This is a genomic window from Streptomyces venezuelae, assembly GCF_008642355.1.
Classification (GTDB): Bacteria; Actinomycetota; Actinomycetes; order Streptomycetales; family Streptomycetaceae; genus Streptomyces; species Streptomyces venezuelae_B.
The window spans coordinates 1075567-1128287 of record NZ_CP029193.1 but is presented as its reverse complement, the minus strand read 5'-3'; the positions used below and the strand labels follow the sequence as shown (position 1 = coordinate 1128287).

General features: G+C 70.5%; 66 protein-coding genes, 1 pseudogene and 1 riboswitch (2 of these 68 only partly in view). Of the genes and pseudogenes, 45 read left to right on the top strand and 22 right to left on the bottom strand.

All coding sequences use genetic code 11. The features are described from left to right. The 4 genes from DEJ47_RS05265 to DEJ47_RS05250 all read left to right on the top strand — a co-directional run. A protein-coding gene (locus DEJ47_RS05265) for a MerR family transcriptional regulator (protein ID WP_150165417.1) crosses the window boundary here: on the top strand, positions 1–559 show its 3' portion. The gene continues 185 nt to the left of window position 1, outside the view; only the last 559 of its 744 coding nucleotides appear in the window; its start codon lies off the left edge, out of view; its stop codon occupies positions 557–559. A gap of 74 nt (positions 560–633) precedes the next feature. Beyond that, positions 634–1107, top strand: coding sequence for a bifunctional nuclease family protein (locus tag DEJ47_RS05260; protein ID WP_063795355.1), 474 nt, complete (start codon positions 634–636; stop codon positions 1105–1107). A 171-nt stretch (positions 1108–1278) separates the two neighbouring features. Beyond that, complete coding sequence (locus DEJ47_RS05255; protein ID WP_150165415.1) at positions 1279–1905, top strand: MerR family transcriptional regulator; 627 nt, start codon at positions 1279–1281, stop codon at positions 1903–1905. Positions 1906–1942: 37 nt separating this feature from the next. After that, positions 1943–3358: a DNA polymerase IV gene (locus DEJ47_RS05250; RefSeq protein WP_150165413.1), complete on the top strand. Its 1416-nt coding sequence runs from the start codon at positions 1943–1945 to the stop codon at positions 3356–3358. 11 nt (positions 3359–3369) lie between these two features. Here the strand turns inward: DEJ47_RS05250 and DEJ47_RS05245 are convergent, their stop codons facing one another. Further along, on the bottom strand, positions 3370–3762 hold the full coding sequence (locus DEJ47_RS05245) for a PRC-barrel domain-containing protein (protein ID WP_150165411.1): 393 nt from the start codon (positions 3760–3762) through the stop codon (positions 3370–3372). A 144-nt stretch (positions 3763–3906) separates the two neighbouring features. Further along, a riboswitch (glycine riboswitch) is annotated at positions 3907–4005 on the top strand. Between the two features lie 187 nt (positions 4006–4192). Between DEJ47_RS05245 and gcvP the strand changes: the two genes are divergently transcribed. After that, the gene (gene gcvP / locus DEJ47_RS05240) at positions 4193–7081 is read left to right on the top strand and encodes an aminomethyl-transferring glycine dehydrogenase (RefSeq protein WP_150165409.1); all 2889 of its coding nucleotides are present in this window, start codon (positions 4193–4195) and stop codon (positions 7079–7081) included. A gap of 131 nt (positions 7082–7212) precedes the next feature. Here gcvP and DEJ47_RS05235 read toward each other — a convergent pair whose 3' ends face one another. After that, positions 7213–7419, bottom strand: a complete 207-nt coding sequence (locus DEJ47_RS05235; RefSeq protein ID WP_275941829.1) for a DUF5999 family protein — start codon at positions 7417–7419, stop codon at positions 7213–7215. Between the two features lie 309 nt (positions 7420–7728). Then, on the bottom strand, positions 7729–8313 hold the full coding sequence (locus tag DEJ47_RS05230; RefSeq protein WP_150165406.1) for a hypothetical protein: 585 nt from the start codon (positions 8311–8313) through the stop codon (positions 7729–7731). 493 nt (positions 8314–8806) lie between these two features. On the opposite strand from DEJ47_RS05230, the gene DEJ47_RS05225 reads away from it, so the two are divergent. Then, positions 8807–10327 carry a glutamate--cysteine ligase gene (locus DEJ47_RS05225; RefSeq protein WP_150165404.1) on the top strand — a complete coding sequence of 507 codons (1521 nt, stop codon included), beginning with the start codon at positions 8807–8809 and terminating at the stop codon, positions 10325–10327. Positions 10328–10362: 35 nt separating this feature from the next. On the opposite strand, the gene DEJ47_RS05220 is transcribed toward DEJ47_RS05225, so the two are convergent. After that, the gene (locus tag DEJ47_RS05220) at positions 10363–12138 is read right to left on the bottom strand and encodes a substrate-binding and VWA domain-containing protein (RefSeq protein WP_150165402.1); all 1776 of its coding nucleotides are present in this window, start codon (positions 12136–12138) and stop codon (positions 10363–10365) included. Positions 12139–12306: 168 nt separating this feature from the next. Here DEJ47_RS05220 and DEJ47_RS05215 point away from each other — a divergent pair, with 168 nt between their 5' ends. After that, entirely contained in the window at positions 12307–13110 is an 804-nt protein-coding gene (locus DEJ47_RS05215; protein WP_150165400.1) for a CPBP family intramembrane glutamic endopeptidase, read from the top strand. Between the two features lie 191 nt (positions 13111–13301). On the opposite strand, the gene DEJ47_RS05210 is transcribed toward DEJ47_RS05215, so the two are convergent. Both DEJ47_RS05210 and DEJ47_RS05205 read right to left on the bottom strand, forming a co-directional pair. Next, entirely contained in the window at positions 13302–14123 is an 822-nt protein-coding gene (locus DEJ47_RS05210) for a PhzF family phenazine biosynthesis protein (protein ID WP_150165398.1), read from the bottom strand. Positions 14124–14434: 311 nt separating this feature from the next. Beyond that, entirely contained in the window at positions 14435–15331 is an 897-nt protein-coding gene (locus DEJ47_RS05205) for an aminoglycoside phosphotransferase family protein (RefSeq protein ID WP_150165396.1), read from the bottom strand. Between the two features lie 212 nt (positions 15332–15543). Here DEJ47_RS05205 and DEJ47_RS05200 point away from each other — a divergent pair, with 212 nt between their 5' ends. Continuing rightward, positions 15544–16203, top strand: a complete 660-nt coding sequence (locus tag DEJ47_RS05200) for a PadR family transcriptional regulator (protein WP_150165394.1) — start codon at positions 15544–15546, stop codon at positions 16201–16203. 149 nt (positions 16204–16352) lie between these two features. On the opposite strand, the gene DEJ47_RS05195 is transcribed toward DEJ47_RS05200, so the two are convergent. Beyond that, a complete protein-coding gene (locus DEJ47_RS05195) occupies positions 16353–16781 on the bottom strand; it encodes an SRPBCC family protein (protein WP_150165392.1) in 429 nt (142 codons plus the stop codon). A 328-nt stretch (positions 16782–17109) separates the two neighbouring features. Here DEJ47_RS05195 and DEJ47_RS05190 point away from each other — a divergent pair, with 328 nt between their 5' ends. Continuing rightward, positions 17110–17955, top strand: a complete 846-nt coding sequence (locus DEJ47_RS05190) for a putative protein N(5)-glutamine methyltransferase (RefSeq protein WP_150165390.1) — start codon at positions 17110–17112, stop codon at positions 17953–17955. Between the two features lie 59 nt (positions 17956–18014). Here the strand turns inward: DEJ47_RS05190 and DEJ47_RS36325 are convergent, their stop codons facing one another. Next, on the bottom strand, positions 18015–18203 hold the full coding sequence (locus DEJ47_RS36325) for a hypothetical protein (protein ID WP_190415288.1): 189 nt from the start codon (positions 18201–18203) through the stop codon (positions 18015–18017). A 220-nt stretch (positions 18204–18423) separates the two neighbouring features. On the opposite strand from DEJ47_RS36325, the gene DEJ47_RS05185 reads away from it, so the two are divergent. From DEJ47_RS05185 to DEJ47_RS05175, 3 genes are all read left to right on the top strand, one after another. Then, complete coding sequence (locus DEJ47_RS05185; RefSeq protein ID WP_398338607.1) at positions 18424–18978, top strand: Clp protease N-terminal domain-containing protein; 555 nt, start codon at positions 18424–18426, stop codon at positions 18976–18978. 96 nt (positions 18979–19074) lie between these two features. Then, the gene (locus tag DEJ47_RS05180; RefSeq protein WP_150165389.1) at positions 19075–20076 is read left to right on the top strand and encodes an EamA family transporter; all 1002 of its coding nucleotides are present in this window, start codon (positions 19075–19077) and stop codon (positions 20074–20076) included. 184 nt (positions 20077–20260) lie between these two features. Further along, the gene (locus tag DEJ47_RS05175; protein WP_150175444.1) at positions 20261–21286 is read left to right on the top strand and encodes a DMT family transporter; all 1026 of its coding nucleotides are present in this window, start codon (positions 20261–20263) and stop codon (positions 21284–21286) included. A 340-nt stretch (positions 21287–21626) separates the two neighbouring features. Here the strand turns inward: DEJ47_RS05175 and DEJ47_RS05170 are convergent, their stop codons facing one another. After that, entirely contained in the window at positions 21627–22334 is a 708-nt protein-coding gene (locus DEJ47_RS05170; protein WP_150165387.1) for a pyridoxamine 5'-phosphate oxidase family protein, read from the bottom strand. A gap of 134 nt (positions 22335–22468) precedes the next feature. Here DEJ47_RS05170 and DEJ47_RS05165 point away from each other — a divergent pair, with 134 nt between their 5' ends. After that, on the top strand, positions 22469–23800 hold the full coding sequence (locus DEJ47_RS05165) for an aminotransferase class I/II-fold pyridoxal phosphate-dependent enzyme (RefSeq protein WP_150165385.1): 1332 nt from the start codon (positions 22469–22471) through the stop codon (positions 23798–23800). A 23-nt stretch (positions 23801–23823) separates the two neighbouring features. Here the strand turns inward: DEJ47_RS05165 and DEJ47_RS05160 are convergent, their stop codons facing one another. Then, positions 23824–24840 carry a DMT family transporter gene (locus DEJ47_RS05160; RefSeq protein WP_150165384.1) on the bottom strand — a complete coding sequence of 339 codons (1017 nt, stop codon included), beginning with the start codon at positions 24838–24840 and terminating at the stop codon, positions 23824–23826. Between the two features lie 74 nt (positions 24841–24914). Here DEJ47_RS05160 and DEJ47_RS05155 point away from each other — a divergent pair, with 74 nt between their 5' ends. Continuing rightward, positions 24915–25817, top strand: coding sequence for a LysR family transcriptional regulator (locus DEJ47_RS05155; protein WP_150165382.1), 903 nt, complete (start codon positions 24915–24917; stop codon positions 25815–25817). Positions 25818–26075: 258 nt separating this feature from the next. Here the strand turns inward: DEJ47_RS05155 and DEJ47_RS05150 are convergent, their stop codons facing one another. Next, positions 26076–26555, bottom strand: coding sequence for a pyridoxamine 5'-phosphate oxidase family protein (locus tag DEJ47_RS05150; protein ID WP_150165380.1), 480 nt, complete (start codon positions 26553–26555; stop codon positions 26076–26078). A gap of 136 nt (positions 26556–26691) precedes the next feature. On the opposite strand from DEJ47_RS05150, the gene DEJ47_RS05145 reads away from it, so the two are divergent. After that, positions 26692–27345 (top strand): cysteine hydrolase, encoded by a 654-nt coding sequence (locus DEJ47_RS05145; RefSeq protein WP_150165378.1) that lies wholly within the window; start codon positions 26692–26694, stop codon positions 27343–27345. On the opposite strand, the gene DEJ47_RS05140 is transcribed toward DEJ47_RS05145, so the two are convergent. Then, complete coding sequence (locus tag DEJ47_RS05140; RefSeq protein WP_150165376.1) at positions 27332–27760, bottom strand: Rieske (2Fe-2S) protein; 429 nt, start codon at positions 27758–27760, stop codon at positions 27332–27334. The two genes, DEJ47_RS05145 and DEJ47_RS05140, sit on opposite strands and share 14 nt — an antisense overlap. A 53-nt stretch (positions 27761–27813) precedes the next feature. Here DEJ47_RS05140 and DEJ47_RS05135 point away from each other — a divergent pair, with 53 nt between their 5' ends. The 7 genes from DEJ47_RS05135 to DEJ47_RS05105 all read left to right on the top strand — a co-directional run bounded on the left by DEJ47_RS05135 (position 27814) and on the right by DEJ47_RS05105 (position 33862). Continuing rightward, on the top strand, positions 27814–28602 hold the full coding sequence (locus tag DEJ47_RS05135; RefSeq protein ID WP_150165374.1) for a HipA family kinase: 789 nt from the start codon (positions 27814–27816) through the stop codon (positions 28600–28602). Next, on the top strand, positions 28599–28997 hold the full coding sequence (locus DEJ47_RS05130) for a DUF3037 domain-containing protein (RefSeq protein ID WP_150165372.1): 399 nt from the start codon (positions 28599–28601) through the stop codon (positions 28995–28997). The genes DEJ47_RS05135 and DEJ47_RS05130 overlap by 4 nt, the downstream gene beginning before the upstream one ends. 161 nt (positions 28998–29158) lie before the next feature. Then, positions 29159–29920 carry a 3-oxoacyl-ACP reductase FabG gene (gene fabG, locus DEJ47_RS05125; protein ID WP_150165370.1) on the top strand — a complete coding sequence of 254 codons (762 nt, stop codon included), beginning with the start codon at positions 29159–29161 and terminating at the stop codon, positions 29918–29920. A gap of 22 nt (positions 29921–29942) precedes the next feature. Further along, positions 29943–30698: an SDR family oxidoreductase gene (locus DEJ47_RS05120; RefSeq protein WP_150165368.1), complete on the top strand. Its 756-nt coding sequence runs from the start codon at positions 29943–29945 to the stop codon at positions 30696–30698. 208 nt (positions 30699–30906) lie between these two features. Then, positions 30907–32442 carry an ABC transporter substrate-binding protein gene (locus DEJ47_RS05115; protein WP_223828672.1) on the top strand — a complete coding sequence of 512 codons (1536 nt, stop codon included), beginning with the start codon at positions 30907–30909 and terminating at the stop codon, positions 32440–32442. A gap of 91 nt (positions 32443–32533) precedes the next feature. Beyond that, positions 32534–33217, top strand: coding sequence for a uracil-DNA glycosylase (locus DEJ47_RS05110; protein ID WP_150165366.1), 684 nt, complete (start codon positions 32534–32536; stop codon positions 33215–33217). Positions 33218–33373: 156 nt separating this feature from the next. Further along, the gene (locus DEJ47_RS05105; protein WP_150165364.1) at positions 33374–33862 is read left to right on the top strand and encodes a tetratricopeptide repeat protein; all 489 of its coding nucleotides are present in this window, start codon (positions 33374–33376) and stop codon (positions 33860–33862) included. 286 nt (positions 33863–34148) lie between these two features. On the opposite strand, the gene DEJ47_RS05100 is transcribed toward DEJ47_RS05105, so the two are convergent. Then, entirely contained in the window at positions 34149–34667 is a 519-nt protein-coding gene (locus DEJ47_RS05100) for a hypothetical protein (protein WP_150165362.1), read from the bottom strand. Positions 34668–34752: 85 nt separating this feature from the next. Beyond that, a complete protein-coding gene (locus DEJ47_RS05095) occupies positions 34753–35346 on the bottom strand; it encodes a TetR/AcrR family transcriptional regulator (protein ID WP_150165360.1) in 594 nt (197 codons plus the stop codon). An 85-nt stretch (positions 35347–35431) separates the two neighbouring features. Here DEJ47_RS05095 and DEJ47_RS05090 point away from each other — a divergent pair, with 85 nt between their 5' ends. Both DEJ47_RS05090 and DEJ47_RS36320 read left to right on the top strand, forming a co-directional pair. Next, the gene (locus DEJ47_RS05090; protein ID WP_150165358.1) at positions 35432–36676 is read left to right on the top strand and encodes an FAD-dependent monooxygenase; all 1245 of its coding nucleotides are present in this window, start codon (positions 35432–35434) and stop codon (positions 36674–36676) included. 25 nt (positions 36677–36701) lie between these two features. Next, positions 36702–37610 (top strand): Gfo/Idh/MocA family protein, encoded by a 909-nt coding sequence (locus DEJ47_RS36320; RefSeq protein WP_161270756.1) that lies wholly within the window; start codon positions 36702–36704, stop codon positions 37608–37610. Here the strand turns inward: DEJ47_RS36320 and lnt are convergent. The 8 genes and pseudogenes from lnt to DEJ47_RS05045 form a co-directional block, all read right to left on the bottom strand. Continuing rightward, positions 37531–39393, bottom strand: coding sequence for an apolipoprotein N-acyltransferase (gene lnt, locus DEJ47_RS05080; protein ID WP_223828240.1), 1863 nt, complete (start codon positions 39391–39393; stop codon positions 37531–37533). The two genes, DEJ47_RS36320 and lnt, sit on opposite strands and share 80 nt — an antisense overlap. A 118-nt stretch (positions 39394–39511) precedes the next feature. Next, complete coding sequence (locus tag DEJ47_RS05075; RefSeq protein ID WP_150165356.1) at positions 39512–40018, bottom strand: nuclear transport factor 2 family protein; 507 nt, start codon at positions 40016–40018, stop codon at positions 39512–39514. A gap of 72 nt (positions 40019–40090) precedes the next feature. After that, on the bottom strand, positions 40091–40240 hold the full coding sequence (locus tag DEJ47_RS05070) for a hypothetical protein (protein ID WP_398338598.1): 150 nt from the start codon (positions 40238–40240) through the stop codon (positions 40091–40093). Between the two features lie 141 nt (positions 40241–40381). Next, positions 40382–40822, bottom strand: a complete 441-nt coding sequence (locus tag DEJ47_RS05065; protein WP_150165352.1) for a VOC family protein — start codon at positions 40820–40822, stop codon at positions 40382–40384. 139 nt (positions 40823–40961) lie between these two features. Beyond that, a complete protein-coding gene (locus DEJ47_RS05060) occupies positions 40962–41162 on the bottom strand; it encodes a hypothetical protein (RefSeq protein ID WP_150165350.1) in 201 nt (66 codons plus the stop codon). A gap of 182 nt (positions 41163–41344) precedes the next feature. After that, a pseudogene (locus DEJ47_RS05055) lies at positions 41345–41485 on the bottom strand (undecaprenyl-diphosphatase); the annotation flags it as partial. Further along, complete coding sequence (locus DEJ47_RS05050; RefSeq protein ID WP_150165348.1) at positions 41482–42870, bottom strand: integrase; 1389 nt, start codon at positions 42868–42870, stop codon at positions 41482–41484. The pseudogene DEJ47_RS05055 and the gene DEJ47_RS05050, both read right to left, overlap by 4 nt. Before the next feature lie 418 nt (positions 42871–43288). Further along, positions 43289–43729, bottom strand: a complete 441-nt coding sequence (locus DEJ47_RS05045; RefSeq protein WP_150165346.1) for a hypothetical protein — start codon at positions 43727–43729, stop codon at positions 43289–43291. Between the two features lie 174 nt (positions 43730–43903). Between DEJ47_RS05045 and DEJ47_RS05040 the strand changes: the two genes are divergently transcribed. The 21 genes from DEJ47_RS05040 to DEJ47_RS04945 all read left to right on the top strand — a co-directional run. Then, entirely contained in the window at positions 43904–44152 is a 249-nt protein-coding gene (locus tag DEJ47_RS05040; RefSeq protein WP_150165344.1) for a helix-turn-helix domain-containing protein, read from the top strand. Between the two features lie 2 nt (positions 44153–44154). After that, on the top strand, positions 44155–44478 hold the full coding sequence (locus tag DEJ47_RS05035) for a hypothetical protein (RefSeq protein WP_150165343.1): 324 nt from the start codon (positions 44155–44157) through the stop codon (positions 44476–44478). A 96-nt stretch (positions 44479–44574) separates the two neighbouring features. Then, positions 44575–44883: a hypothetical protein gene (locus DEJ47_RS05030; protein WP_150165341.1), complete on the top strand. Its 309-nt coding sequence runs from the start codon at positions 44575–44577 to the stop codon at positions 44881–44883. Beyond that, positions 44880–45686 (top strand): phage antirepressor KilAC domain-containing protein, encoded by an 807-nt coding sequence (locus DEJ47_RS05025; RefSeq protein ID WP_150165339.1) that lies wholly within the window; start codon positions 44880–44882, stop codon positions 45684–45686. The genes DEJ47_RS05030 and DEJ47_RS05025 overlap by 4 nt, the downstream gene beginning before the upstream one ends. After that, the gene (locus DEJ47_RS05020; RefSeq protein ID WP_223828239.1) at positions 45683–45931 is read left to right on the top strand and encodes a hypothetical protein; all 249 of its coding nucleotides are present in this window, start codon (positions 45683–45685) and stop codon (positions 45929–45931) included. The genes DEJ47_RS05025 and DEJ47_RS05020 overlap by 4 nt, the downstream gene beginning before the upstream one ends. After that, on the top strand, positions 45928–46104 hold the full coding sequence (locus DEJ47_RS36315; RefSeq protein ID WP_190415286.1) for a hypothetical protein: 177 nt from the start codon (positions 45928–45930) through the stop codon (positions 46102–46104). The genes DEJ47_RS05020 and DEJ47_RS36315 overlap by 4 nt, the downstream gene beginning before the upstream one ends. Next, a complete protein-coding gene (locus DEJ47_RS05015; protein ID WP_150165337.1) occupies positions 46101–46871 on the top strand; it encodes a hypothetical protein in 771 nt (256 codons plus the stop codon). Before DEJ47_RS36315 ends, DEJ47_RS05015 begins: the two co-directional genes overlap by 4 nt. Beyond that, positions 46868–47128: a hypothetical protein gene (locus DEJ47_RS36310; protein ID WP_190415284.1), complete on the top strand. Its 261-nt coding sequence runs from the start codon at positions 46868–46870 to the stop codon at positions 47126–47128. The genes DEJ47_RS05015 and DEJ47_RS36310 overlap by 4 nt, the downstream gene beginning before the upstream one ends. Then, on the top strand, positions 47125–47352 hold the full coding sequence (locus DEJ47_RS05005) for a hypothetical protein (RefSeq protein ID WP_150165335.1): 228 nt from the start codon (positions 47125–47127) through the stop codon (positions 47350–47352). Before DEJ47_RS36310 ends, DEJ47_RS05005 begins: the two co-directional genes overlap by 4 nt. Next, positions 47352–47759, top strand: a complete 408-nt coding sequence (locus tag DEJ47_RS05000; protein ID WP_150165333.1) for a hypothetical protein — start codon at positions 47352–47354, stop codon at positions 47757–47759. Before DEJ47_RS05005 ends, DEJ47_RS05000 begins: the two co-directional genes overlap by 1 nt. Further along, complete coding sequence (locus DEJ47_RS04995) at positions 47759–47974, top strand: hypothetical protein (protein ID WP_150165331.1); 216 nt, start codon at positions 47759–47761, stop codon at positions 47972–47974. Before DEJ47_RS05000 ends, DEJ47_RS04995 begins: the two co-directional genes overlap by 1 nt. Continuing rightward, the gene (locus DEJ47_RS04990) at positions 47971–48264 is read left to right on the top strand and encodes a hypothetical protein (RefSeq protein ID WP_150165330.1); all 294 of its coding nucleotides are present in this window, start codon (positions 47971–47973) and stop codon (positions 48262–48264) included. Before DEJ47_RS04995 ends, DEJ47_RS04990 begins: the two co-directional genes overlap by 4 nt. Continuing rightward, positions 48261–48611 (top strand): hypothetical protein, encoded by a 351-nt coding sequence (locus DEJ47_RS04985; protein ID WP_150165328.1) that lies wholly within the window; start codon positions 48261–48263, stop codon positions 48609–48611. Before DEJ47_RS04990 ends, DEJ47_RS04985 begins: the two co-directional genes overlap by 4 nt. Beyond that, positions 48608–49051, top strand: a complete 444-nt coding sequence (locus DEJ47_RS04980) for a hypothetical protein (protein WP_150165326.1) — start codon at positions 48608–48610, stop codon at positions 49049–49051. The genes DEJ47_RS04985 and DEJ47_RS04980 overlap by 4 nt, the downstream gene beginning before the upstream one ends. Continuing rightward, the gene (locus DEJ47_RS04975) at positions 49052–49309 is read left to right on the top strand and encodes a hypothetical protein (RefSeq protein ID WP_150165324.1); all 258 of its coding nucleotides are present in this window, start codon (positions 49052–49054) and stop codon (positions 49307–49309) included. It begins immediately after the preceding gene. Then, on the top strand, positions 49309–50052 hold the full coding sequence (locus tag DEJ47_RS04970) for a DNA-methyltransferase (protein WP_150175440.1): 744 nt from the start codon (positions 49309–49311) through the stop codon (positions 50050–50052). Before DEJ47_RS04975 ends, DEJ47_RS04970 begins: the two co-directional genes overlap by 1 nt. A 113-nt stretch (positions 50053–50165) precedes the next feature. Then, complete coding sequence (locus DEJ47_RS04965; protein WP_150165323.1) at positions 50166–50372, top strand: hypothetical protein; 207 nt, start codon at positions 50166–50168, stop codon at positions 50370–50372. A 119-nt stretch (positions 50373–50491) separates the two neighbouring features. After that, on the top strand, positions 50492–50779 hold the full coding sequence (locus DEJ47_RS04960; protein ID WP_150165321.1) for a hypothetical protein: 288 nt from the start codon (positions 50492–50494) through the stop codon (positions 50777–50779). After that, entirely contained in the window at positions 50776–51612 is an 837-nt protein-coding gene (locus DEJ47_RS04955; protein ID WP_150165319.1) for a PD-(D/E)XK nuclease-like domain-containing protein, read from the top strand. Before DEJ47_RS04960 ends, DEJ47_RS04955 begins: the two co-directional genes overlap by 4 nt. A gap of 9 nt (positions 51613–51621) precedes the next feature. After that, on the top strand, positions 51622–52593 hold the full coding sequence (locus DEJ47_RS04950) for an ATP-binding protein (protein WP_150165317.1): 972 nt from the start codon (positions 51622–51624) through the stop codon (positions 52591–52593). Positions 52594–52670: 77 nt separating this feature from the next. After that, a protein-coding gene (locus DEJ47_RS04945; protein WP_150165315.1) for a hypothetical protein crosses the window boundary here: on the top strand, positions 52671–52721 show its 5' portion. The gene runs 288 nt beyond the window's last position; 51 of the gene's 339 nt are visible here — the first part of the coding sequence; it begins with the start codon at positions 52671–52673; its stop codon lies off the right edge, out of view.

The following is a 52721-nucleotide window of genomic DNA, read 5'->3' as shown; positions in this document are numbered from 1 at the left end:
GTTCAGCCCGGAGGACGTCGAGCGGCTCGGCCACGTCCTGCGGATGCAGCGGGACCACTATCTGCCGCTCAAGGTCATCCGTGAGCACCTCGAGGCGCTGGAACGCGGTGAGAGGCCTCCGCTGCCGCCCCTGGGGCGTCAGCGGGAGGAAGGCGACGGGCACGGCCGGGACGAGGCCGAGGGGCCGACGGCGGCCCGTGTGGGCCGTGACGAGCTGCTGGCCGCCGCCGAGATCGACGAGGGACAACTCCACGAGTGGGAGGCGTACGGCCTGGTCGCGCCTTTGCCGGACGGCGGGTACGACGCGGAGGCCGTCACCGTCGCCTCGCTCGTGGTCGAGCTCGGCCGGTTCGGCATCGAGCCACGCCACCTGCGGGCCATGAAAGCCGCCGCCGAGCGGGAGGCCGCGCTGGTGGACGCGGTGGTCGCGCCGCTGCGCAGGCACCGCAATCCGCAGACCAGGGCCCATGCCGAGGCCCGTACCAGAGAGCTGGCGGGCCTCACGGGAAGGCTGCACTCGGCGCTCGTGCAGACCGCGCTCGGCGTCAGATTGCCCTGACTCGGCCGCACCCGTCCGGTACTCGACGGGTGCCCGACTACCCAAACCTGCCAGCCACGTCCTAGGGTTGCTGTGTGAACGAGCTCGACGTCGTAGGTGTCCGGGTCGAAATGCCCTCCAACCAGCCGATCGTGCTCCTGCGTGAAGTGGGAGGCGACCGGTACCTCCCCATCTGGATCGGACCAGGTGAGGCCACCGCCATTGCCTTCGCGCAGCAGGGCATGGCACCCGCACGGCCGCTGACCCACGACCTTTTCAAGGACGTGCTGGAGGCGGTCGGCCAAGAGCTCTCCGAAGTGCGCATCACCGACCTGCGGGAAGGTGTCTTCTACGCGGAGCTGGTCTTCGCCAGCGGTGTCGAGGTGAGCGCGCGTCCTTCCGACGCCATAGCGCTGGCGCTGCGGACCGGGACGCCGATCTTCGGGAGCGACGGCGTGCTGGACGACGCCGGTATCGCCATCCCCGACGAGCAGGAGGACGAGGTGGAGAAGTTCCGCGAGTTCCTCGACCAGATCTCGCCCGAGGACTTCGGCACCAACAGCCAGTGAGCCGCATTCCGACGGTCCGGTTTCGGACCATTCGGCTAGCCTTTCCCCGGCACGAGGTACGAGAAACCACTCTCAGGGTGATTATCACTCGGCGTGCCGAGTGTGGCGATCGTTGACGAGCCCCTGGCGACTGCCTACCGTCGAGAAGGCAGGTCAAGGAGGGAGGTCGGCGTGAGAAGCAGCGGCGACGGTACGGCGATGGGCGGTCCGTACCCGTTCCACGGCGGTGCGGTCGATCACTCCCCGAACCGACCGATGGCGGTCCAGGGAAGCGGGGACGCCACGTCCGAGGAAGCGGAACAATCCGGGCACGTCGGCTATCGCGGCCCCACCGCGTGCGCGGCTGCGGGCATCACCTACCGGCAGCTCGACTACTGGGCCCGTACGGGCCTGGTCGAGCCCAGTGTGCGGGCGGCCGGCGGCTCCGGGACGCAGCGGCTCTACAGCTTCCGCGACGTCGTCGTCCTCAAGATCGTGAAACGGTTCCTCGACACGGGTGTGTCGCTGCAGAACATCCGCACCACCGTCCAGCACCTGCGGGAGCGCGGGTTCCGCGACCTCGAGCGAATGACCCTGATGAGCGACGGCGCGACCGTGTACGAGTGCACGACGTCCAGTGAGGTCCACGAGCTGCTCCAGGGCGGGCAGGGGGTCTTCGGGATCGCCGTGGGCGTCGTCTGGCGCGACGTCGAGGCCGCCCTGTCCCAGCTGCACGGCGAGCGCATCGACACCGGGGAGACGCTGATCGGGCACAACCCCGCCGATGAGCTGGCCAGAAGGCGCAACAGGGCCGTCTGAGGCCGCGTTGTCAGTGGCGTAGGGCAGCATCAGAGATGTGAGAAGCGCGCCGACGATCCTGCATCTGGACATGGATGCCTTCTACGCGTCCGCAGAGCAGGCCGCGAAGCCCAGTCTGCGCGGAAAAGCCGTGGTCGTGGGCGGTCTCGGGCCGAGGGGCGTGGTGGCCACGGCTTCCTACGAGGCGCGAAAGTTCGGGGTGCACTCGGCGATGCCCATGGGGCAGGCGCGCAGGCTGGCGCCCAACGCCGCCTATCTGGTGCCGCGCTTCGGGTTGTACCGCGAGATCAGCGAGCAGGTCATGGGGCTGCTGCGGGAGCTGTCGCCCCTGGTGGAGCCGCTCAGCCTGGACGAGGCCTTCGTGGACCTGGAGGCGGGCGGCGTCGCCGACTCGGCGGAGTCGGCCAGGGCCGTGGGGGAGCGGTTGCGGGCGGACATCAGGGCGGTGACGGGGCTCTCCGGGTCGGTGGGGCTCGCCGCGTCCAAGATGCTGGCGAAGATCGCCTCCGAGGAGGCCAAGCCGGACGGGCTCAGACTCATAGCGCCGGGGACGGAGCGGGCGCTCCTGGGGCCGATGTCGGTGCGGACGCTGCCCGGGGTGGGGCCCGCCACGGGGGACCATCTGCGGCGGGCCGGGATCCTGACGGTCGCCGAGATCGCGGAGGCCGGTGAGGACGAGCTCGTACGGCTGCTGGGGAAGGCCCACGGGGGCTCTCTGTACGCGATGGCGCTCGCGCGGGACGAGCGGCCGGTGGTGGCGGAGCGGGAGTCGAAGTCGGTCAGTGTCGAGGACACGTACGACGTGGACATCCATGACCGGGTGCGGGTCAGGGCGGAGGTCGCGCGGCTCGCCGAGCGGTGTGTGCAGCGGCTGCGGGCGTCGGGGCACTCGGGGCGGACCATCGTGCTCAAGGTGCGGCGGTTCGACTTCTCCACGCTGACGCGCTCCGAGACGCTGCGCGGGCCCACCGACGACCCCGGGGTGGTCCAGGAGGCCGCCGCGCGGCTCCTGGAGGCCGTGGACACCACGGGGGGCGTCAGGCTCCTGGGAGTGGGTGTCACGGGCCTCACGGACTACACGCAGGAAGACCTCTTCGCGCAGGCCCAGGCGGAGGCGCAGACAGCGAGCGCTGCGGTGGTGTCCCTGGTCAAGGGGGAGGACGACGGGTCGGCGCAGGCGGTGGGACCGGAGCCGGAGCGTGTCGAGGAGCCGGTGGCGCCGGCGCAGAGACGGTGGACCGCCGGGCACGACGTGCGGCATGCCGAGTACGGGCACGGATGGGTGCAGGGGAGCGGTCTGGGGCGGGTGACGGTGCGCTTCGAGACGCCGTTGTCGGAGCCGGGGCGGGTGAAGACGTTCCGTACGGACGATCCGCGGCTCGAGCCCGCGGAGCCGTTGCCGCTGGTTGCCGCACCGGCGAAGGACGGGCCCGCGCCGCGGGCTTCCGGCTGAGCTGGGCCGGGTCAGGGGCTCTCCGTGCCCGCGACGTGGCCGAAGTTCTGGTCGGGCGGTGGCATGGAGGAGGGGGGTGGCTGCGGGGGAGTCGTGTCCAGGCCGTAGTGGTGGTAGAGCTGGAGTTCCTGCTCGGGGGAGAGGTGGCGCCCCACTCCGAAGTCCGGGGCGTCCTTGATCAGGTCCCGGTCGAAGGGGATGCGCAGAGTGCCGTCCTCGACGAGTTCGCTGGGTTCCAGCGGGACGAAGGCGTCCCGGCTGAAGAGACCGGTGCGTATGGCCGCCCACTCCGGGGTGCCGGTGGCGTCGTCGAGGTAGACCTCGTCGACCGTGCCGATCTTCGCCCCGTTCCGGTCGAACGCCTTGCGGCCGATCAGGTTGCGCGGATCGATATCGGTCTGCACGGGCCCTCCAGCTGGTCGCGGCTTGTCGAAAACGGGCGTAACTCATCCTTAATCATTCGTAGTCACTACGAAAGAGCACTTCGGGGCAGGTGGCCACTCGAGGGATCGGTGACGGTCCTCGCTGGTAGGCTGGCGCCTGGCCGCTGACCCCGTGCGGGAGAGCTCTCCGGATCACATGTCCGGAGGCGCCGAAGGAGCAAATCCTCCCCGGAATCTCTCAGGCACCCGTACCGCACGGACGAGGTCACTCTGGAAAGCAGGGCGGGCGTCGGGCGGGCACGTTCGGAACCCTTCCTCACCGACGGTGAAAGCAGATCTGTCGAGAGACGGGCCTGTGAAGCTCTCAGGTTGACATGACAGAGGGGGAGGCCGTCCGGGTACCCGCGCCGTGGTACCCCTCGCAGGTCGTGCAGACCAGGAGGCCTCCGCAATGACTGCCACCAATCGCATCCCGCTCTCCGAGCTCGAGCAGGGCATCCCCTTCGAGCAGCGGCACATAGGGCCCGATGCGGAAGCGCGGGCCAAGATGCTCGCCCAGGTCGGGTACGGCTCGCTCGACGAGCTCACGGCCGCCGCGGTACCGGATGTGATCAAGAACGCCGATGCGCTCGACCTGCCCGGCGCGCGCACCGAGGCCGAGGTGCTGGCCGAGCTGCGCTCCCTCGCCGACCGCAACCAGGTCCTCGACTCCATGATCGGACTCGGGTACTACGGCACCTTCACCCCGCCGGTCATCCTGCGCAACGTGATGGAGAACCCGGCCTGGTACACGGCGTACACGCCGTACCAGCCCGAGATCTCGCAGGGCCGCCTCGAAGCGCTCCTCAACTTCCAGACGATGGTCGCCGAGCTGACCGGACTGCCCACCTCCGGGGCCTCGCTCCTCGACGAGGGCACCGCCGCCGCCGAGGCCATGGCGCTGTCGCGGCGCATGGGCAAGGTCAAGAACGGCGTCTTCGTCGTCGACGCCGACGCGCTGCCGCAGACCATCGCCGTGATCCGGACCCGGGCCGAGCCGACCGGTGTCGAGATCGTCGTCGCCGACCTGAGCCAGGGCATCCCGGCCGAGGTCGCCGAGCGCGGTGTCGTGGGCGTGCTCGTCCAGTACCCGGGCGCCTCCGGTGTCGTACGGGACATCAAGCCGCTCATCGACGAGGCCCACGAGCTCGGCGCCGTCGTCACCGTCGCCGCCGACCTGCTCGCGCTGACCCTGCTCACCTCGCCGGGCGAGCTCGGCGCCGACATCGCCGTCGGCACGACCCAGCGCTTCGGTGTGCCGATGGGCTTCGGCGGCCCGCACGCCGGCTACATGGCGGTCCGCGAGAAGTTCGCCCGCAGCCTCCCCGGCCGCCTCGTCGGCGTCTCCGTCGACGCCGACGGCAACAAGGCCTACCGTCTCGCCCTGCAGACCCGCGAGCAGCACATCCGCCGCGAGAAGGCCACCAGCAACATCTGCACCGCCCAGGTGCTGCTCGCCGTCATGGCCGGAATGTACGCCGTGTACCACGGGCCCGAGGGCCTGAAGTCCATCGCCCGCCGCACCCACCGCTACGCGACGCTCCTCGCGGCCGGGCTCACCGGGGGCGGCTACGAAGTCGTCCACGGTGCCTACTTCGACACGCTCACGGTGCGGGCGCCCGGCAAGGCCGAGCAGCTGGTGGCCGCCGCCCGTGAGGGCGGCGTCAACATCCACCTCGTCGACGCCGACCACGTCTCCCTCTCCTGCGACGAGACCACGAAGCGCGCCCAACTGGCCGCCGTCTGGGGTGCGTTCGGCGTCGACGCCGACATCGAGGCGCTGGACGCCACCACCGCGGACACGCTGCCCGAGGGTCTGCTGCGCGGCGACGACTACCTGACGCACCCCGTCTTCCACCAGCACCGTTCCGAGACCGCGATGCTGCGCTACCTGCGCAGGCTCGCCGACCGTGACTACGCGCTCGACCGCGGCATGATCCCGCTCGGCTCCTGCACCATGAAGCTCAACGCGACCACCGAGATGGAGCCGGTCACCTGGCCCGAATTCGGCCAGCTGCACCCCTTCGCCCCGGCCGAGCAGGCCCAGGGCTACCTGACGCTCATCCGTGAGCTGGAGGAGCGCCTCGCCGAGGTCACCGGCTACGACAAGGTCTCCCTGCAGCCCAACGCGGGCTCGCAGGGCGAGTTGGCCGGACTGCTCGCCGTGCGTGGGTACCACCGCGCCAACGGCGACGACCAGCGCACCGTCTGCCTCATCCCGTCCTCCGCACACGGCACCAACGCCGCGAGCGCCGTCATGGCGGGCATGAAGGTCGTCGTCGTGAAGACCGCCGACGACGGCGAGATCGACGTCGAGGACCTGCGCGCCAAGATCGAGAAGCACCGCGACGAGCTGTCCGTGCTGATGATCACCTACCCCTCGACGCACGGCGTCTTCGAGGAGCACGTCGCCGACATCTGCGCCCAGGTGCACGAGGCCGGCGGCCAGGTGTACGTCGACGGTGCCAACCTCAACGCCCTGGTGGGCCTCGCCAAGCCGGGCCACTTCGGCGGCGACGTCTCGCACCTCAACCTGCACAAGACGTTCTGCATCCCGCACGGCGGCGGCGGCCCCGGCGTCGGCCCGGTCGGCGTCCGCGAGCACCTCGCCCCGTACCTGCCCAACCACCCGCTGCAGCCCGCCGCGGGCCCCGAGACCGGCGTCGGTCCGATCTCGGCGGCGCCGTGGGGCTCCGCCGGAATCCTCCCGATCTCCTGGTCGTACGTCCGCCTCATGGGCGGCGAGGGCCTCAAGCGCGCCACCCAGGTCGCGGTGCTCTCCGCCAACTACATCGCCAAGCGCCTCGAGCCGCACTACCCGGTGCTCTACACCGGTCCCGCGGGCCTCGTCGCGCACGAGTGCATCGTGGACCTGCGGCCGCTCAGCAAGGCGACCGGCGTCAGCGTCGACGACATCGCCAAGCGCCTCATCGACTACGGCTTCCACGCGCCGACCATGTCGTTCCCCGTCGCCGGCACGCTGATGATCGAGCCGACGGAGAGCGAGGACCTGAACGAGATCGACCGGTTCTGCGAGGCGATGATCGCCATCCGTCGGGAGATCGAGAAGGTCGGCTCCGGCGAGTGGGCCGCCGACGACAACCCGCTGCGGAACGCCCCGCACACCGCCGCCGCGCTGAGCGGTGAGTGGGAGCACGGCTACAGCCGTGCGGAGGCCGTCTTCCCGGCCGGGGTCGTCGCGGCGGACAAGTACTGGCCGCCGGTGCGCCGCATCGACCAGGCGTACGGCGACCGGAACCTGGTCTGCTCCTGCCCGCCGCTGGACGCGTACGAGGACTGATGCACGCGCCCGCTTCGAGCGGGCATGCGTCGGGGCCGGTTCGGAGAGTTCTCTCCGGGCCGGCCCCTCGTTGTTCCGTGGTGCTCAGGTGCTGTGCGGCAGTGCCGTGCGGTCGTGCGGTGTGCCGGCGGTCAGGCTGCCGTCATGACCTGGTCGGTGCCCAGCGGTCGGTGCGGCGCGATGATCTGGCCGTCCGGCAGCAGCTCACCGGTGTCCTCGAAGAGCAGGACGCCGTTGCACAGCAGGCTCCAGCCCTGCTCCGGGTGGCTTGCCGTGAGGAGCGCGGCTTCCCGGTCGGCGGAGTCGGCTGTCGGGCACGGTGGTTGGTGCTGGCACATGGAAGGGTTCTTTCGCTGCGATGTGATGGCTGTGACGTCGGTCCTGTGGCTCGATGCGGTGTTCATAACCGCCCCCCGTTGTAGTCGGTCCGATCCCAGTGTTGCCCTACGGGCGTCAATCCGCAGGGATTTTGCCGCAGCGGCTCCTACTGCTTTATGACGTATCACCCGCCCGGACGGTTCAGCCCAACTTCCCTGTCTCTTCGGGTGGTTCGGGGTGGCCTGACCGGGCTAGTCCACTTGGGTGGGTGGGCAGCGCTGTGCCCCGCGGCCGGTGGGCGGCGGGGCACGGAAGCGTGACGGGCGCTGTCAGGCGGGTGAGCTCAGGAGCGGTGCCGGTGTCAGGCGGTGGTTGAGCATCGGCAGGAGCTCGGCGACGCGGTGCGGGCGGTGGGCCGCGATGCCGGGCGGGGCGGGCGCGAGCGGCACGAGCAGATCAGTGGCGGCCAGTGAGCCCTCGGCGCCGTCGTCCGTGCAGTCCCGGTGGAGCCAGAGCGTCAGCATGTACAGCTCCGGTACGGACAGCAGCCGCGGCTGGCACGGCATCGGCATGGCCTCCGCGTGCCGCAGGGCGCGCTCCGTCGAGGTGATGTAGGGCCCCTCGAAGAAGTGGGAGAACGCCCACCCGTCCGGTGTGAGGATCGTGTCGGCCGCGGCGACGGACCGCTCGGCGCAGCGGATCAGGAAGCGCCAGCCGGCCAGCCGGGTGGGCGATGTGGCCTGCGGAGTGATGTGGTCCAACACGTGGACCGGCAGCGGGAGTTCGGGGTTTGCCGGTCCCTGTGCGGTACGCAGGGACGGCGTGCGGGCCTCACTCACGGCGGTGGGGGAACCGAGTGCGGCGAGGACGCAGCGCAGGGCGGGCGCGGGAGCCGGGGGGACATGCAGCGGCATGGTGGGTCGCCTCTCTCATTCGACAGGCACAGTGGAGCGGGGGCAGGTGCGTGACGGCGCTGTCAGCTCTGGGTCAGAGGGGCGGGGGCTGGGCCGCGAGCGCCAACTCTCTGCCTAGATTGCGGAGTTTATACGAGCTGTGTTCGAGCGGTGTTTCATCTAGACGCTCCGTATATTGCGAGCAAGGACTTATCGGGCCGTCCTCGTGCGGGACTTGTGCGGTCCTTTACACCGATTTAGTACGGGCCCCGGCGCCACGACCTCGTATTCCCCGTTCCGCGCGGTCGGCCGAATTTTGCCGGTGCTTTTGACCAGGCGCTTCGGAAGGGAATCTTCACCGTGCCGCATGCCCGGTGAATGTGCCCGGCACGCGACGCGTCGAGCGTACTGGTCGGCGGCCTGTCGCGGGGCGTTATCGATCACATTGCCTGGGCATCATCACCCGTACACAGCGGCCGGATCCTTGGCTGCCCGTTCGAGGAGGGACGCTTCGATGGGGGAGAAGGTCGTGGCGGGCACGTTCGACCTGGCCGACAGGCACCACTACCGAGGCAAGCTCCGAGAGTGTCTGGCGGGGCTGGAGCGGATGCTGGCGGAGGAGCGATTCGACAGGCCCAAGAATCTCATGGGCATGGAGATCGAGCTGAATCTCGCCGGGCCCGACGGACTGCCGAGAATGTTGAATGCGCAGGTACTCGAGCGCATCGCGAGCCGGGATTTCCAGACGGAACTCGGAATGTTCAATCTCGAAGTCAACATCGCCCCGCACCGGCTCGGTGGACGCGTTCGCGACCGCCTCGCGGAGGAACTGCGTACGGGCCTCAACTATGCACACAGGAAAGCGGCCGAACTCTCCGCCGGTATTGTCATGATCGGCATTCTGCCGACCCTGAACCGCGCCGACCTGGTCTCCGCGAACCTCTCCGACGTCGACCGGTACGCCCTCCTCAACGACCAGATCGTGGCGGCGCGCGGCGAACACTTCGCCCTTGACATCCAGGGCGTGGAGCGGCTGACCTGCACTTCGACGTCGATAGCGCCCGAAGCGGCCTGCACCTCCGTGCAGTTGCACCTCCAGGTCACGCCCGGCCGGTTCGCCGACGTGTGGAACGCGGCGCAGGCCATCGCCGCCGCGCAGATCGCCGTCGGTGCCAACGCGCCCTTCCTGTTCGGCCGCGAGCTGTGGCGCGAGTCCCGGCCGCCGCTGTTCCTCCAGTCCACGGACACCCGCTCGCCGGAGCTGCAGACCCAGGGGGTGCGGCCGCGCACCTGGTTCGGGGAGCGCTGGATCACCAAGCCGCTGGAGCTCTTCGAGGAGAACCTGCGGTACTTCCCCGCGCTGCTGCCCCTCATGGAGGAGGAGGACCCGCTGGGCGTCCTCGACGCGGGCGGTGTTCCGCGCCTCGGCGAACTCGTCCTGCACAACGGCACCGTGTACCGCTGGAACCGCCCGGTGTACGGCATCGCCGACGGCGTCCCGCACCTGCGCGTGGAGAACCGCGTCCTGCCCGCCGGTCCCTCGATCACCGACGTCATCGCCAACGCCGCCTTCTACTACGGGCTCGTGCGGGCGCTCGCCGAGGAGGCGCGGCCCGTGTGGTCCCGGCTGCCCTTCGAGACCGCCGCCCGCAACTTCGATGTCGCGTGCCGCCACGGCATCGACGCCACCCTGCAGTGGCCGCGCCGCGGCAGGCTCGGCGGCACCACCGAGGTGGCGGCCGTCCACCTCGTACGCGAGGAACTGCTGCCGCTCGCCGCGGCGGGCCTCGACGCGTGGGGTGTGGAGCCCGCCGACCGCGACCTGTACCTCGGGGTGATCGAGGAGCGGTGCCGACGGCGGATCAACGGCGCGTCCTGGCAGGCGACGACGTACCACCGGGCCCGGGACGGCGGCATGTCCAGGGAGGAGGCGCTTGCCGCGACCACCAAGCGGTACAGCGAACTGATGCACACGGGGGAGCCGGTGCACACGTGGCCGGTGGGGCTGCGGGGATCGGCGGCACCGCTGGGCTGAGCAGCCGACAGCGGGACACAGGGAGCCGGGGACGGTCAGCTCTGGTTGCTGCCCGCCTCCATGATCGCCTTGAGGATCACCGCGTGGATCTGGGCCGGGTCGTCGACCTGATGCCCGGAGCCACCGGTCGCCTCCGCGATCTGCTGCACCTCGTCCTTGTCCGCCTCGGGGCCGACCGCGATGGCGATGATCGGCACCGGGTGCTCGCGGTCCGCGATCTCCTCCAGCTGCGCGATCAGGGAGCTGCGCGAGATGCTGCCCGGGTCCTGGTTGGCGCCGTCGGTCAGGATCACCAGGGCGTTGAACTTGCCGCGCGCGTACGTCGACCGGGCTTCCTTGTAGGCGGCGAGCGTCGTGTCGTACAGGCCCGTGGCGCCGCCCGGCACGGGCTGCAGTTCGCTGAAGGCCTCGGACAGCGCGGCGCGGTGGGTCGTGCCGCTCTTGCGGTCGCCCAGGCGCCGGGTCGGTTCCAGTTCGCGGTAGTCGCGGGCTCCGTCGAGGCGGGTGGCGAACTCCCACAGGCCGATCTCGTCCTCGTCGGTGAACCCCGCGAGTGCCCGTAGCAGCGACGCCTTGGTGACCTCCATACGGGACTGGTCGCGGCCGGGCACGAACTGCCGCATGGATTCCGAGGCGTCGACGACGGTGCTCAGCCTGGCGCTCTGCACGGTGATCGTCCACATGCCCAGGGTCTCCTGAAGCTCCTTGTCCGACGGCGGATCCGTGGCCTCGTCGGCGTACGGCTGCGGGGTGCGGCCGCCCGCGGCGGTGACCAGCCCGTCGGACGGCTGGTCGGGGTCGGTCCTGAAGCCGTGCTCGGCCAGGATCCGCCGGCCGTCGTCGTCGCTGAACATCGTCATGAAGCGCAGCGCCGCGCGGCTCGTGTCGGTGGACATCCGGCCGTCCTCGACGAGCGTGTACGGGTAGTCGAGCCGCGGCGAACCGTCCTTCGGGTAGAAGAGGGCGAGGCTGTCTTCCTCGCCCGCCGACGCGTTGTGCGCGTACGCGGCCTGTTCGGAGAGGACCAGTGCCTGGTTGCGGCGCCGGTCGCCCTGCTCGGCGCCGGAGCCGTCGCGGGCCAGCGTGTCCAGGAGCCGGTCGTCGCTGTCGGAGGTGCGGGACGCCAGAGCCTTGGCCAGGGCGGCGGCCTGCGTGTCGCCCTCCTTGCCGCCCTGCTTCTTCGCGGACGCACCCATCGCGGCGAGGGCGAGCAGACCGCTCGCGCTGCGCGCGGGATCGGCCGTGCCGAGGCGCAGCTTGTCGCTCTTCGTACCGGCCGTGGTCAACTCCGGCCAGCTGTACGTTCTCTTCGGCCAGCCCAGCGACTCGGCGGCGGACGGCACCATGCCGATGCCGACGGGCGACGAGGCGATGTTGCCCGCGGGGGAGACCTTGCTCCGCTTGGCGCCGAGGCCGACGCGCTGTACCCACGCGTCGGAGTCCGGCACCCACACGTCGTACTCCGGATCGCCCTTGCCCGAGCGGAGTTCGGCCGCCACCTCGTACGAGTCACGCGCGGTCACCCGCACGTCGACGCAGTGCCCGTCCGAGGTGATCTCCTGCTCGCGCGCCTCGTCGGCCGCCTCGCGCAGGGCCGGAGACACGGCGGGATCGGCGACGACGTCGAGCCGCACCGCGTCGTCGCCGCACGAACCGCCGAACGAGAGCAGCCCGCCGCGGACCGCGGCCGCCGCGCCTCCCGCCACCACCAGGACGAGCGCCGTGGCGAGGGCGACGATGCGTCCGCGCGACTGAGGCCGGGGGCCGGGCGTGGCCGTCCCGCGCTCATCGGGCAAGCTGTGACGTCCCATGGCGGTGGTGCCCCTCCTTGAATGATGAAGCAAGGAAAGAAGGGGCCCGCGCGCCTGGAATCGGCGTCCGTCCCCCTCGGCCTGTCGCGCACGATTTTCGTAACTTCTTTCGAGACCCTAGCGGGGCGAGGACGGGGATGAGGCGGGATCACTCAACTGGAGGCGTTAGTGCAAGCGGAGCCGGGGCCCATGGCCGGTTCTTTTCCGGCGGACGGTCCGTCGAGGCGGACTCTGAGGGACGAGACGCTGCTCGTCCTGGCCCTCTCGCTCGGTGCGAGCGGGGTGTCCGCGCTGATCAGCTTTGTGGGGTCGGTCACCAAGCCGGGGGGTCTCAAGGATCAGGCGGCCACGCTGAACGCGTCGGCCGCGCCGGGTCGGCCGTGGCTTGATCTCGCGTGGCAACTGTTCGGCATTTCGACCGCGTTGGTGCCGGTGGCGCTCGTGGCGCACTTCCTGCTGCGCGAGCGGGCGGGCCTGGGGACGATCGGTTTCGACCGGACACGGCCCTGGCCGGACCTGGGGCGCGGCGCCGCGATCGCCGCGGCGATCGGCAGCACCGGCATCGCCTTCTATCTGGCGGCGCGCGGACTCGGTTTCAACCTCACCGTGGTGCCCGAGGCGCTGCCCGACGTGTGGTGGAAGTACCCGGTCCTCGTGCTGTCCGCGGTGCAGAACGCGGTGCTCGAGGAAGTCATCGTCGTCGGGTATCTCCTGCGCCGGCTCGGGCAGTTGGGGTGGACGCCGATGGCGGCGTTGGTGGGAAGTTCGGTGCTGCGGGGTTCGTACCACCTCTACCAGGGCATCGGCGGGTTCGTCGGAAACCTCGCGATGGGCGTGGTGTTCGTCCTGCTCTACCGCAGGTGGGGGCGGGTCGGCCCGCTGGTCGTGGCCCACTCCCTGCTCGACATCGGCGCGTTCGTGGGTTACGCGCTGCTCGCGGGGAAGGTGGGGTGGCTGCCCACGCCTCCGTAGTGCGGGGGTGGGCAGCTCTTTGTTGTCCGATGGCGGTGCGGTGCGGGGTGCGAGTCGGGGGCCGGTTTCGGTTTCGGGGCCGGGCTCTGGGCTGGTTTCGGCTTCGGATTCGGCTGCGGGTCTGGCTTCGGCTCGGGGCCGGGCTCGGACGTGGATCAGGCCGCAGACTCGGGTCAGGCCGCAGACTCGGGTCAGGCGAACAGTTCGCCCTCGATGACCGTGACCGCGCGGCCGGTCAGGAGGGTGCGGTCGCCCCGCAGCCGGGTGCGGACCAGGCCGGTGCGGGCCGAGGCCTGCAGTCCGGTCAGTTCGGTGCGGCCGAGGCGCTCGGACCAGAACGGGGCGAGGGCGGTGTGCGCGCTGCCCGTCACCGGGTCCTCGTCGATGCCGACGCGCGGGAAGAAGCAGCGCGACACGAAGTCGTAGCCGCGGGTGGGGTCCTCGGCCGCGGCCGTGGCGATGATGCCGCGCTCGGAGTGGCGGACGAGAGCCTTGTGGTCAGGGGTGAGCGCCCTGACCGTCTTCTCGTCGGCGAGCTCGACCAGCAGGTCACCCGTGTTCCGGCCGGTGTCGTACGCGAGGAGGGGCTCGGCGCCGAGGGCCTCCGCGATGCCGTCGGGGACCTCGGCCGCGGTGAGCGGAGCGGTCGGGAAGTCGAGGGTGAGGGTGCCGTCCTCGTGCGCGGTCGCGGTGAGGACGCCGCTGCGTGTGGTGAAGCGGACGGTGCCGGACGCGGTGCCGGTGGTGTGGAGGACGTGCGCCGTGGCCAAAGTGGCATGGCCGCAGAGGTCGACCTCGGTGGCGGGGGTGAACCAGCGCAGCGCCCAGTCGGCCTCCCCGCCCGGCGGCAGCGGGTGGGCGAAGGCGGTCTCGGCGTGGTTGACCTCCTTGGCCACGTTCTGCAGCCAGGTGTCGTCGGGGAAGTCGTCGAGGAGCAGGACCCCGGCCGGGTTGCCGGCGAAGGGGCGGTCCGTGAAGGCGTCGACGACGCGGAGGCGGTGGGAAGTCGTCATGCGCTCACGGTAGAGGGCTGCGGGCGCGTCCGGTAAGGCCAATTCGGGGTGGCTGGACTGGTTTGGGCGGAGGATTGGCCTGGGGTGGGGGCGCAGACGGGTGTGCTGTGAGGTTGCCGGGCTGCTCGCGCCTCGTGGCTCGCGCCCCAGGGCTCGCGCCTCGTGGCTCGCGCCTGCCGGTGCGGCCCCGGCGGGCGACGTCCGATGCCGGACGCCCGTGACCCGTCACCCGTGACCGTGACCCGTCCCCTGTGACCCGGGCACCGACCGTGGGGTGGTCGAAGCTGCTCCGCCCCTCGGTTGGGGCGACGTCACTGCGTCGACCCCAGAATGCGGTCGAGTGTCCGTCGCCCCATGCTGCTCATCGTCGGATTGCTCTCGACGTAGTACCAGACGACCCCCATGGCCTGCTCGAACGCCCATGCCCTGCCGCGCTCCCACTCCAGATCGTCGCAGGCCAGTGCCCGCCGGAGCACTTCCCGTGGACCGGATTGCAACAGGTGCCAGGCGCTGACCAAATCAAGCGCGGGGTCGGCCGGGCCGAAGCCGCCGGTGTCGAGTACGCCGCTGAGCCGGCCTTCCCTGACCAGTACGTTGCCGGGGATCAGGTCACCGTGGCTCATGACGTCCGCAGCCGTGCGGGGCAACTCCCGGAAGTGGCTCCACACGTGGCGCAGCCGGGGCACATCGAGCAGCCCCTCACACTCCTCGAAGCACTGCTCCATCCAGTCGTCGTGGTGAGCGAGGACGCCACCACGATTTTCGCCGCTGAAAAGCCGCCCTCGCGTATCGGCGTCCCGCAGGCCCGCGATGAACGCCGCGAGGTCCTCGGCGAAAGCGTGCGACCCACTCGGGTCGGCATCGAAGGCGACCGTTCCCGGCAGCCATGTCTGGACCGACCACGGCATGGGGTAACCCGCTCCGGGCTTTCCCAGGGCGACGGGTTCCGGCGCGGGGAACGGGGACGCCTGTGCCAGCTCGGCGCTCGCCCGAGCTTCCCGTTCCAGAACCGCCTGCGTCTCGGCAGCATCGGCGGGCCGCAGTGGGAAGCGCGCGGAGAGGTCGTTCCCGATGCGGAAGATGGCGTGGACCGTCCCGGTCGACGGCAGGGGCCGGATCGCCTTGTCGCTCCACTGGGGGAATTGTTCGTGGATCAACGTCGCGACGATGTCGGCGGTCACATCCACCTGGTCGTCGTGCATGGCCATCTCGCGGTCCCTCTCCCCGGTCCAAGCTGACGCGACCGCCAGTATTCCTGCGCCCGGGACCAGATCAACTGAGTTTTCGGCGGCCGTGCAACACGAGACCGGTCCGTGCCGGAGCCGGGGCCGGGTTGTCAGACGAACTGTTCCGATATATCGTTGAGGCATCGCGACAGGTTCGCGACTGGTACGAACGATCAATGACAGGAGTGATCACCATGCGTTCCCATGGTTTTGAACACGAGCACGGTCGCGGCCACGGGCACGGCCGACACGGCGGCCCCGAAGGTGGCCGTGAGGGCTTCGGCCGCGAGGGGTTCGGCGGATTCGGTGGCTTCGAGGGGCGGCGCGGCGCGTTCGGTCCGTTCGGCCCCGGCTTCGGCGGGCCCGGCGGCCCCTGGGGTGGCCGCGGTGGCCGTGGTGGCGGTCCGCGCGGCAGGGCGAGGCGTGGCGACGTACGCGCGTCGATCCTGGCCCTGCTGAAGGACCGGCCCATGCACGGCTACGAGATGATCCAGGAGATCGCCGAGCGCAGCGGCGGGGCATGGAAGCCCAGCCCGGGGTCGGTCTACCCGACCCTCCAGCTGCTGGAGGACGAGGGCCTGATCAGCAGTGCGAGCGAAGGCGGCAAGAAGCTCTTCTCGCTCACCGACGCGGGGCGCACGGCGGCCGAAGAAGGTCCCGAAGCGCCGTGGGAAGAGGCCGGCCGCGGGGTCGACTGGGACACGCTGAACGAGATCCGGCAGGCCGGCTTCGGTCTGATGGAGGCGTTCGGGCAGGTCTGGAAGACCGGCAGCAAGGAGCAGCGCGAGAAGGCGCTGACCGTCATCAACGACGCCCGCAAGAAGCTGTACCTGATCCTCGCCGATGAGGACTGACGCGGTCGGGGTCGATGGTCCCTGCCGCAGATGAGGCGCCCCGCACGCATCGTGTGGGGCGCCTCTTTGCCGTGTGCCGTGCTTCTCATGCCGGGGTGTGCTCCGCGTACGAAGGGCTCCGTGTGCGAAGGGCTCCGCGTGGCGAAGGATCAGGTCACCAAGCCGTCCAGTTTGCGCAGCGACTCGTTGAGGGCGGCGGTCGCCGAGTCCTTCAGCTTGCCCGCCATCAGGGAGACCGCCGCCCCGGTGAACTCGCCCTCGATGCGGACCACTGTCGCCGACCCGTCGGGGGAGAGGGAGTAGCGGGTGCTGACGTTGACGCCCATCGGGCCCTTGCCCGCGATGGCGAAGGCGCGGGCGGTCTCCAGTTCGCCGATGGTCCAGTTGACCTCGGCGGGGAAGCCCATCAGCTTCATGTTCTCCACGAAGGTGCCGCCCACTTCCAGCGTCGTGGGCCCGCCCTGGGGAAAGCTCGTGTGCGTGGCGTTCCACTCGCCGTACGAGGAGAAGTCCGTGAGCTGGGCCCAGATCTTCTCGGCGGGCGCCTCGATCCGTGCTTCCGCGCTGACTTCGGCCATGCGGCCACCCCTTCGCGTCGGGCGCTGCGACGGCCGCAGCTGCGGTGTCGCGGAACGTAGCCGCAGGCCCCCGAACATTCAATACTGATGAGCCGTCAGTTCTGGCGGTGGGTGGAACTGTGGCCGTGGCCTCGCATGCTCCGGCGGGCCCGGGGTGAGGTACTGTTCCCTCTGCCCTGTGACGGACACAGGCGGCGCGATCTGGAGGTGAGACCCATTACCGCAGTAGCAGGTCGGGTGCTCCCCTCTCGCGACCGCACGGATCATCAGGCGTACCGGCGCAGGTGACCGAGGGAGCCCCATCAGGTTCCCGAAGGGTGTTCCTCACATGTCGGTCTCTGCTTTCTCCACGTCACACCGCTCCTCCGTCATCAGCACACTGCGTGCCGCCGGCTGCGTCTTCGCCGAGGACGAGGCGGATCTGATCCTCTCCACCGCGCGCACCTCCTCCGAAGTGGCCGTCATGGTCGAGCGCCGCGCGGCCGGTCTGCCGCTCGAACACGTCCTGGGGTGGGCGGAGTTCCAAGGGCTGCGGATCTCCGTGGACCCGGGGGTGTTCGTGCCGCGCCGTCGCACCGAGTTCCTCGTCGGCCTGGCCGCCGAACTCGCCGGACGCACGGCCGTCGTCGTCGACCTCTGCTGCGGATCGGGGGCGCTCGGTGCCGCGCTCGCCGCGGGTCTCGACCAAGTCGAGCTGCACGCGGCCGACATCGACCCGGCGGCGGTCCGCTGCGCCCGCCGCAACGTCGCCGAGGCCGGAGGCGAGGTCTACGAAGGGGACCTCTACGATCCGCTGCCCGACACTCTCAAGGGACGCGTCGACATCCTCCTCGCGAACGTCCCGTACGTCCCCTCCGAAGAGGTGGGTCTGCTGCCCGCCGAGGCCCGCGTCCATGAGGCGCGCGTGGCGCTCGACGGAGGCGCGGACGGACTCGACGTGCTGCGCCGGGTGACCGAGGAGGCGCCCACCTGGCTGGCGCCCGGCGGACACCTGCTGTTCGAGACGAGCGAGGGCCAGGTGGCCGCGGCCGTCGACGCCGTCGAGCGGGCCGGGCTTGCGGCGCGGGTGGTGAGCGACGAGGAGAGGTACGCGACGGTGGTCATCGGGACGTGGTCGGGGCCCAGGTCCTGGCGGATGTGCCAGAGGCCCGAGCCGATGCGGCAGAGGCCGTAGCCGATGCGGCACAGGCGCCGGCCGATGCGGCACAGGCGTCGGCCGATGCGGCGGATACGCTAGCCGACCCGTCGTATGACCGCCGCGTCGAACAGGTCCGACGCCCTCGGGAACGTGCTCTCGTCATGGCAGTGCCAGGCGTCCCAGAACAGGTCGGCGGGCAGCGCGTCGTCGGGTGCGTACACCCGGTAGACGTACTGCCTGCCGTCGACCGCAGGCAGGGCGACCATCCAGCACCTGCTCTCCATGCTTGTGGGACGAGCGGGGCGGCGCGATGGTTGCGCGCCGGACGCGGGGCGCCCGGCGCGCGAGGTGGTGCGGGCAAGGCGGCGCGCGAGTGTTCGCGCAGATCGTTGGATCTCATCCGTAAGGAGGACAACCGACGCCCGCTCGCCCACCCTGTGTCGGACGCGAAGATGCTTCCCGCCGCCGATGCATATGCCCCTGGGGGTTGATGTGGTGGGAGATGTGCATAGCCGTACCCCGTCGGGCGCCGAGCCCGGCCCGACCCGAGAAGAACCCGGCCCGACCCGAGAAGAACTCGACTCCGGACTCACCGCGGAGCTGGCGTCGGTGGTGTCCGGGGCGCGTCGGCGCGCCGTCCGCGACGGGGACCGGCAGATCGACACCGCGCATCTGCTGCACTCCCTCCTGGAGACCGACCCCGAGGTGCGTGCCGCTTTCGAGAGCGGTGCGCAGGCCGTACGGGTCCTCGGCTATCTCGTGCAGCGCAGCATCGGCTACGGACTTCAGTGGCAGGGCACCGTCGAGGACTCCGGTGCCGTGCCCGTGGTGACGCCCGTGCGCGAGACCGGGTGGTCCCCGTCGGCCGTCACCGCGATGGAAGTGGCCCGGGAACGCGCCGAACGACGGGGCGAACCACGCGCCCTCGGCATGGACCTGCTCGCGGGGCTCGTCGCCGACCCCGAGTGCCGGGCCGTCGAAGTCCTCGCGCGGGCGCGCGTCGACGTACCGGCGCTGCTGACCCGCATAGAGGCGGGGTGCAGGCAGAACGCGCAGTAGTTGTCCAGAGTGCGCAGTGCTGTCCGTCGGCTGTGGTGTCCGCCGATTGAGACAGGGGTCTAATGGTGTGACGCTCATGACACCGACTGGCATGATGTGCCGGTGCAAGCATCTGAGGGGATCAAGGGAAAGCCCGGCAGGGGCGTGGGACTTGGGCTCGCCCTGCTGTCGGCGGTCGCTTTCGGCGGCTCCGGTGTCGCGGCGAAACCGCTGATCGAGGCGGGCCTTGACCCCCTGCATGTGGTCTGGCTGCGGGTGGCGGGTGCCGCCCTGGTGATGCTGCCCGTGGCGTGGCGCCACCGCGGACTGCTGCGGAGCAGGCCCGCGCTGCTCGCCGGCTTCGGCCTCCTCGCCGTCGCGGGCGTCCAGGCCTGCTACTTCGCGGCGCTCTCCCGCATTCCCGTAGGCGTCGCCCTGCTGATCGAGTACCTCGCGCCCGCGCTCGTCCTAGGCTGGGTGCGTTTCGTGCAGCGACGACCGGTGACGCGGGCCGCCGCGCTCGGCGTGGTCCTCGCCGTCGGCGGCCTCGCCTGCGTCGTCGAAGTGTGGGCGGGGCTGAGCTTCGACGCCGTCGGACTCCTGCTCGCGCTCGGCGCCGCCTGCTGCCAGGTCGGCTACTTCGTCCTGTCCGATCAGGGCAGCGACGCGGGCGACGACGCCCCCGACCCGCTCGGCGTCATCGCGTACGGGCTGCTCGTCGGCACCCTCGTGCTCACCGTCGTCGCGCGGCCGTGGGGCATGGACTGGTCGGTGCTCGCCGGCGAGGCTGACCTGGACGGCTCCGGGGTGCCTGCCTGGGCTCTCCTCGCCTGGATCGTGCTCGTCGCGACGGTCGTGGCCTACGTCACCGGGGTGCTGTCCGTGCGCAGGCTCTCGCCCCAGGTGGCCGGCGTCGTGGCCTGCCTCGAAGCGGTCATCGCGACCGCTCTGGCCTGGGTCGTCCTGGGGGAGCACCTCTCGGCACCGCAGGTCGTCGGCGGCGCGGTCGTGCTGGTGGGCGCGTTCATCGCCCAGTCCTCGGCCCCGGCCGAGCCCCCGGTGCCCGGGGCCGTCCCGGCACCCGAAACGGAGTTGTCGCGCAGCGGAAGCGCGTCCTAGGGTGCCGGTCATGCACGCACGCGCACTCGTTCTTCCGCCTCCCGCCGCTTAAGCGCGGGGCGCTCACGGATCTCGCCCGAGCCGGTGGCCGGGCGGAACGGTGCTGCCCGCAGACGGAGCCAGTCATCCCTCTCTGCTGCGGAGAAATCACGTGTCGAACTCGTTGCGCACGTCCGACGTGCCCATGCTCACTGTCCCGCACCCTGTCGGACCCGACAGTGCCGGACCCGACAGAGCCGGAAGCCTCGGTGTCGGGCGCGGACTCTTCTACCTGGTCGTCGCAGGAATCGCCTGGGGCACGGCGGGTGCCGCCGCCGCTCTGGTCTTCCGGGACAGCGACATGGGGCCCGTCAGTCTGTCCTTCTGGCGGTGCGCGGGCGGCTTCGTGCTGCTGCTCGGCGCACGTCTGATCCGGCCGCGCGCCGGGGCTGCCCGGGCGGGCGCTCGGGCAGGCGCTCGGGGGGCCGCCGCCGAGCCGGTACGCCGCAGGGTGCGCCGGATCATTGCGACCGGTGTGGCCCTCGCGGTCTTCCAGACCGCCTACTTCGCCTCGGTCGAGGCGACAGGCCTCGCAGTCGGCACCGTCGTCACCATGGGCTCGGGCCCTGTCCTCATCGCGCTCGGCGCACGTATCGCCCTGGGGGAGCGGCTCGGACGCGGCGGCGTCGTCGCCGTGTTGGGCGCCCTTACAGGACTCGTCGTTCTCGTCCTCGGGGATGAGGGCGGCGGGGCGGCGAGCGTGCGGCCGGCCGGTGTGGTCTGGGGGCTCGTCTCGGCGGCCGCGTACGCCGCCATGACCCTGCTGACGCGCTGGTGGGGCAGGAGCGGCACGGCGGACTCGTCGGACACCACTGTCTGGGCGTTCGCCGTCGTCTCACTCTGCCTGCTGCCGCTCGCCGTGGCGGAGGGGTTCGTCCCGCACACCGCCGACCCCGCGCGTGTGGCGGCGTATCTGCTGTACATCGCCGCCGTGCCGACGGCGGTCGCGTATGCCCTCTACTTCGCGGGGGCCGCGGTCGTACGGTCCGCCACGGTTTCCGTGATCATGCTCTTGGAGCCGGTGGGCGCCGCGGTCATCGCGGTCGCCCTGCTCGGCGAGGACCTGACGGCGGCGACGGTGACGGGCACGGCCCTGATGCTGGCCGCGGTCACGGGGCTCGCGGTCGCGGAGACGCGGGGTGCGGTGGCGGTCCGGCGGGGCGCCCGATAGAGCGGTGCGCCTCGCCGTGACGGCGTGAGGGCCGCGGCCCGGCCGCCCTCTCCGGCTCGCTGTCCTGGGCGGGCCGGAGAGGACCGGAGCAGGCGGGGGTGGGCCGGGCAGACCCGGCGGCGCAGAAAAAACGGCGTGGAAACTGGTCGGCACGCCGTGCGCGGTCGGCACGCCGTGCGCAGCCGGGACGTCGGGCGTGGTCTGCCAGGAGCCCGGCGCGTCCACGTAGTCGTCGACCACGCCCAGGACGACGTGGGGGCGGGTGGTCAGGGCGGGCCGGGTGTGAGCCGCCGCTGCAAGTCCCAGTCGGTGTGGGCCGTGTCCCAGGGGTGGATCAGCATCAGAGCTCGAGCAGGTAGTCGGGCACCTTGATGTCGGGTGCCAGGTCCTCCGAGGGGATGAGGGCCTCGTGTCCCTTGCGGAGCGGGACGACCCCCGCCCAGTGGGGGAGACCCATGTCCTCAGGGTCGTCGTTCGGGCCGCCGGTGCGGGCCTTCGCCGACACCTCGTTCAGGTCGAGGCTGAGGACAGCGGTCGCCGCGAGCTCCTTGGTGTCGGCCGGACGGGAATCGGCCGAACGGCCCGGGACCACGTGGTCGACCAGCGCGTCCAGTGCGAGCCGCTTCTCCTCGGGGTCCGTGACCTGGTGGGCGGTGCCGTGGATCACCACGGAGCGGTAGTTGATGGAGTGGTGGAAGGCGGACCGGGCCAGGACCAGGCCGTCGACGTGCGTGACGGTCAGGCACACCTCCAGGCCCGGGTCCCGCTCCTCGGACGTGCCGCGCGCCATGCGCAAGGGCCGCGAGCCGGTCGAACCGTGCACGTACAGGCGCTCGCCCACCCGTCCGTAGAGCGTCGGCAGCACGACGGGGGCGCCGTCGCGCACGAACCCGAGATGGCAGACGTAGGCCTCGTCGAGTATCGCGTGCACCGTCGCCCGGTCGTACGAGGCACGATCCGCGGAGCGCGTGGGGATCGTGCGGTCGGTCGGTGCGTAGGCGGCGCTGTCCGGCGAGGCGCTGTCGGTGGTGCCCGGCGTCGTCTGCATGGCTCTCCCTGTGCTGAAGCTGTACTGAGGTGGTGCTGAAGCTGTACTGAGGTGCCCGCGGGCGACGGGCTCCGGGCGGCGCTGACCAGGCTGTCGAGTTGCGAGCACTATTGCACTAGTGCATACTTTGCTTTGTGCTAGGAGAGTATCGGATCAGTGGGCGGCGTGCAGCCGAGATTGCGGCCAGCGTGGAGCGGGCCGTGGGGGAAGGCGGCCTCGAACCGGGGCAACTGCTGCCGCCCATGCGTGAGTTGGCGACGCACCTCGGGGTGAACCCGAATACCGTGGCGGCCGCCTACCGCACGCTGCGCGAACGCGGCGTCATCGAGACGGCGGGACGGCGCGGCAGCCGCATCCGTCCCAAGCCCGCCACCACCACACGGGAACTCATCAGGGTGGACGCGCCGCCCGGCGTGCGCGACGTCTCCATGGGCAACCCGGACCCGAAGCTGCTGCCCGCTCTCTCCGGAGCCTTCGTCGCCGCCGCGGCGCAGAGCGACGCGCAACCCGTCCTCTACGGAGAGAGCGCGGTGGACCCGGAGCTCGAACGGTACGCACGCGCGGCGTTCGAGGCCGACGGCGTTTCGCACGCCCCGCTCGCCGTCACCTCCGGATCGCTCGACGCCATCGAACGGGTACTGGCCACGCATCTCAAGCCCGGTGACGGAGTCGCCGTGGAGGACCCGGGCTGGGGGAGCCTGCTCGACCTCGTCTCCGCCCTCGGTCTGCGCGCGATGCCCGTCGGCGTCGACGACGAGGGCCCGCTGCCCGCCGACATGGAACAGGCGCTCGCGTCCGGTGCGCGCGCCGCCGTCGTGACGGACCGCGCGCAGAACCCCACGGGTGCCGCTGTCACGGCTCCCCGCGCGCGTGCCCTGCGCGAGGTGTTCGCCGCGCACCAGGACGTGCTGCTCATCGAGGACGACCATGGCCACGGCATCGTCGACCTGCCGCTGCACCCGCTGGCGGGATCGACCCGCAATTGGGCCCTCACCCGCTCGACCGCCAAGGCGTACGGCCCCGACCTGCGGCTCGCCGTGGTCACCGGCGATCCCGTCACCGTCGACCGGCTGCGCGGGCGCCAGCGGCTCGGACCGGGCTGGGTGAGCCGGCTGCTGCAGCGAGCCGTCGCACGGCTCTGGGCCGAGGACGCGGTAGACCCGCGGGTGGTGGCGGCGTCCTACGGGCGGCGGCGCGAGGCGCTGATCGCGGCGCTCGCCGAGCGGGGCATCACCGCGTACGGACGCAGTGGCATGAACGCCTGGGTGCCGGTACCGGACGAGACGGGGGCGGTCGCGCGGCTGCTGCACGCGGGGTGGGCGGTGGCGCCGGGAGCGAGGTTCCGGCTGAACACGCCGCCCGCGGTACGGATCACCGTGGCGGCGCTGGAGGACGAGGAGATCGTCGCGGTGGCGGACGCCGTCGCCTCCGTGACCGGGCCCGCTCCCGCGCGGCGTTACGACTGACGCGGGGCTACGCTGACGGGGCGCTACGGCTGACGCGGCGTCACGACTGGCGGGGCGGAGGCCCGGCCGTCACGGTCATCGTCACCCCGCCCGCCTCTGCTCACCGCCGCGCGGGGCCGCGACTGGGTGAGCGCCGCGCCCGCCAGGACGATCACCGCGCCGACCGGTGTCGACCAGCTCAGCGATTCGCCGAGCACCGCGACACCCGCGCCGGTCGCGATGACCGGAATGAAGTACGTGACCATCTGGGCGGTGGTCGGGCCCACCTCGGCGACCAGCGCGTACTGCAACTGGAAGGCGAGCCCGGTGCCGAGGGCGCCCAACGCCACGATCGCCAGCAGCGGCACGACGGGAAAGTGCGCAGGGAACGTGGTGAACAGCGGCGTCACAACGGCCAGCTCGCCGGTCGCGACCAGCAACTGGGCGCCCGAGAGCGACAGGTTGGAGTGCCCGGACCCGGCCAGCGTGCGACGTACGTAGATCCAGCCGACCGGATAGCTGAGCGAGGCGAGCAGTGCCATCGCCGTGCCGCCGAGGTCGAGCCCGCTGAAGCCCTGCCAGGCGCCGAGCACGGTCAGCACCCCGAAGAAGCCGATGCCCAGACCCGCGACGCGGCGCCGCGAAGGACGGTCCTCGGAGAGTGCGACGAGTGACAGCGCCATGCCCCACAGGGGCGATGTCGCGTTGCAGATCCCGGCGAGCGTCGAGGGGATCGACAGTTCCGCGTATGCGAAGAGCGAGAACGGCAGGGCGTTGAGCAGCAGCGCCGACACCGTCAGGTGCAGCCAGATCCGCGCGGAGCGCGGCAGCCGCTCCCGCTTCACCACGAGCACGGCGGCGACGACGGCGGTGCCGAACACCAGCCGCCCCAGCGTGACCTGGAACGGTGCGTACCCCTCCGTGCCCACCTTGATCAGGAGGAAGCTGAAGCCCCAGATCAGCGAGAGCACGCCGAATCGGACGCGCCAGTCGAGGGCGGGTGCGGACACGGAGGTCGGTGGCGCTGCCGCTGCATGCGGCGGCGCGGGCGCGGTGGTCATGCGTCTCACGATGGACCCGACAATCTCTTAGTACAAGCGAGATTTTGTGCGTGGTACCGCGTAGCATTGCTTACATGTTGAACCTGGAGCGTCTGCGTACGCTCGACGCCCTCGCCCGGCACGGATCCGTCAGCGGCGCCGCCGCCGGGCTGCATGTGACGACCTCCGCGGTCTCGCAGCAGATGACGAAGCTGGAACGCGAAGTGGGCCAGCAACTCCTCGCCAAGAACGGCAGAGGCGTGCGCCTGACCGACGCGGGGCGGCTGCTCGCCCAGCACGCGGCGCGGATCCTCTCGCAGGTCGAGCTGGCCCAGGCGGACCTGGAGGAACAGCGCGGCAAGGCGGTGGGCGAGCTGCGGATCGCCGCGTTCCCCACGGCCATGCGCGGTCTGATGCCCGCCACGCTGTCCGCGCTCCGCGTCGACCACCCCGGGCTGCGGGTCGGCTGCCAGGAGATGGAGCCGACGCCGGCCGTCGCGGCCGTCGTGCGCGGCGACCTCGACATGGCGGTCGTCCTCGACTGGTACAACAAGCCCCTGCCGATACCGGAAGGCCTGGTCAAGGCCCCTCTCCTCGACGACCCCGCCGATGTGGCCCTGCCCGCCGCGCACCCCCTCGCCGACCGCGCCGAAGTGGACCTGGAGGAGTTCGCGGACGACGAGTGGATCACCTGGGCGGAGGGCGAGTTCTGCCACGAGTGGCTGATGTTCACGCTGCGCGGCAAGGGCATCGAGCCGCGTGTCGCGCACCGCGCGGAGGAGCACCACACCCAGCTCGCCCTGGTCGCCGCAGGCCTCGGCGTGTGCGTGGCGCCGCAGCTGGGCCGCGATCCGATGCCGGCCGGCGTGCGGACGGTTCCGGTGCGGCACCGGGTGCGGCGGCACGTGTACGTGGTGTGGCGGGCGGATGCGGACCGCCGCCCGTCGATCAGGGCGGCGGCGGAGGCGCTGAGGGGAGCGGGGGCCGGACTGCGGTAGTTCCCGCCCGGCGGACGGCTTGGGGCGTTGGCGACGAGGCCCCCAGCAGGACGGCGACGACGACGATGATCAAGACCACGAACGGCCACCTCCGGGTGGGAGTCGGTCGCGCCCCGAGGGCCGGAGCGCCGAGGTCTTGTCCTTCCGGGCCGCACGCGCCCTCTATCTGGAGAAACGTCTCTTCGTCCTCGAGCGGGCAGTCCTCATTGGTCCGGTGAGCCCCCCTCGGGGAGTCCCGCGATGGTGATTCCGGGAGGACTACGACGGTCGGCCGAGGCCTGCGAGCTTCCGGAAGTCCCAGGACGCGACGGCGTCCGGAGTCAGGCGCAGCCAGGCATGACGGCCGTCGTGCGGCATCTCGTCGAGACCGAAGACCTTGCGTGCGAACAGTCGCTCCGGGGCGACGAGCTCCGGGCAGGGGTCGCCCGTGCGCGGGACCTCGCCCACGAACTCCACCGTGCCGGACAGCTCCACGCCGCGCAGTTCGCCGTACTCCTCGCCGGTGTCGACGACCACGGCGATCCGCGGGTCCTTGCGCAGATGTGCCCAGCGCTTGCTGCGGGTGGTCGAGTACAGCCAGAGCGACGTGCCGTCCCAGGCGAACCAGAGCGTGCCCGCGTGCGGCGCTCCGTCGGACGACACGGTCGCCACCCGGCAGGTGCGCTCCTCGGCGAGGAACGCGTCGAGCTCCTCGGGCGTCATCATGATCCGGCGCCCCCGGCGCTGTGTGACGGCCATGTGCCCTCCCGTTCGGACCCGCCTGACTGGGCGTCAGGAACACTGTCGGGAAAGCATGGACGCTCTTCCCTGGTCGCGCAATGGCCGCTAGCCTCTCGCCGGCCGGTGTCCGGGCCGACCGCGACGAGGGGAAGCCATGCCGTCGTACGACAAGCTCCGGGAGATCCTCGACCCCGCCACCACCGCCCTGCTGACCGTCGAATGCCAGCAGGGCGTAGTCGGCACCGAGAGCGCCCTGCCCGAACTCGCCGCCGCAGCGCGGTCCTCCGGGGCCCTCGCCAATGTCGCACGGCTCGTCGCCGCGGCGCACCGATGTGGCGTCCAGGTGCTGCACGCGGTCGCCGAGCGGCGGCCCGACGGGCGCGGGGCCAGCCACAACGCCCGGCTGTTCCGGGCCGCCGAGCGCCTGCCCGTGCAGCAGCTCTCGGGCACGGCGGCCGTACGGATCGCGCCGCCGATAGAGGTGGCCGACGAGGACTTCGTCGTACGCCGCCTGCACGGCCTGTCACCCGTCGCGGGCACCGACGTGGACCCGCTCCTCCGCAACATCGGCTGCCGCACCCTGCTGGTCACCGGAGTCTCGGCCAACGTCGCGATACCGAACGCGGTGTTCGACGCGGTGAACCTCGGCTACACCGCCGTCGTGCCCGCCGACGCCATCGCGGGCGTCCCCGCCGACTACACGTCGGCCATGATCCGCAACACCCTCGCGCTCGTCGCCACCATCACCGCCACCCAGGACGTGCTGGCCGCCTGGAAGCTGCCGGGCCGACCGGTCAGGCCTGCTTGATCGAGCCGCCGGTCACGGCGATCGCGACGGCCGGCAACGGCTTCGGCGCGGGCCCGCCCCGCACGCTGCCGTCGGCGATGTCGAACTTGCTGCCGTGGCACGGACAGTTGACGGTGCCGTTCTCCACGCTCGTCACCGGGCACCCCTTGTGGGTGCAGAGGCTGGAGAACGCCTTGAACTCGCCCTTCGTGGGCTGGGTGACCACCACCTCCGCGTCCTTGAAGACCTTGCCGCCGCCCACGGGGATGTCGGCGGTCTTGGCGAGGACGCCGCCTCCGTCACCCTCGGCGGTGCTGTCGCCGCCGCTCCCGCCGCCCCCGCACGCGGTGAGGGCGGCGGCCAGGCCCGCGGCGCCGATCGTGGCCACGACCGTGCGGCGGCCGGGTCCGGGGAGCGTCTCTTCGTATGTCGTCATGTCCAGTGGTACGGGGCGGCGGGACACTCCGTTCAACTCTGTAATCTGGGCCAATGCTCAGCCACGTCACCGCGGTCCGTTACGTCACACCCTTGAGGGAAGGCGGATCACTGCCCGGGCTCGTCGAGACCGACGACCACGGGACGTACGGAACGTACGTCCTCAAGTTCACCGGCGCGGGACAGGGCCGCAAGACACTCGTCGCCGAGGTGATCTGCGGAGAGCTGGCCCGCGGGCTCGGCCTGCGGATGCCGCGGCTCACGGGCATCGTGCTGGACCCGGTCCTCGGCCTCGGTGAGCCCGACGAACGCGTGCAGGCGCTGCTCAAGGCCAGCGGCGGCCTCAACCTCGGCATGGAGTTCCTGTCGGGCGCCCTCGGCTTCGACCCGCTCGCCCACGTGGTGGACCCGGCCGAGGCCGGCCGCGTCGTCTGGTTCGACGCGCTGATCAACAACGTGGACCGCTCCTGGCGCAATCCGAACCTCCTCGTATGGCACCGCGACCTGTGGCTGATCGACCACGGGGCGAGCATGATCTGGCACCACAACTGGCGCACCGCCGAGACCGCGGCCGCCAAGCCCTACGACGCGTCGGACCACGTCCTCGCCCCCTACGGGCCCGACATCGCGACGGCTGCCGCCGAGCTCGCCCCCCTCGTCACCGAGGAGCTGCTCACCGGGGTCGCCGCCGAGGTGCCCGACGAGTGGCTCGCGGACGAGCCGGGCTTCGACCACCCCGACGACGTGCGCCGGGCCTACGTGGCGGCCCTCCTGCCGCGCGCCAAGACCATCCACGAGCGGATCACCCTGCCGGGTGCCGGACCGAAGGGCGCCAACCGGTGACCGAGCAGACCACGCCCGTACGGGACGTCTTCGAGTACGCGCTGGTGCGCGTCGTGCCGCGCGTGGAACGCGGTGAGCACTTCAACGCGGGCGTCGTGCTGTACTGCCGCGCCAAGTCCTACGTGGCCGCCCGCACGCACCTGGACGAGACGAAGCTCCGCGCCCTGGACCCGGCGGCCGACGCGGCGGGCATCCGGGCCGCGCTGGGCGCCGTCGAGCGGATCTGCCGGGGCGGCGAGGCCGCGGGCCAGGCCGAGCGCGACGACGCGGGGCGGCGCTTCCGCTGGCTGATCGCGCCCCGCTCCACGGTGCTCCAGCCCGGCCCGGTGCACACCGGTCTGACGGTGGATCCCGAGGCCGAGGTGAACCGGCTCTTCGCTCTGCTGGTGCGGTAAAGAGTCATACCTCTCCTGCGGGCCGTTGACACCCGGTGCCAGGGCTTCTAGCGTCTCGTCCAGCCGAAGGTACTAAGCGGTCGCTCACCAGCGGGGCGTACCGTTGGCCTCCGTAGAGCTCCATCCCGTAGAGCCGCATCCCAAGGGCGAGGAGAACCAGCATGTCCACCACAGAGCAGCGTGTCGCTGTCGTGACCGGCGCGGCACGAGGCATCGGCGCGGCGACCGCCGTACGGCTCGCCGCCGAGGGCCGCGCCGTGGCCGTCATCGACCTCGACGAGGCCGCCTGCAAGGACACCGTCGCGCAGATCACCGCGGCCGGTGGCACGGCGATCGCGGTCGGCTGCGACGTGTCCGACGAGGCCCAGGTCGAAGCCGCCGTCGCCCGTATCGCCGAAGAGCTCGGCGCGCCGACGATCCTCGTCAACAACGCCGGTGTGCTCCGCGACAACCTCCTCTTCAAGATGAGCGCGAGCGACTGGGACACCGTCATGAACGTGCACCTGCGCGGCGCCTTCCTGATGTCGAAGGCCTGCCAGAAGCACATGGTGGACGCCAAGTTCGGCCGTATCGTCAACCTCTCCTCGTCCTCCGCGCTCGGCAACCGCGGCCAGGTCAACTACGCCGCCGCCAAGGCCGGCCTGCAGGGTTTCACCAAGACCCTCGCCAAGGAGCTCGGCAAGTTCGGTGTCACCGCCAACTCCGTCGCCCCGGGCTTCATCGTCACCGAGATGACCAAGGCCACCGCCGAGCGCGTCGGCATGGGCTTCGAGGACTTCCAGGCCGCTGCCGCCACCCAGATCCCGGTCCAGCGCGTCGGCCGCCCCGAGGACATCGCCAACGCCATCGCCTTCTTCACGGGCGACGCGGCCGGGTTTGTCTCCGGACAGGTCATGTACGTGGCCGGCGGCCCGCTCAACTGACCTGAAAGCGGAGGCAGAGATCATGGCAGTGCAGGACAGCGGAAAGGCCGCGCTCGTCACGGGAGCGAGCCGCGGCATCGGATACGGCGTCGCCGAGGCGCTGGTCGCCCGCGGCGACCGGGTCTGCATCACGGGACGCAACGAGGACGCACTGAAGGAGGCCGTCGAGAAGCTCGGCGCCGACCGTGTCATCGGTGTCGCGGGCAAGGCGCACGACGAGGCCCACCAGGCGGTCGCCGTCGAGCGCGCCATGGAGGCCTTCGGCCGCGTCGACTTCCTGGTCAACAACGCCGGTACGAACCCGGTCTTCGGCCCGATGGCCGATCTTGACCTCAACGTGGCCCGCAAGGTGTTCGAGACCAACGTCATCTCGGCGCTCGGCTTCGCCCAGCAGACCTGGAAGGCCTGGCAGAGCGAGAACGGCGGGGCGATCGTGAACATCGCGTCCATCGCCGGCGTCTCCGCTTCGCCGTTCATCGGCGCGTACGGCATGAGCAAGGCCGCCATGGTCAACCTCACCCTGCAGCTCGCGCACGAGTTCGCCCCGAAGGTGCGCGTGAACTCGATCGCGCCGGCGGTCGTCAAGACGAAGTTCGCCCAGGCGCTGTACGAGGGCCGCGAAGCCGAGGCGGCGGCCTCCTACCCGCTGGGCAGGCTCGGCGTGCCGGAGGACATCGGGGGCGCGGCCGCGTTCCTCACGTCCGCCCAGTCCGACTGGATCACGGGCCAGACACTCGTGGTCGATGGCGGCATCTTCCTCAATGCGGGCGTCGGCTGACGAAGGCCGCACACCCGGCGGAGAAGCCCTTTCGGTGATGTTTCCGCGCATCAAGTGCCCTGTCGGCGCCAGGACTTGGCCCGGCGGGGCACTGCGATATTGTCTCCCGACCCCATGGCATGGCCGATCGAGGAGCGTGCGCGTGTTCAGTGAAGTTCCCCCTGCTAAGCGGATCAGGGGTCTGCGTCCGGTGGCGGCGATCGCGTCCATGTCGCTGCTCGCCGGCTGCGGGATGCTGTCGTCCGAAGGGTCGGACGACGAGGAGCAGATCACCGTCGGCACGATGAGCGCGCCCAGCACCCTGGACCCGGCGAAGGCCTGGGACAGCTCGTGGGAGCTCTACAGAAACGTTTTCCAGACGCTGCTCAGTTTTCCCTCGGGGGCCACCGAGCCGGAGCCGGACGCCGCCGAGTCCTGCAAGTTCAGCGACGCGTCCAGCACGGTCTACACCTGTGAGCTGCGTGAGGGCCTGAAGTTCTCCGACGGCGACCCACTGGACGCCGCCGCCGTGAAGTACTCCTTCGACCGCATACGCACCATCAACGCCAAGGGCGGCCCCACCGGTCTGCTCGGCTCGCTCGACAAGGTCGAGACCAAGGGAGACCTGACGGTCGTCTTCCACCTCAAGAAGGCCGACGCGACCTTCCCCTTCGTCCTCGCGACCCCCGCCATGTCGATCGTCGACCCCAAGGAGTACCCGGCGGACAAGCTCCGCGAGGGCGACGAACTGACCGGCTCGGGCCCGTACACCCTGGACGCGTACACGCCCAACGACAAGGCCGAACTGGTCAGGAACGACCACTACGAAGGCGCGGCCGACGTCAAGAACGACGCCGTGACCATCCGCTACTTCAAGAAGTCCTCGGCGATGGTCGACGCACTCAAGGACAAGCAGATCGACGTGACCTTCCGGGGTCTGGCCTCCGAGGACATCGTCGCCATGCAGGGCCGGGGAAGGCACGAGCAGGACATCGAGCTCGTCGAGGGCTCGGGCACCGAGATCCGCTACCTGGTGTTCAACACCAAGGACCCGTGGGCGCGGAAACTGCCGGTCAGGCGGGCCGTCGCACAGGTCGTCGACCGCGGCGCCATCGCCCACAAGATCTACAAGGACACCGTGGAGCCGCTGTACTCGATGGTCCCCAGGGGTCTCACGGGTCACGCCACCGGGTTCTTCGACAAGTACGGCAACCCCAGCGCCGCCAAGGCCAAGAAGATCCTCACCGACGCCGGCATCCACCAGCCGGTGCCGCTCACCCTCTGGTACACCACGGACCGCTACGGCTCGGCGACCGAGCCGGAGTTCGCCGAGCTCAAGCGGCAGCTGGAGGGCTCGGGACTGTTCAAGATCACCCTCAAGAGCCGCCCCTGGACCGAGTTCCAGGAGGGCTACAGCAACGGCGAGTACCCCGTCTTCGGCCGCGGCTGGTTCCCCGACTTCCCGGACGCGGACAACTTCATCGCGCCGTTCGTCGGCCCCAAGAACGTGCTGAACACGCCCTACCCGTCCAAGGAGATCACGGACGAGGTGCTGCCGCGCGAGCGCAAGGAGACCGACCGGGGCGCCGTGGTCGACCAGTTCGAGCGGGCCCAGGAGATCCTCGTCGACGACGTCAGGCTGCTGCCGCTGTGGCAGGGCAAGCAGTACATCATGTCCAGCGAGGAGATCGCGGGCGGTGAGCGGGCCCTCGACCCGTCGGCGATCATGATGATGTGGGAGCTGCAGCGCAAGACCAGCTGGTGAGCCGCCGGCGGATGGGGGGACGCGGGTCGGTTGTCAGTGGGCGCCGGTAGGTTCTTCAGTGAGAAGTGACCGCACACCGGAGGTTGTTGACGTGACCGACATCGCCATGCTGCCCGCGTCCTGGCGCGGAGTCCTCGGCGAGGAGCTCCAGAAGCCCTACTTCAAGGAGCTCACCGAGTTCGTCGAGGAGGAGCGGGCGAAGGGCCCCGTCTATCCTCCGCGCGAGGAGGTCTTCGCCGCCCTCGATGCGACGCCGTACGACCAGGTGAAGGTCCTCGTCCTCGGCCAGGACCCCTACCACGGCGAGGGGCAGGGCCACGGGCTCTGCTTCTCCGTGCGGCCCGGCGTGAAGACGCCCCCCTCCTTGCGGAACATCTACAAGGAGATGAAGGAGGAACTCGGCCACCCCGTGCCCGACAACGGCTACCTGATGCCGTGGGCGAAGCAGGGCGTCCTCCTGCTCAACGCGGTCCTCACCGTGCGCTCCGGCGAGGCGAACTCGCACAAGGGCAAGGGCTGGGAGAAGTTCACGGACGCGGTGATCCGGGCGGTGGCCGACCGCCCCGACCCCGCCGTCTTCGTTCTGTGGGGCAACTACGCCAAGAAGAAGCTCCCGCTCATCGACGAGGAGCGGCACATCGTCGTGCAGGGCGCCCACCCCTCGCCGCTGTCCGCGAAGAAGTTCTTCGGCTCCCGCCCGTTCACGCAGATCAACGAAGCGGTCGCGGCGCAGGGGCACGAGCCGATCGACTGGCGGATCCCGGACCTCGGCTGACGCAGGTCCGGTGGGGCCCGGCCGCGAGCGTCACCGGGCTGGCCGAGCGGAACGGGTGAGCGGCCCGCCCCCGTCCGTGCCTGACCGTGATTGTCAGTGGTGGCGGCTAGCGTCGTGAGGGATGGGGGCGACGGCCGTACGACCACGGAGGACCCGGTGACGGAGCAGCAGGAGCAGACGGCGGAGGACGCGATGATGACGCGGATCGGGCAGGCGGTCATGCTGCATCACGGAGGCGACCGCGAGGAGGCTCAGGACCGCTTCCTCGGTCTGTGGGGAGAGATCGGCGAGGACGGCGACCCGCTGCACCGCTGTACCCTCGCGCACTACATGGCGGACACGCAGGCCGACCCCTCCGACGAACTGGCGTGGGACCTGCGGGCGTTGTCGGCGGCGGACGAGCTCACGGACGAGCGTCTGAACGAACACCACCAGTCGCTCGCGGTGCGCGGCTTCTACCCCTCGCTGCACCTGAACCTGGCCGCGGACTATGTGAAGCTGGGCCGCCCGGGAGCCGCCCGCAGCCATCTGCGCCGGGCACGCGGCGCGGTGGGCGCGCTGGAGGACGACGGCTACGGCAGGGGCATCAGGGACGCCATCACCCGCCTGGAGGGAGAAGTGGGGGAGGGGAGCGAGGAGGAGTGAGGAGGAGCGAAGGTGAGTCAGGAGGCGCGGGGGTGAGGGGCAGGGGCCCGGCTGAGCAGGAGTAAGCGGGCGATCGGCCGGGGCGGGGGTTCCCGGAAGGGTGAGGGTGCGCCGCGGGGTCGGTCGGGCGGGGGTTTCCGGGGGTGCCGGGGGTATGCCGGGCGGTCTGCTGGGGCGGGGGTCTCGGAGAGAGAGGGGCGCGCGGCGGGGTCGGTCGGGCGGGGGTTTCCGGAGGTGCCGGGGGTGCGTCGGGCGGTCTGCTGGGGCGGGGGGGCGTGCCGCGGGGTCAGTGGCCGTACGTGTCGCGGCAGATGACCGCTTCGGGGCTGTCCGGGCGCCACTTGCCGTAGGTCTCGCCGAGGGCGCAGACGTCGGTGACGGGAGCGGCGGGGGCTCCGACGGGGGCGGGGCGGGTCGCTCCGGCGTCGGGGCGTGCGGCGGCGGGTCCGCGCGCGGGGGCGGCGGCTGCGGTGCCGGGCGTTGGCGCCGAACGGTGCGTGCGGGACGGGGGCTGGGCGGAGGGGCCGGCTAGGGAAGCGGGGTTCGGGCTACCGTCCGTCTTCCGGGGCGACGGACTGCGGGGCGGGTCCATGCGTTGCAGGGCCTCCCGTGCCGGGGCCTGCACGATCTTCGGGCGCTGCTCGCCGTCGGTACGGGGCGCGGGCTGCGGTGCGGTGGCCGCCGTCGGGCCGGGGCCCGAGGGCCGCTCGACGCTCGTGCAGCCGGTGACGGCGGCCGAGGCGGCGGCAGAGACGGCCGCGGTGACGAGGAGCGCGGCGGCGGTGCTGGTCGTCGGTCGAAGCATCTGCGCAACTCTGCTGGGTCCGACCGAAGTTGGCTCGGGAACCCGTGAGGTTGCCCCGCACGGGTGACAGACCCGACGCCCCGCCTCAGCCGTCCAGCATCCCCCGCAGCAGTTCCCCCACGCTGCTCCGCAGTTCCTCCTCCGTCGGTGTCGCGGCGTGGAACGAACCCGCCACGCACGAGAACATCAGCCCGTCGCACCAGGCCACGAGGGACAGCGTGTGGCGTTCCGGCGTGGTGGAGCCCGCGGCGCGGAGCAGGGCCATCAGAGGCTCTCTGAACCGGGCGCCGGCCGCGTCGTAATAGGCCCGCAGCTCCGGCCTGCGGGTCGCCTCCATGGCCAACTCGTAGCGGGATACGAGGAGGTGGCGATGGTCTCCGGTCAGGTACCGGTGCAGGGCCAGGGCCAGTGCCGCGGCCACCTGTTCGCGCCCCGCCGACGGGTCGGGCATCTCGGCGGGGTTCAGGAGTTCCGCCTCGCGCTCGGCCTGCCGTCGTACCGCCGCCTCCAAGAGGGCGAGCCGGGTTCGCGCGTGGTTGGACGTGGAGCCCTGGGGGAGTCCCGCGACCTCGTCGACGGCGCGGTGGGTGAGACCGCGCATGCCGCGTTCCGCGAGCAGGGCGAGGGCGGCGTCGGCGATGAGTTCGGTGCGGGGAGCCCCCGTGCTGCGTACGGCCATGACGGAAACCTTACCTGGCGCACTACAGGTGTAGTACGGTCGTACCGGCCGCTCACTACACCTGTAGTTTTCAGAAGGGGGAACCATGAACCAAGCCCTGGAGCCACAGCCCCATGCCGTCGTCATCGGCGCCGGCATCGGCGGGCTCGCCGCGGCCATCGGGCTGCACGCGGCGGGCTGGCGGGTGACCGTCCTGGAGCGCGCCGCTTCCCTGGAGCCGGTCGGCTCGGGCATCGGTCTCGCCCCCAACTCGCAGCGCGCCCTGGACGTCCTCGGCCTCGGAGACCGGGTCCGCGCGCTCGCCGCCTGGGAGGGCGACGGCGGGATGCGCGCGCAGAACGGCCGGTGGCTGGTGCGTACGAGCGCCGCCACGGCCGAGCGGGCGTACGGCGGATCGCTCGTCATGCTGCACCGCGCGACCCTCGTCGACCTCTTGGTCTCCGCGCTGCCCGAGAAGTCGCTCCGCACGGGCGCGCGAGCCCGCCTCACGGACCCCGGCACCGCGGACCGCCCCGCCGTCGTCACCACGGACGACGGTGACATCGAGGCGGACCTCGTCGTCGGCGCCGACGGCATCGACTCCGCCGTGCGCGCAGCCCTGTTCCCGGCCCATCCCGGACCGGTGTACGCGGGGTTCACCGCGTGGCGCTTCGTCATCCCGGCGCCGGACCGGCCCTTCGCGCCGCACGAGACCTGGGGCCGCGGCGGTGTCTGGGGCACGCATCCGCTGAAGGACGGCAGGGTGTACGCGTACGCCACCGCCCGGCTGCCCGAGGGAGGCAGGGCGCCGGACAGCGAGAAGGCGGAGCTGCGGCGCCGCTTCGCCGACTGGCACGACCCGATCCCGGACCTGATCGACGCCGTCAGGACGGAGGACGTCCTGCGCAACGACGTCCGTCACCTGACGACGCCGCTCCCCGCGTACCACCGGGGTCGCGTCGCCCTCATCGGCGACGCGGCGCACGCCATGGCGCCGAGCCTCGGCCAGGGCGGCAACCAGGCCATCGAGGACGCCGTGGTCCTCGCCCACCACGTGCCGCGGGGCGCCGACCTCGGCGCGGGCCTCGCGGCCTACAGCGCGGCCCGCGTCCCCCGCACCACCGAGATCGTCCGGCGTGCCGCACGGGCCGCCCGTCTCACGCACCTCACCAGCGGCCCGCTCATCGGCGTACGCGACGCCCTCGTCTCGACGGTGACGCGCCTCGGCCCCGACTTCGTCATGCGCAGCTTCTCCTCCATCGCCGACTGGCGTCCCCCGCAACCCCCGTATGCTGCGGGAACGACGACCGGAGCCACCGAGCGGCACCAGGCAGGCGACAGTCGTCGGTAGGCGGACAGCAGACAGGAGAACAGTGGTGAAGATCGGCTGCATCGGACTCGGCGACATCGCGCAGAAGGCGTACCTGCCCGTCCTCACCACCCTGCCCGGGGTCGAACTGCACCTGCAGACGCGCACGCCCGCAACACTCGCCCGGGTCGCCGGCGTCCACCACATCCCGGAGTCCCGCTGCCACACCGACCTGGACGCCCTGCTCGCCCAGGACCTCGACGCCGCGTTCGTACACGCGCCGACCGCCGTACACCCCGAGATCGTCACACGGCTCGTCGAGGCGGGCGTGCCGACGTACGTGGACAAGCCCATCGCGTACGAACTCGCCGACTCCGAGCGGCTCGTGCGCCTCGCCGAGGAGCGCGGCGTCAGCCTCGCGGTCGGTTTCAACCGCCGCTTCGCGCCCGGCTACGCACAGTGCGTCGAGCACCCCCGCGAGATGATCCTCATGCAGAAGAACCGCGTGGGCCTGCCCGAGGACCCGCGCACGCTCGTGCTCGACGACTTCATCCACGTCGTGGACACACTGCGGTTCCTCGCGCCGGGTCCGATCGACGACGTCACGGTGCGGTCCCGCGTCGAGGACGGGCTCATGCACCACGTGGTCGTACAGCTCGCGGGAGACGGGTTCGTCGCGATCGGCATGATGAACCGGCTGAGCGGCTCCACCGAGGAAATCCTCGAAGTCTCCGGCCAGGACACCAAGCGGCAGGTCGTCAATCTCGCCGAGATCGTCGACCACAAGGGCCAGCCCAGCGTGCGGCGGCGCGGCGACTGGGTGCCGGTGGCCCGTCAGCGCGGTATCGAACAGGTCGTGCTGTCCTTCCTGGACGCAGTACGGGCGGGGAAGGTGCTCAGCGCCCGGGACGCGCTGGCGACCCATGAGCTGTGCGAGCGGGTGGTTCGCGCGGCTCAGGAGCGGGGCCTGGGGTAGTCCCGGGGGTGGCCCTGTCGGCCGCCCGCCCGGAAGATCGCAGGGTGCGCAGGCCTTCGATCAGGCCCAGGGCGAGGAGCACGAGCAGGGCGGCGTGCACGGGCCAGTCGCCGAACTTCACGTACGCCGTCTCGCCGGTGGCCAGCGGCACGTCGTACAGGGCCGCGGCACTCGCGGGGGTGCCGATCGTGCCGCCGACGCGCGAACCCTCCGGGCCGTACACCGCGGAGACACCGGTGAGCGTGGCGTGCACCATGGGGCGGCCGGTCTCCGCGGCCCGTACCGCCGCGAGCGACGCGTGCTGCCGGGGCTCCCAGCTGTGCTGGAACGACGACGTGGCGGACTGGGCGAGCAGCAGCTGGGCGCCGTCCCGGGTGAGCCGGCGGCTCATGTCGGGGAACGCGGACTCGAAGCAGACGAGGGGGCCGACGCGGAGGCCGTCGCCCTGGCCGGACGGGACGTCACGGCCGGTGCGCATGACCACCTGCCGGTCGCCGCGCCGACGGTCCTCGCCCGCGGCCTTGCCGACCGACGTCGCCCAGCCGAGCAGGGAGCGCGCCGGTATGTACTCGCCGAAGGGCACGAGCCGCATCTTGTCGTAGCGGTCGCCGGTCGGCCCGTCCGGGCCCACCAGGACGGAACTCTTGAATATCCCGGGCCGGTCGGAGCGGCGCGCGTCGACGTTCACGAGGATGTCCGCGCCCACCTCGCGGGAGAGCGCGGCTATGCGGCGGGCGACGTCCGGCCGGTCCGCCAGGTCGAACCCGACGCTGCTCTCGCCCCACACGACGAGGTCCGGGTTGCGGCCCGCCAGGGTCCGGGTCAGCGCCTCCTCGCGGGCCAGCCGCTGGTCGGCGCTCGCGATGCCGTCCGCGATGACGCCGGGCTGGACGACGGCGACGCGCGTGTGCCCGGCGGGCTCGGGCCGGGGGGCCCATGCCCAGGCGGCCGCCGTGGCGGTGGCCACGGTGAGGACGCCGGCGAGGGCGGGGAGGGCGGCGGAGGCGGGGCGGGTGGTGGCGGTGACGGCGGTGGGCGTACGTGGAGTGCCGGTACGCGGAGTGTCGGTACGCGAAGTCTTCGTGTTCCGAGTGTCGGTACGCGAAGTGTTCGTACTCCGAGGGTCTATGAGCGGAGTGTCCGTACGTCGAACGTCCGTACGCCGAGTCGAGGACCGTGCCGCGGCTTCCCCCGCCACGGCGAGCAGCGCGACCCCCGTGTTCACCACCACGACGAACGCGCTGACCAGCCAGACTCCGCCCACCGACGCGAGTCGCAGCGCGGGCGGCACCTGCCATTGGCTGGAGCCGAGCAGACCCCACGGCCCGCCGAGCCCCTCCCAGGACCTGACCAGTTCGACCATCAGCCACCCCGAGGGCAGCACGACGAGCGCGGCGGCGGCCCGCCCCGGCCCCGGCACGCCGCCGAGCAGCCGCCGCACCAGCCACCCCCAGGGAGCCCACAGCAGTCCGAGCAGCGCGGCGATGACGACGGTGAACACGTGCAGGCTCGGCAGCAGCCAGTGGTGCACGGCCACCATGAAGCCGAGGCCGCCCAGCCAGCCGTCGAGCGCGGCGCGCCGTGCGGTGGGGGCCGACCGCGCCAGGAGCAGCCACGGCACCAGGGCGACGTACGCGAACCACCACAGTGACGGGGCGGGGAAGGCGAGAGCGGGCAGCGCTCCCGCGGTGACGGCGATGGCGCCGCGCCACCAGCGGGACGCGAGCAGCCGGGCGGCACCCTGCCGGTACCGCTCCCGCCGGTCGTCGCCGGACAGCTCCATGCAGCGCCTCCCTAGGTCCCCGACGCCCCCGTCGTACGACCAGTGTGCGTGACACAGACGATCTAGGACAGTGGGTCGGGCACGTGGAGGAGGCACCTGGAGGACAGGTGATTCGGGCTCAGGCTTCGGAGGCGGCTTCTCGACGTCGGCCCGCCATCTGGCGCCACTTCTCCGTGACGACCACTCGGCGCAGCCGCCAGCCGTTGTGCGTACGGGTAAGAGTGAAGGCGTAGCGGCCGCCGCAGATGAAGTCCGGCGCGGTCGCGGGCTCGGCGGCGGGGGACGGTCCCGGGGGCTGCGCGAACCGCATCGGGTTCACGTAGTCGGCCTGGACGCGGGCGACGTCGTCGATGTCCTGTTCCAGCGTTCCGAACTCCAGCCTGCGGTTGGTGATCAGGTGTTGGCGCATCGGGAACATCCGCATGGTCTCGGACAGCCACGCGGTGATCTCGTCGGCTCCTCCTTCGATGCCGCCCGCGGAGCGGTAGTCGGCGCGTCCGTCCGGGGCGAAGAGCTGTCGGTAGGCGGTCCAGTCGCCGTCGTCGACGGCCACCGCGTACTCGGTGATGAGGGCATCGACGGCCAACCGGTCGATCACGGCGGCGAGTTCCACGCGCTGCGTCATCGGCTCAGTGTTGGGCACGGGAGGTGGGGAGCCAAGGGGTGTGCAGGGATATGCACGGAGGGGAAGGAGCGGCTACGCGGCCCTCACGATCTCCGCGCGGACAGCGGCGGCCCACTCCGTCACCAACTGCTCGTACTCTCTGCGCTGTTCGGCGGAGAGGCGACCGCCTGCACGCAGCCACAGGCCGCGAATCCGCTCGTTCAGCTCGTCGGAAGAGCGCACGGAACCATGGGGTGGTGGGGTTAAGGGCATGGCGCCAAGCCTAGGGGATGCCTACGACAATCGGAACTGTCAGCTACCGCACACCTGCGGCACGTGACCGAACGGGCCCGGTGCGGGCGGCGGCACGCGCCCTGGCGGGCGCTAGCCGGTCTGTTCGGCCAGGGCGACGATGATGCCCGCGGGGCCGCGGAGATAGCAGAGGCGGTAGCTGTTCTCGAACCGGACCACCTCACCGAGGAGTTCCGCGCCGTGGGGGCGCAGGCGGGCGACGGTGTCGTCGATGTCGTCGACGGCGAACATGACGCGGTGCAGGCCCAGTGTGTTGGGGGAGGGTCGGGGCGGTGCGGCGGGGAGCGCGGCGGGGGCGTGGTACTTCGTCAGCTCCAGCCGGCCGTGTCCGTCGGGGACGCGCATCATCGCGATGTCGGTGCGCACGCCGTCGAGTCCGAGGATGCGGTCCGCGTAGAGGCCCTCGACCTGCGCCGTCCCCTCCAGCTCCATCCCGATCTCGCCGAAGAAGGCGATGGCGGCGTCCAGGTCCTCGACGACGATGGCGACGTTGTCCATTCGCTGCAGCGTCATGGTGGTCCTCCTCCTGGGGCAGGTGACCGATCTGTGGCCTGGAGGGTAGTGGAGCGGGGCGTCGCCGTGCGGGAGAACGAGGGGCTGCCTGCGTGCTGTCGCCCACCGACGTGTGCCGGCGGGCGGGTGCACAGGTGTGTCAGTGGCAGATGGTCGCGGACGGGGTGGCGTAGAGGTCGCGGTAGCAGGTGGGCAGACGGTCCGAGTCGAGCTGGTTGACGGCCGTGATGACGTACTTGCCGGGACGGTCGTCGCCCGGGTCCGCGGCCATCGCGGGGCCGCTGCTGATGACTCCGGCGGCGGCGCAGACTGCGAAGGCTACGGCGATGCGTCGAAGCATGATGTCCTCCATGAGCTCGGGTGAGGTGACGACTCAGGGCTTCCCCGAGGCTCGCTGAGCGGCACACGGAAGCCACGAAAGAAGGACCGCCGTACGGCCCCATCGGCTGCCGTGGGCGCGCCCGCACACGAGCGAGGCGGGGAGGGCCGGCGCGAGGGACGACGTACGTCCCTGACCGGCGCTCAGCCTGCCGATTCGCCCGCGTGGGGACTCAACGCACCCGTGCCGACCAGCACGATCAGCACGATGCCCAGCAGGACGCGGTAGTAGACGAACGGCATGAAGCTCTTCGTGGTGATGAACTTCATGAACCAGATCATCATTCAGGGTGCTGCACCGCTGTGACCTGCCGGTTCCACCACTCGACGAGAGTGAGCGGGAGAGAAATGGGAGAACCGTCGGGCAACTCCGGCTTCTCCTCCCGCAGGAACCGCTCGAAGCGCTCCTGCAACGAATCCATGATGGCCTGCTCCATGGCCGTTGTCACGTTCGCGTACAGCCCCTCGACGCCGGCGACTTCGTGACCCATCCGGCTCTCTGTAGCGATCCGGCTGTGCCCGTCCTCGTCGATCCACTCCTTGTGGCCGTGCCGCAGCAGGTACAGGCGCTTCCCGGCGTAGGAGGTCGCGGGGATTTCCGGCAGGGGCCGTCGGGAGGCGACGGTCTGACGCTGGCCCAGACGGGTCCGCTCGAAATCCGCCGAGGCGTCCCGGCCGTCTGCGATTGGCCGCCAGTAGTAGTAGGTGAAGTTCGCGTTCGCCAGCAGGCCGCCCGTCACCGACCGGAAAACGTACTCGCCGTCATGGCTGGCGAGCAGCAGCCCCAGCAGCGAGGTGAGGAACGGGGGCAGGACCAGGGCGCGCCGCGACTCGTACTTCGGCGGAAACGTCTGAAGCGCGCCGTCTTTCCGCTGATGCTGCCACTGAACGCGCACCGCGGGCATCAGGCCGGGTCCGTAGCGCTCAAGATCCTCCGCGTGCCGCTCGGCGCGGTCATGCTCGTCCGGGTCGTCCAGCGGGTCGCTAGCAGGCCAGGCGGGATGCGTGTAGACCCGGCGCAGAGCATAGAGCTCTGCGGGGCGCATGCCGGTGCAGGCCATCGTCCACACGAAGACGAAGCCGTCCAGGCCCCAGAATGTGAGCGCGTTGCAGGCCAGCTGGTGGACGTCTGCGATGCGCATCTCGCGCTTGCGTTCGCGCGGCTTCTTCTTGTACTTCCCGCGGCGGGCGCGCTTGCCTTTCGGGACCGGCGAGGCGGCGCGCAGGCCGTCGTCGACGGCGTCGTCCATGAGCATGGAGAAGACGGTGAGGATCTCCTCACCGTATTTGTCGCCGACGTTCGGCTTCGCCTTGAGCTGGATCTTCCACGCCCGGTAGGCGGAGGGCTTGATGTCCCCGACCGCGGTGTCGCCCCAGCGGGGCACTATGTACAGCCGCAGCATGGACCGGATCGCCTTGTCGCGCAGGTGCCCGACGTCGAGGGTGTCCGGCCAGGTGCGGCAGTAGTCCCGCATGAGCAGGGAGCCGTCCCGCTTGCTGACGTAGCGGTCATTGCGGATGTCGGCCTCGCGGTCGAGGCCGTAGTTCTTGGCGACGGCCTCGTCGGTGAATCCGCCCTGCTGGTCGTAGATCCACTTGCCGCGGTCGTCCTTGGCGCCGGTGTTCCACACGACTCGGCAGGTGTTTCCGCGCCACTCGACGTATGCCATGGCCGCTCCTTGGGCGTGCTTGCGGTGGCCGGCTGGCACCCCTACCGCCGGCCCTCCGCTGCGCCTGCGCCTACTGTGCGGAGCTGCCTATGAAGCAGCCCTGGCAGTCGGCGCAGGAGCCTCCTTGACGCTCTATCAGGCTGCGTACTTTGCGGCGTGCTTGTGCGTCGTACTCAACCTTCGGCGTCGCTACACACACGAGTCTCCCAGCCACACGACCATGGAAACCAAAGAAGCCTGGCCCAAGGTCGACCATGAGCAATTCGTGCATGGGCTCCCCCTTTCGGGTGCGAGGGAACCTCCCAAGTAGTCGCTGATCCTGCCATGTTGGCGGGCAGTTGTGACCAGATTCGCCCGGAGTGGTGGTCGTCAACATGTAACGAAACGGTGTATGGGAAAGGTTGTGCGGCAGGTCTGATCAATTGCGGTCAATACCGCGTGCCTTCCAGCGCTCCATGACCTCCTCGACGGCGCGCTGTTTGAGGGCGCGGATCTGGGGAGCGGTGAGGTCGTCGCTGATCGAGATGGCGGCGTCCTGGACTGCGTCGCCTACATCCTTGGCCAGGTCTTCGACGCGGAGCGGCGAGATGGTTCCGGTCTCGTCCTGCTCGATGAGGGTGGCGGCTGTGGCGCCGTTGAGGATGTCTGCGCAGCTGCCCGGCGCCCAGCCGAGGACGGCTTCAATTTTGGCGTAGGTAAGCCGGCGGACCGGCTTGGCGGCCTCGATCTTGTCGTAGGTGTTGATCTGCACTGCCGCGGCCCTGGCTACATCGATCTTGTTCATGCCGAGGTCGACGCGGCGCTGGATGACCGCGGTAGCGAGCCGCTGCAGCGCGGCTACGTCTTGTGGGGGTGCCATGACGCACATCATCGCAGGACCTCTCAGGAACAGCTAGGAACACCCTCCTATCTGGCCGGAACCTTGACGGTTCCGTGGCGCGGAGCGCCGTGTCAAAACGAGATCATGCGTGTTTCTGCATGTTACTACGGAGTACTGGTAGCGCAGGCTCGTAGAAACACGTAGCTTCAGTGCATGGAAAGACCCCCAGCCACCTACCAGGTGCACGGGCCATCGCTCCGAAGGCACCGCATGGGCCAGGGCCGCTCAGTCCAAGCAGTCGCTGAAGCGGCAGGAATCTCACGCAGCTACCTGCAACGGCTTGAAACCGGCACCCGGGAGTGCATGGGGCCCGAGCGCTACATACGGCTCCGCACCGCCCTCAACGCCACAGACGACCAGATCCTCGCCCCACCAGAGGCTCCGTCACACGAAAGAAGGTGAACATGTCCACCCCGAATGTCAGCACGATCGACATCGACTCGCTGATGCGCCGGGACGGCTACGTGAAGCCCCGGGAGGCCGCCCGCGCGCTGGAATGCGGCGAGCGCTGGCTCCTCGACGGGCTGAACAAGCACGGTTTCCCCCACACCCGCATGGGCCGGGCGAAGTGGCTCAACGAGAGCCACATTCGAGAGATCCGCTCCTTGTGTGAGGTTCCCGCCGACCGGGCCAAGATCTCCCGCCTGCGCCGCTCCAAGAGCAAGCCGACCAAGCCTGCCAAGCGGGCACAGAACGTCGAGCCGACCCGCACCAAGTCCGCCGCTTGACGGCGATGCGGCCCCAACCGCCGGGGGCCTAAGCCCGGCAGCCGGGGCCTACGAGCACCACCCTCACCATCTCCAGACGAAGAAAGGCGAAGCCCGATGCCTTCATCATCTCCCATCTCTGATCGCGAGGCCGCAAAGGCCCGCATCCGCGCCAAGCTCACCGCACGTCACAACCAGACGGCCCGCGAGTACCTCTCCTGCCTGCTGCACGCCACGAACACGCACTCCGAAGCTGAGGCGATCCTCGACACCTTCGAGAGGCAGAGCGACACGGCTGCGCGGCTCAACCGCGTGCTCGACATCTGTGACAAGGGTGTGCGGGCTGGAGAGGAACTGGTCGACATCGACCGCATCCACGCTGCCGCTCTCGGCGACGACGTCCGGCAGTCGGGCGGTGGGCGATGACGACGCCTCTCGTCTTCACCTTCCCGGAGACCGCGCAGCACGTGCGGTCCGTGATGATCGACGGTGAGCCGTGGTGGGTCGCGGCCGACGTCTGCACCGTCCTGGAGATCGGCAACGCCCGCCAGGCCGTGAGCTACCTCGACGACGACGAGGTACAGCAGGTACCCGTCACTACTAATGACGGGTCCTCCCGTTCTCTCCCGACGAACGTCATCTCCGAGCCGGGCCTCTACTCCGTGATCCTCCGCAGCCGTAAGCCGCAAGCGAAGGCATTCAAGCGCTGGATCACCCATGAGGTCATCCCGTCCATCCGCCAGACCGGCTCGTACTCGGCCGCTCCCCGCGAGATGACGAAGCTCGAAGCGTTGCAGGCGGCGATCGAGTCCGAGGAAGGCCGCCTCGCCGCTGAGGCCCGCATCAAGGAGCTGGAGCCCGCCGCGAACTCGTGGCAGACCCTGGCTTCCGGAGAAGGCGACTTCTCGGTGGCGGACGCCGCGAAGATCCTGTCCCGCGACCCGTCGATCGAGACGGGCAGGAACCGGCTGTTTGGGATCCTGCACGAACTCGACTGGGCTTACGTCCAGAACGCGGACCACCGGTATCGGGCGAAGCAGTACGCGGTAGAGCGCCGCTGGCTTTCTGAGCTCCCGCAGTCGTACACGCACCCGCGGACGGGTGAGTTGACGCTCGGCGCCCCGCAGTTGCGGGTGACGGTCAAGGGCTTGCATGAGCTGCATAAGCGGCTTGGCGGTACGGCCGCGGTGCAGCTCCCGCCAGCGCCGGTGCAGGGAGGCGCGTCGTGATCACGCTGACGTTCCCGAAGGTGCCGATGCCGGACAGTGTGGCCGTCCTCATCGGCAAGCAGATCCCCGAACACGTCCTGCTGGCGGAGAAGGCGGCGACGGACGTGGTCGACGAACTTCCGGCGTGTCTGGGTCCGGAGGGTCGGGAGGCGCTGGCCCGCAGCCTGCACACCCTGGCTGCCGCGAACAAGACGTTGGCCGCGTACAACCCTGGCTTGATCGTCCGGTTCGGGGGTGCGCGATGAGTACGTGTCCTCCGGAGCTGGTCGCTGACGTCGATGAAGTTTTCCTGGGTTGGTGGGACGACGAGGTCATGGCCATCGTGCGCGAGCCGTACACGGTCGGTGCGATCACCGCCTACGCCCGGCGCGATGGTGGCGCCTACATCCCCTCTGACGACGAGGACGGTGCGTCATGACGGACTCGATCCGCACGGCGGCCGATGCGGTCCGTGAGCTGGGTTCCCTGCCGATGCCGGTCGGCCCCGACCCGCAGCCGACACCCGCCCGCCTGTCGCCGCAGCGCGAAGCCGAGATCGCCGCCCGTGTCGAAGCCGCAACGAAGGGGCCGTGGGGCTTCTACGACGGTGACACCTACGCGGACGTGGCCGCCGACCTTCAGATGACGAGCCGTGCCTCGTACTCGTACCGCCAGAAGATCGCCCAGCTCGAAGATGAGAACTACTGGGACGACCCGGCCCACGAGGACCACGACGAGCAGCGGGCGCCCGAGCAGATGGGTGCAAACGCCGAGTTCATCGCCCACGCCCGTGAGGACGTGCCCGCGCTCCTCGCCGAGTTGGCTGCGGTCCGCGCCGAACGCGACGAGGCGCGACGGATGCTGAACGCCACGGCACGGCTCGCGGGACGGCTGGAGAACCGGGTGAACCGGGCGGCTGCCGAACGCGACGAGGCCAAGACGACCCTCCGCGAAGCGTGTGAGCAAGTCGCCGAACGGGACCACGAGATCGGCGGGCTGCACGCCGAGGTCGCGCGGCTGAAGGCCGAGCTGGCGACGAAGCGTGACGAGATCGCCGACGACATTCACCGCGCCGAACTCCCCGTATTCGCCGAGACGGAGAACCCGGTGCTCGTCGCGAAGACAGTCCGAGCCATCGACTGGCGGCTCGCCGCACGCGGCAGCGCAGCCCCGTACTGGGTGGCCAGGACGGAGGCAGGCCGATGACCGTCAACCCGATCGAGCGCCTGGACACGCCTGCCGCCGTGGTAGAGGCCGAGGCCCGGCGCATCCAAGCGCAGCGGCAGGTCGACGAGTCGGTGGCGAAGCTCCGCTACCTCCTCGCTCACCCCGCCGAGTTCGCGACGCCCGCCCCTGAGGGATTGCGGGCCGAGTACTCGCATCTGCTGCACGACGCCGACGCCGACGCCGTCACCCGCCCCTTCGTCGACCTGCGCAAGGGCACCACCTGGAGGACCCCATGACCGACACGCAGATCACCTACGCGCGGGCCCGTCTGGGGGGTCGCGCCGAGGACGTCGTACTCGCCGATACGCGCTCCGGAGGCCTGGTCGTGTATGTCGGCGGGGCGCTCGCCATCGACATCCCCACCACCCTCGACCCGGACGTTCTTGACGCACTGTCCGACGCGTTCGCGCGCGCCGCACAGCAGCAGACCAGCAGGCACGGAATCAAGGCGGTGGCGTGATGACCCGCCCGAGCACGCCGGACCGCATCAACGCGGACGGCTCGAAGACCATCAAGATGAAGCGTGCCTGCAACGGCTGCGGGAAGCACATCGGGGACGTCACCGACGAGGAGATGGCCGCCGCAATGAACGGCCGACCCCTGCCCGACGTCCGCCGCGAGTGCCCCGCTTGCGGCCCCACCGCCCCGCCGCCCGTATGCATGCCCACGCAGATCGTCGAAGGCGGCGCCTACTGCGTGATCCGCGACTGCAACCACGAGGTCGAGAACGACGGCGACTACTGCGACCAGGTGAGCGAGAAGACGGTCTGTGCGACGCACTCCACGTTCGCGTCCGGCTTCGAAGAGAGCTACGAGGTGGTCACCGTCTCCGCTCCGTGGCCGTGCACGAAGGGGCAGGTGGTGTGATGACCGCGATCCTGCCGGAGCGGCCGACCGTCCTGGACGAGCTGCCGCCCATGCCCGACAGCGCCGACCCGGTGATCCTCCCCGGCCTGCTCGCCGGCGTCGGCCTCACCGAACGCCGTGTGCCCGCCTGGGTCACGGACCCGGGCCTGAAGGCGTCGATCCTCGACGGCCACATGGAAATCCCCGACGACCTCAACCCGCAGGCGGCGTCATGACCGCCACCGATCAGGCGGCGCGTGCCGCGATCCTCCAGCTGACACAGCGCCTGAACGAACTCACCGATCTGCTACAGCAGGCGGCCCGCGAAAACCGGCGGCTGCTGCGACTGGTCTCACACGGCGGTCAGCAGCCCAAAGCACGCGTGTTCCACACCGCGCAGGCAGCCAACGACTTCATCGTCGGCCAGCTCGCCCCCAACCGCGAATGCGGATGGTGCACCCCGTCGACCAACATCGCCCGGCCCCGGCCCGGCATCCGCGACCTGAACCCGGAGGCCACGTCATGACCCTCACCGAACCGTCTGTGATCCCACCGGAAGAGGCCACCCTGCGCCGCAAACTGGACCGCCTCCAGGCAGAACTCCGCCAGTACAAGGAACTCGCCGCCCGCCAGGCCGAACGCCTGCACATCCTGCAGGCCGCGAACGAGGGCGCCTACCGCGACCAGTACGACGCCGCCGCCGGCCCCCACCTGTGCCCGGCCAGTCCGTTCGGTCAGGCCGCCCCCACGCCGACCTTCGAGGATCGCGACGAGGCCATGGCGTGGCTCGACGCCCAGATCCGTACCGAGGTCGACCCGACCCGACGTGCGGCCTGGCGTCTGCTGCGAGACGCGACGAAGGGGCAGGCATGAGCATGCTGACCCGCGCCCGCCACATCGGACGCCACCGCGGCAAGACCCCCGCGCAGTTGAAGAAGGAGCTCGATCAGGCGGGCTGCACGCTGATCGGGCTCGCCACGGAGATCGACGGGCTGCGGGCGGAACGTGACCGGCTCGAAGCGCAGTTGGACGCCGCAGGTATCGAACTGTCCGGCGTCCGTGACGACCTGAGCGCCGCCCGGAAGCAGATCCGGCACCTCGATGCGGTCGTCCTGCTCCGCGACCGGAAGATCGACGACCTCAACCGCAAGATCGACGTTGGCGTCAAAGCCGAACACGTCATCTCCAAGACGCAGGAACTCGACGGCGAGGAGATCCGCCGCCACTTGCACGCCTCCCCGCAAGCCGCGGTCACCAACCCCGGCACCGTGCGGCAAACCAGCTGGGGCCGAGACGGCGAGGGGGTGGCGTAGATGGCCACACGCCAGATCGTCTGTCACATCGCCGTATGCGACGTGTGTGGCCAGCGGCCCCCGGACGACTACCACTGGGACGACCCGCAGGTAGCCGTCGACATGGCCGCGGAGGAAGCGGACTGGACCCGCATCGGCGACACGCTCGTCTGCGGAACCACCGACCCCCTCCACGACAGGGCCCGCGGCGGCGAAAGCCCCGCACTGCTCCGGCCGACCCGCGCCGCCATGACCATCACGTACACGGAGGTGGCGTGATGGCCCCCTACTGGGAAGACGAGGACGCCGGTATCGCCCTCTACCTCGGCGATATGCGGGAGATCCTGCCCGCGCTCGACGTGCAGGCCGATTGCGTGATCGCCGATCCACCGTATGCCGAGACAAGCCTTGCCTGGGACCGGTGGCCGGACGGCTGGCCCACCCTTGCTGCGACCGTCGCTTCGTCGATGTGGTGCTTCGGATCGATGCGCATGTTCCTCGACCGGCGTGCGGAGTTCGACGGCTGGAAGCTCAGCCAAGACGTCGTCTGGGAGAAGCACAACGGGACCGGGTTCGCTTCGGATCGATTCAAGCGCGTCCACGAGATCGCCACCCACTGGTATCGCGGCGACTGGCGCAGCGTGCACCACGACACGCCACGCGTCGCCTACACCGGACCTGACAAGCACACACGGGCCAGATACGACGACCGTGCCGCCCACGCTGGCACGATCAAGGCCGTCACCTACGAAGACGATGGAACTCGGCTCATCCGGTCAGTCGTCAAGGTCAAATCCGTGCGTGGCCGCGCGAACCACGAGACGGAGAAGCCGCTCGGAATCCTCGATCCGTTGATCCGCTACGCCTGCCCCGAGGGCGGCCTCGTCCTCGATCCGTTCGCTGGCAGCTGCTCCACGTTGGACGCGGCCCGTCAGGCCGGACGCCGCGCGATCGGCATCGAACGCCACGAGCCCTACGCGGAAGCCGCAGCGCGCCGCTTGGACGCGCTGGTCTTCACCTGAGACGGCCGGGCCGCTGGATGGGACAGCGGCCAGCGAGCCCGGCCACCAACGCACAAACCCCCGCCCGGGGATAGCGGGCGGGGATCCCCACCAGCATCCCACGGAGGACTGTCATGCCTGAACTGCCTAACGAGATCGCATGGACGCTCGTCAACATGGAGGACTGGGGTGGCGGCCTTGAGCGCACCTATCGCGCCGACAACGTCGAACACACCAACTGCGGCGGTGACGTACTGCTGATCCACCTCCACGACGAGTTGGGCGCTGTGACCGGAGTGCATTCCCGCTGCGCCAAGTGCGACGAGGACCTCACCGCCTAACCACCCCACAGCCAGCCGCGTGGAGCAGCCGGCCGCTCCGCGGCATCCCAGGGCCAGGCCCCCGCACACCCCCTGTCGGGGGCCTGGCCCGCCCACCAGCACACCCTGAACGGAGTCACATGAGCACCAACCGCATCACAAGGCAGACTGCGCCGCTCCGCTGCACCAGCTGCAGCGACGACGACGGCCCGTTCACGAAAGCCGGTCTCTGCGAGGACTGCACACCCGCCGCGGCCTTGCGTAGCGCTCTGGAAGACGGCGGCCACCTCGACGAGGACGGCCTGCGCCTCATGAACAACTACGCCGCCGACGTCCTGCGCGACGCCGCGGACATGCTGCGGACGGTGCCCGGCTGCGAGAGCGCTGCCCGCATCGTCGACAGCCTCGCCGCCGGACGGACCGCATGACCGCCGCCGTCGAGGCCCCGGAGGAGGTGCAGCCGGGCCTGTACGACATCTCCGCCGATCTCTACCACAGCGACCCGATCCCCGGCGGCAGCCTCTCCTCCACCGGGGCCCGCAAGCTCGCCACCGAATGCCCCGCCAAGTTCAAGTACTGGGTGGACAACCCGCAGCCACCGAAGCGGCACCTCGACCTCGGCACCGCGGCCCACAACGTCCTACTGGAAGCGGGCGACAACATCGTCGTCACCGAGTTCGACGACTGGCGCACCAAAGCGGCCCGCGAACAACGGGACGCCATCCGCGCCGACGGCGGCGTGCCCCTGCTGTTCCACGAAGGCGAGCAGCTGACCGCGATGGTCGACCAGCTGCGACGACACCCCGAAGCCGCCGCCCTCCTGGAGCCCGGCTCCGGCGTCGCCGAACAGTCCGCGTTCTGGGAAGACCAAGGGATCTGGCGGCGGGCCCGCTTCGACTGGCTGCGCCACGACGGTCAGCTCGTCGACTACAAGACCACCAAGTCGGCGAACCCCATCGACCTGCCCAAGGTGATCCACGACTGGGGCTACCACCAGCAGCAGGAGTACTACCTCGACGCCGGTCTCGCCCTCGACCTGGTCGACCCCGAGAAGCCGTTCCAGTTCGTGCTCCAGGAGAAGGAGCCGCCCTACCTCGTGGTCGTCACGACCTGCGACCCAGTGGCCCGCGGCATCGGCCGCCACCTCAACGACCGGGCCCTCAACACCTACGCGCTGTGCCGCGAGTCCGGCGAATGGCCCGGATACCTCGAATCCCCGCTCACCGCGCTGCCCGCCTGGGTCGAGCGCCAGTACGCCTAGGAGAACCGCATGTCTCAGCTTGGCCAGCCCGTCCGCGCAGGGCGACAGCAGCAGCAATCCAGCAACGAGTACGACGAGGGCGGCTTCACCTTCCGCCCGGCCACCAAGGAGCAGGCCAAGGCCCGCATCGCTATCCAGGGCGTATCCGGCTCCGGAAAGACGTGGACGTCGCTCGCCCTCGCCAACGGCCTTTCAGGCGGCAAGCGGTTCGCCGTCATCGACACCGAACGAGGCGCCGCCTCCAAGTACGTCGGCATCAACGGCATCCAGTTCGACGTCCTCCAGATGCAGCGCTTCGACCCCCGCGACCTCGTCAAGGCCCTCGCCGCCGCCGCACAGGCCGGATACGAGGTCGTCCTCGTCGACTCCCTCTCGCACTACTGGAAGGGCACCGACGGTGCTCTCGATCAGGTCGAGAAGCACAAGGGCAAGTACGGGAACAACTCGTTCGCCGGGTGGAAGGACGTCACCCCGATGCAGAACGACATGATCGACGCCCTCCTCTCGTACCCCGGGCACGTCGTCGTCACGATGCGCTCTCACACCGAGTGGGTGCTCCAGGAGAACGAGCGGGGCCGCAAGGAGCCCGTCGCGATGGGGATGCGCGCCGAGCAGCGCAAGGGCGTGGAGTACGAGTTCGACGTCGTCGGCGCCATGGACGTCACCAACACGCTGAAGATCCTCAAGTCTCGCTGCCCGGCCCTGCACAACCAGACCCTCGAGCGCCCCGACGGCGACACCGACATCGCCAAGCCGCTCCTCGAGTGGCTGAACGACGGCGCCGAGCCGATCGACCCGACCGCCTGGGTTGACGCCGCCACGGCCGCAGACGCCACCGCAGACAGCTTGCTCGCCACCTACCGCGAAGCCGAGGCGCACGGTGCGCTCGCCACCCCATTCCTGCACCCGGCCAGCGGCGAGCCGACCAACCTCGGCGACTTCATCAAGGAACGCGGCACCGCGCTCAAGAACGCTGCCTAGCCCGCACACGCCTGAGCCGCCCCGCGGGTATCGGGGCGGCTCGGAACCCAGCACACCACATCCAGGAGACAACCGCCATGAAGGTATCGCTCTGCAAGCACAGCTTCCCGTGCCAGCCGCCGCACGGG

What these genes read in the sequence shown, in the direction of transcription:
- gcvP (WP_150165409.1), top strand. Translation starts at nt 4,193, where the DNA reads ATGACTGCCACCAATCGCATCCCGCTCTCCGAGCTCGAGCAGGGCATC.
- DEJ47_RS05235 (WP_275941829.1), bottom strand. Translation starts at nt 7,419, where the DNA reads ATGTGCCAGCACCAACCACCGTGCCCGACAGCCGACTCCGCCGACCGG.
- DEJ47_RS05230 (WP_150165406.1), bottom strand. Translation starts at nt 8,313, where the DNA reads ATGCCGCTGCATGTCCCCCCGGCTCCCGCGCCCGCCCTGCGCTGCGTC.
- DEJ47_RS05225 (WP_150165404.1), top strand. Translation starts at nt 8,807, where the DNA reads ATGGGGGAGAAGGTCGTGGCGGGCACGTTCGACCTGGCCGACAGGCAC.
- DEJ47_RS05220 (WP_150165402.1), bottom strand. Translation starts at nt 12,138, where the DNA reads ATGGGACGTCACAGCTTGCCCGATGAGCGCGGGACGGCCACGCCCGGC.
- DEJ47_RS05210 (WP_150165398.1), bottom strand. Translation starts at nt 14,123, where the DNA reads ATGACGACTTCCCACCGCCTCCGCGTCGTCGACGCCTTCACGGACCGC.
- DEJ47_RS05205 (WP_150165396.1), bottom strand. Translation starts at nt 15,331, where the DNA reads ATGGCCATGCACGACGACCAGGTGGATGTGACCGCCGACATCGTCGCG.
- DEJ47_RS05200 (WP_150165394.1), top strand. Translation starts at nt 15,544, where the DNA reads ATGCGTTCCCATGGTTTTGAACACGAGCACGGTCGCGGCCACGGGCAC.
- DEJ47_RS05195 (WP_150165392.1), bottom strand. Translation starts at nt 16,781, where the DNA reads ATGGCCGAAGTCAGCGCGGAAGCACGGATCGAGGCGCCCGCCGAGAAG.
- DEJ47_RS05190 (WP_150165390.1), top strand. Translation starts at nt 17,110, where the DNA reads ATGTCGGTCTCTGCTTTCTCCACGTCACACCGCTCCTCCGTCATCAGC.
- DEJ47_RS36325 (WP_190415288.1), bottom strand. Translation starts at nt 18,203, where the DNA reads ATGGAGAGCAGGTGCTGGATGGTCGCCCTGCCTGCGGTCGACGGCAGG.
- DEJ47_RS05175 (WP_150175444.1), top strand. Translation starts at nt 20,261, where the DNA reads ATGCTCACTGTCCCGCACCCTGTCGGACCCGACAGTGCCGGACCCGAC.
- DEJ47_RS05170 (WP_150165387.1), bottom strand. Translation starts at nt 22,334, where the DNA reads ATGCAGACGACGCCGGGCACCACCGACAGCGCCTCGCCGGACAGCGCC.
- DEJ47_RS05160 (WP_150165384.1), bottom strand. Translation starts at nt 24,840, where the DNA reads ATGACCACCGCGCCCGCGCCGCCGCATGCAGCGGCAGCGCCACCGACC.
- DEJ47_RS05155 (WP_150165382.1), top strand. Translation starts at nt 24,915, where the DNA reads ATGTTGAACCTGGAGCGTCTGCGTACGCTCGACGCCCTCGCCCGGCAC.
- DEJ47_RS05150 (WP_150165380.1), bottom strand. Translation starts at nt 26,555, where the DNA reads ATGGCCGTCACACAGCGCCGGGGGCGCCGGATCATGATGACGCCCGAG.
- DEJ47_RS05145 (WP_150165378.1), top strand. Translation starts at nt 26,692, where the DNA reads ATGCCGTCGTACGACAAGCTCCGGGAGATCCTCGACCCCGCCACCACC.
- DEJ47_RS05140 (WP_150165376.1), bottom strand. Translation starts at nt 27,760, where the DNA reads ATGACGACATACGAAGAGACGCTCCCCGGACCCGGCCGCCGCACGGTC.
- DEJ47_RS05135 (WP_150165374.1), top strand. Translation starts at nt 27,814, where the DNA reads ATGCTCAGCCACGTCACCGCGGTCCGTTACGTCACACCCTTGAGGGAA.
- fabG (WP_150165370.1), top strand. Translation starts at nt 29,159, where the DNA reads ATGTCCACCACAGAGCAGCGTGTCGCTGTCGTGACCGGCGCGGCACGA.
- DEJ47_RS05120 (WP_150165368.1), top strand. Translation starts at nt 29,943, where the DNA reads ATGGCAGTGCAGGACAGCGGAAAGGCCGCGCTCGTCACGGGAGCGAGC.
- DEJ47_RS05115 (WP_223828672.1), top strand. Translation starts at nt 30,907, where the DNA reads ATGTCGCTGCTCGCCGGCTGCGGGATGCTGTCGTCCGAAGGGTCGGAC.
- DEJ47_RS05100 (WP_150165362.1), bottom strand. Translation starts at nt 34,667, where the DNA reads ATGCTTCGACCGACGACCAGCACCGCCGCCGCGCTCCTCGTCACCGCG.
- DEJ47_RS05095 (WP_150165360.1), bottom strand. Translation starts at nt 35,346, where the DNA reads ATGGCCGTACGCAGCACGGGGGCTCCCCGCACCGAACTCATCGCCGAC.
- DEJ47_RS05090 (WP_150165358.1), top strand. Translation starts at nt 35,432, where the DNA reads ATGAACCAAGCCCTGGAGCCACAGCCCCATGCCGTCGTCATCGGCGCC.
- lnt (WP_223828240.1), bottom strand. Translation starts at nt 39,393, where the DNA reads ATGGAGCTGTCCGGCGACGACCGGCGGGAGCGGTACCGGCAGGGTGCC.
- DEJ47_RS05075 (WP_150165356.1), bottom strand. Translation starts at nt 40,018, where the DNA reads ATGACGCAGCGCGTGGAACTCGCCGCCGTGATCGACCGGTTGGCCGTC.
- DEJ47_RS05065 (WP_150165352.1), bottom strand. Translation starts at nt 40,822, where the DNA reads ATGACGCTGCAGCGAATGGACAACGTCGCCATCGTCGTCGAGGACCTG.
- DEJ47_RS05060 (WP_150165350.1), bottom strand. Translation starts at nt 41,162, where the DNA reads ATGCTTCGACGCATCGCCGTAGCCTTCGCAGTCTGCGCCGCCGCCGGA.
- DEJ47_RS05050 (WP_150165348.1), bottom strand. Translation starts at nt 42,870, where the DNA reads ATGGCATACGTCGAGTGGCGCGGAAACACCTGCCGAGTCGTGTGGAAC.
- DEJ47_RS05045 (WP_150165346.1), bottom strand. Translation starts at nt 43,729, where the DNA reads ATGGCACCCCCACAAGACGTAGCCGCGCTGCAGCGGCTCGCTACCGCG.
- DEJ47_RS05040 (WP_150165344.1), top strand. Translation starts at nt 43,904, where the DNA reads ATGGAAAGACCCCCAGCCACCTACCAGGTGCACGGGCCATCGCTCCGA.
- DEJ47_RS05035 (WP_150165343.1), top strand. Translation starts at nt 44,155, where the DNA reads ATGTCCACCCCGAATGTCAGCACGATCGACATCGACTCGCTGATGCGC.
- DEJ47_RS05030 (WP_150165341.1), top strand. Translation starts at nt 44,575, where the DNA reads ATGCCTTCATCATCTCCCATCTCTGATCGCGAGGCCGCAAAGGCCCGC.
- DEJ47_RS05025 (WP_150165339.1), top strand. Translation starts at nt 44,880, where the DNA reads ATGACGACGCCTCTCGTCTTCACCTTCCCGGAGACCGCGCAGCACGTG.
- DEJ47_RS36315 (WP_190415286.1), top strand. Translation starts at nt 45,928, where the DNA reads ATGAGTACGTGTCCTCCGGAGCTGGTCGCTGACGTCGATGAAGTTTTC.
- DEJ47_RS05015 (WP_150165337.1), top strand. Translation starts at nt 46,101, where the DNA reads ATGACGGACTCGATCCGCACGGCGGCCGATGCGGTCCGTGAGCTGGGT.
- DEJ47_RS36310 (WP_190415284.1), top strand. Translation starts at nt 46,868, where the DNA reads ATGACCGTCAACCCGATCGAGCGCCTGGACACGCCTGCCGCCGTGGTA.
- DEJ47_RS05005 (WP_150165335.1), top strand. Translation starts at nt 47,125, where the DNA reads ATGACCGACACGCAGATCACCTACGCGCGGGCCCGTCTGGGGGGTCGC.
- DEJ47_RS05000 (WP_150165333.1), top strand. Translation starts at nt 47,352, where the DNA reads ATGACCCGCCCGAGCACGCCGGACCGCATCAACGCGGACGGCTCGAAG.
- DEJ47_RS04995 (WP_150165331.1), top strand. Translation starts at nt 47,759, where the DNA reads ATGACCGCGATCCTGCCGGAGCGGCCGACCGTCCTGGACGAGCTGCCG.
- DEJ47_RS04990 (WP_150165330.1), top strand. Translation starts at nt 47,971, where the DNA reads ATGACCGCCACCGATCAGGCGGCGCGTGCCGCGATCCTCCAGCTGACA.
- DEJ47_RS04985 (WP_150165328.1), top strand. Translation starts at nt 48,261, where the DNA reads ATGACCCTCACCGAACCGTCTGTGATCCCACCGGAAGAGGCCACCCTG.
- DEJ47_RS04980 (WP_150165326.1), top strand. Translation starts at nt 48,608, where the DNA reads ATGAGCATGCTGACCCGCGCCCGCCACATCGGACGCCACCGCGGCAAG.
- DEJ47_RS04975 (WP_150165324.1), top strand. Translation starts at nt 49,052, where the DNA reads ATGGCCACACGCCAGATCGTCTGTCACATCGCCGTATGCGACGTGTGT.
- DEJ47_RS04970 (WP_150175440.1), top strand. Translation starts at nt 49,309, where the DNA reads ATGGCCCCCTACTGGGAAGACGAGGACGCCGGTATCGCCCTCTACCTC.
- DEJ47_RS04965 (WP_150165323.1), top strand. Translation starts at nt 50,166, where the DNA reads ATGCCTGAACTGCCTAACGAGATCGCATGGACGCTCGTCAACATGGAG.
- DEJ47_RS04960 (WP_150165321.1), top strand. Translation starts at nt 50,492, where the DNA reads ATGAGCACCAACCGCATCACAAGGCAGACTGCGCCGCTCCGCTGCACC.
- DEJ47_RS04955 (WP_150165319.1), top strand. Translation starts at nt 50,776, where the DNA reads ATGACCGCCGCCGTCGAGGCCCCGGAGGAGGTGCAGCCGGGCCTGTAC.
- DEJ47_RS04950 (WP_150165317.1), top strand. Translation starts at nt 51,622, where the DNA reads ATGTCTCAGCTTGGCCAGCCCGTCCGCGCAGGGCGACAGCAGCAGCAA.